This is a genomic window from Pseudomonas sp. BRG-100 (assembly GCF_000737955.1).
Lineage (GTDB): Bacteria > Pseudomonadota > Gammaproteobacteria > Pseudomonadales > Pseudomonadaceae > Aquipseudomonas > Aquipseudomonas synxantha_A.
On the sequence record NZ_JPRX01000001.1, the window covers coordinates 4868669 to 4926031 of the forward strand.

General features: G+C 59.3%; 53 protein-coding genes, 1 tRNA gene and 1 pseudogene (1 of these 55 running past the window's edge). 33 read left to right on the forward strand and 22 right to left on the reverse strand.

The genetic code is table 11. The features are described from left to right. The 3 genes from JH25_RS29120 to JH25_RS05800 all read left to right on the forward strand — a co-directional run. Nucleotides 1-674: ATP-binding cassette domain-containing protein (locus JH25_RS29120; protein WP_236648067.1), on the forward strand; the 674-nt coding region annotated here is incomplete at its 5' end. A gap of 20 nt (nt 675-694) precedes the next feature. Beyond that, the gene (araH, locus tag JH25_RS05805) at nt 695-1660 is read left to right on the forward strand and encodes an L-arabinose ABC transporter permease AraH (RefSeq protein WP_005790489.1); all 966 of its coding nucleotides are present in this window, start codon (nt 695-697) and stop codon (nt 1658-1660) included. Between the two features lie 186 nt (nt 1661-1846). Next, nucleotides 1847-2650: an IclR family transcriptional regulator gene (locus JH25_RS05800; protein WP_032879879.1), complete on the forward strand. Its 804-nt coding sequence runs from the start codon at nt 1847-1849 to the stop codon at nt 2648-2650. On the opposite strand, the gene JH25_RS05795 is transcribed toward JH25_RS05800, so the two are convergent. Continuing rightward, the gene (locus tag JH25_RS05795) at nt 2651-3703 is read right to left on the reverse strand and encodes an NAD(P)-dependent alcohol dehydrogenase (protein ID WP_032879880.1); all 1053 of its coding nucleotides are present in this window, start codon (nt 3701-3703) and stop codon (nt 2651-2653) included. Nucleotides 3704-3886: 183 nt separating this feature from the next. Between JH25_RS05795 and JH25_RS05790 the strand changes: the two genes are divergently transcribed. Together JH25_RS05790 and JH25_RS05785 are read left to right on the forward strand one after the other, a co-directional pair. Continuing rightward, the gene (locus JH25_RS05790) at nt 3887-4780 is read left to right on the forward strand and encodes an AraC family transcriptional regulator (protein ID WP_032879881.1); all 894 of its coding nucleotides are present in this window, start codon (nt 3887-3889) and stop codon (nt 4778-4780) included. 166 nt (nt 4781-4946) lie between these two features. Further along, entirely contained in the window at nt 4947-7334 is a 2388-nt protein-coding gene (locus JH25_RS05785; protein WP_032879882.1) for an OspG family effector kinase, read from the forward strand. Nucleotides 7335-7441: 107 nt separating this feature from the next. Here JH25_RS05785 and JH25_RS05780 read toward each other — a convergent pair whose 3' ends face one another. After that, nucleotides 7442-9106, reverse strand: a complete 1665-nt coding sequence (locus JH25_RS05780; RefSeq protein ID WP_032879883.1) for an electron transfer flavoprotein-ubiquinone oxidoreductase — start codon at nt 9104-9106, stop codon at nt 7442-7444. Between the two features lie 484 nt (nt 9107-9590). Here JH25_RS05780 and JH25_RS05775 point away from each other — a divergent pair, with 484 nt between their 5' ends. From JH25_RS05775 to JH25_RS05710, 14 genes are all read left to right on the forward strand, one after another. Further along, complete coding sequence (locus tag JH25_RS05775; protein ID WP_005790477.1) at nt 9591-10340, forward strand: electron transfer flavoprotein subunit beta/FixA family protein; 750 nt, start codon at nt 9591-9593, stop codon at nt 10338-10340. Nucleotides 10341-10342: 2 nt separating this feature from the next. Next, nucleotides 10343-11272, forward strand: a complete 930-nt coding sequence (locus JH25_RS05770; protein ID WP_032879884.1) for an electron transfer flavoprotein subunit alpha/FixB family protein — start codon at nt 10343-10345, stop codon at nt 11270-11272. A 72-nt stretch (nt 11273-11344) separates the two neighbouring features. After that, nucleotides 11345-12160 (forward strand): substrate-binding periplasmic protein, encoded by an 816-nt coding sequence (locus JH25_RS05765; protein ID WP_032881257.1) that lies wholly within the window; start codon nt 11345-11347, stop codon nt 12158-12160. Nucleotides 12161-12169: 9 nt separating this feature from the next. Then, on the forward strand, nt 12170-12532 hold the full coding sequence (locus JH25_RS05760; protein ID WP_005790472.1) for a DUF4398 domain-containing protein: 363 nt from the start codon (nt 12170-12172) through the stop codon (nt 12530-12532). Continuing rightward, nucleotides 12529-13341: an OmpA family protein gene (locus tag JH25_RS05755; RefSeq protein ID WP_005790469.1), complete on the forward strand. Its 813-nt coding sequence runs from the start codon at nt 12529-12531 to the stop codon at nt 13339-13341. The genes JH25_RS05760 and JH25_RS05755 overlap by 4 nt, the downstream gene beginning before the upstream one ends. 249 nt (nt 13342-13590) lie before the next feature. After that, nucleotides 13591-15030 carry an aminotransferase-like domain-containing protein gene (locus JH25_RS05750; protein ID WP_005790467.1) on the forward strand — a complete coding sequence of 480 codons (1440 nt, stop codon included), beginning with the start codon at nt 13591-13593 and terminating at the stop codon, nt 15028-15030. A 93-nt stretch (nt 15031-15123) separates the two neighbouring features. Beyond that, nucleotides 15124-15615, forward strand: coding sequence for a hypothetical protein (locus JH25_RS05745; RefSeq protein ID WP_032879885.1), 492 nt, complete (start codon nt 15124-15126; stop codon nt 15613-15615). A 161-nt stretch (nt 15616-15776) separates the two neighbouring features. After that, a complete protein-coding gene (locus tag JH25_RS05740; RefSeq protein ID WP_005790462.1) occupies nt 15777-16031 on the forward strand; it encodes a YkgJ family cysteine cluster protein in 255 nt (84 codons plus the stop codon). Nucleotides 16032-16072: 41 nt separating this feature from the next. Continuing rightward, a complete protein-coding gene (locus JH25_RS05735; RefSeq protein WP_032879886.1) occupies nt 16073-16678 on the forward strand; it encodes an START domain-containing protein in 606 nt (201 codons plus the stop codon). Between the two features lie 79 nt (nt 16679-16757). After that, the gene (locus JH25_RS05730) at nt 16758-17018 is read left to right on the forward strand and encodes a hypothetical protein (protein WP_005790458.1); all 261 of its coding nucleotides are present in this window, start codon (nt 16758-16760) and stop codon (nt 17016-17018) included. 213 nt (nt 17019-17231) lie between these two features. Next, on the forward strand, nt 17232-17573 hold the full coding sequence (locus JH25_RS05725; protein ID WP_005790456.1) for a ribonuclease E inhibitor RraB: 342 nt from the start codon (nt 17232-17234) through the stop codon (nt 17571-17573). Between the two features lie 436 nt (nt 17574-18009). Continuing rightward, nucleotides 18010-19419 (forward strand): circularly permuted type 2 ATP-grasp protein, encoded by a 1410-nt coding sequence (locus JH25_RS05720; protein ID WP_005790454.1) that lies wholly within the window; start codon nt 18010-18012, stop codon nt 19417-19419. Between the two features lie 4 nt (nt 19420-19423). Next, complete coding sequence (locus JH25_RS05715; RefSeq protein ID WP_005790452.1) at nt 19424-20371, forward strand: alpha-E domain-containing protein; 948 nt, start codon at nt 19424-19426, stop codon at nt 20369-20371. Then, entirely contained in the window at nt 20368-21168 is an 801-nt protein-coding gene (locus JH25_RS05710; RefSeq protein WP_005790450.1) for a transglutaminase family protein, read from the forward strand. The genes JH25_RS05715 and JH25_RS05710 overlap by 4 nt, the downstream gene beginning before the upstream one ends. Nucleotides 21169-21202: 34 nt before the next feature. Here the strand turns inward: JH25_RS05710 and JH25_RS05705 are convergent, their stop codons facing one another. Beyond that, a complete protein-coding gene (locus tag JH25_RS05705) occupies nt 21203-22009 on the reverse strand; it encodes a c-type cytochrome (protein ID WP_032879887.1) in 807 nt (268 codons plus the stop codon). 651 nt (nt 22010-22660) lie between these two features. On the opposite strand from JH25_RS05705, the gene JH25_RS05700 reads away from it, so the two are divergent. From JH25_RS05700 to JH25_RS05690, 3 genes are all read left to right on the forward strand, one after another. Continuing rightward, complete coding sequence (locus JH25_RS05700) at nt 22661-23866, forward strand: acetyl-CoA C-acetyltransferase (RefSeq protein ID WP_032879889.1); 1206 nt, start codon at nt 22661-22663, stop codon at nt 23864-23866. 16 nt (nt 23867-23882) lie between these two features. After that, the gene (locus JH25_RS05695; protein WP_032879890.1) at nt 23883-26030 is read left to right on the forward strand and encodes a 3-hydroxyacyl-CoA dehydrogenase NAD-binding domain-containing protein; all 2148 of its coding nucleotides are present in this window, start codon (nt 23883-23885) and stop codon (nt 26028-26030) included. A 92-nt stretch (nt 26031-26122) separates the two neighbouring features. Beyond that, nucleotides 26123-26848 carry an amidotransferase gene (locus tag JH25_RS05690; RefSeq protein ID WP_032879891.1) on the forward strand — a complete coding sequence of 242 codons (726 nt, stop codon included), beginning with the start codon at nt 26123-26125 and terminating at the stop codon, nt 26846-26848. On the opposite strand, the gene JH25_RS05685 is transcribed toward JH25_RS05690, so the two are convergent. From JH25_RS05685 to JH25_RS05675, 3 genes are all read right to left on the reverse strand, one after another. Further along, nucleotides 26845-27816, reverse strand: a complete 972-nt coding sequence (locus JH25_RS05685; protein WP_032879893.1) for a magnesium and cobalt transport protein CorA — start codon at nt 27814-27816, stop codon at nt 26845-26847. The two genes, JH25_RS05690 and JH25_RS05685, sit on opposite strands and share 4 nt — an antisense overlap. A gap of 157 nt (nt 27817-27973) precedes the next feature. Beyond that, nucleotides 27974-28717 (reverse strand): 1-acylglycerol-3-phosphate O-acyltransferase, encoded by a 744-nt coding sequence (locus JH25_RS05680; RefSeq protein ID WP_032879895.1) that lies wholly within the window; start codon nt 28715-28717, stop codon nt 27974-27976. A gap of 211 nt (nt 28718-28928) precedes the next feature. Continuing rightward, entirely contained in the window at nt 28929-29621 is a 693-nt protein-coding gene (locus JH25_RS05675) for a crotonase/enoyl-CoA hydratase family protein (RefSeq protein WP_032879897.1), read from the reverse strand. 321 nt (nt 29622-29942) lie between these two features. On the opposite strand from JH25_RS05675, the gene JH25_RS05670 reads away from it, so the two are divergent. Both JH25_RS05670 and JH25_RS28750 read left to right on the forward strand, forming a co-directional pair. Beyond that, a tRNA-Ser gene (locus JH25_RS05670) sits at nt 29943-30032 on the forward strand. A 332-nt stretch (nt 30033-30364) separates the two neighbouring features. Then, a complete protein-coding gene (locus JH25_RS28750; protein ID WP_164699533.1) occupies nt 30365-31837 on the forward strand; it encodes a HEPN domain-containing protein in 1473 nt (490 codons plus the stop codon). Nucleotides 31838-31967: 130 nt separating this feature from the next. Here the strand turns inward: JH25_RS28750 and JH25_RS29125 are convergent. The 5 genes and pseudogenes from JH25_RS29125 to JH25_RS05650 all read right to left on the reverse strand — a co-directional run. After that, nucleotides 31968-32063 (reverse strand): annotated as a pseudogene (locus tag JH25_RS29125) (integrase); the annotation flags it as partial. 119 nt (nt 32064-32182) lie between these two features. Then, on the reverse strand, nt 32183-32452 hold the full coding sequence (locus JH25_RS05665; protein WP_032879898.1) for a hypothetical protein: 270 nt from the start codon (nt 32450-32452) through the stop codon (nt 32183-32185). Between the two features lie 327 nt (nt 32453-32779). After that, on the reverse strand, nt 32780-33820 hold the full coding sequence (locus JH25_RS05660) for a DMT family transporter (protein WP_032879899.1): 1041 nt from the start codon (nt 33818-33820) through the stop codon (nt 32780-32782). 69 nt (nt 33821-33889) lie between these two features. Further along, nucleotides 33890-34225 (reverse strand): hypothetical protein, encoded by a 336-nt coding sequence (locus JH25_RS05655; protein WP_032881258.1) that lies wholly within the window; start codon nt 34223-34225, stop codon nt 33890-33892. 145 nt (nt 34226-34370) lie between these two features. Further along, entirely contained in the window at nt 34371-34745 is a 375-nt protein-coding gene (locus JH25_RS05650) for a DUF2784 domain-containing protein (RefSeq protein ID WP_005790428.1), read from the reverse strand. Between the two features lie 108 nt (nt 34746-34853). Between JH25_RS05650 and JH25_RS05645 the strand changes: the two genes are divergently transcribed. Then, a complete protein-coding gene (locus JH25_RS05645; protein ID WP_032879900.1) occupies nt 34854-35540 on the forward strand; it encodes an HAD-IA family hydrolase in 687 nt (228 codons plus the stop codon). Nucleotides 35541-35667: 127 nt separating this feature from the next. On the opposite strand, the gene JH25_RS05640 is transcribed toward JH25_RS05645, so the two are convergent. Then, a complete protein-coding gene (locus JH25_RS05640) occupies nt 35668-36414 on the reverse strand; it encodes a 3-oxoacyl-ACP reductase family protein (RefSeq protein WP_032879901.1) in 747 nt (248 codons plus the stop codon). A 105-nt stretch (nt 36415-36519) separates the two neighbouring features. Between JH25_RS05640 and JH25_RS05635 the strand changes: the two genes are divergently transcribed. Then, a complete protein-coding gene (locus JH25_RS05635) occupies nt 36520-37443 on the forward strand; it encodes a LysR family transcriptional regulator (RefSeq protein WP_032879902.1) in 924 nt (307 codons plus the stop codon). Between the two features lie 116 nt (nt 37444-37559). Here the strand turns inward: JH25_RS05635 and JH25_RS05630 are convergent, their stop codons facing one another. The 3 genes from JH25_RS05630 to JH25_RS05620 form a co-directional block, all read right to left on the reverse strand. Next, complete coding sequence (locus tag JH25_RS05630; protein ID WP_032879903.1) at nt 37560-38288, reverse strand: aspartate/glutamate racemase family protein; 729 nt, start codon at nt 38286-38288, stop codon at nt 37560-37562. 13 nt (nt 38289-38301) lie between these two features. Beyond that, nucleotides 38302-39831 (reverse strand): NCS1 family nucleobase:cation symporter-1, encoded by a 1530-nt coding sequence (locus tag JH25_RS05625; protein WP_032879904.1) that lies wholly within the window; start codon nt 39829-39831, stop codon nt 38302-38304. A gap of 474 nt (nt 39832-40305) precedes the next feature. Then, nucleotides 40306-41040 carry a phosphoadenylyl-sulfate reductase gene (locus tag JH25_RS05620; RefSeq protein ID WP_032879905.1) on the reverse strand — a complete coding sequence of 245 codons (735 nt, stop codon included), beginning with the start codon at nt 41038-41040 and terminating at the stop codon, nt 40306-40308. A 148-nt stretch (nt 41041-41188) separates the two neighbouring features. Here JH25_RS05620 and thrH point away from each other — a divergent pair, with 148 nt between their 5' ends. Next, nucleotides 41189-41806, forward strand: coding sequence for a bifunctional phosphoserine phosphatase/homoserine phosphotransferase ThrH (thrH, locus tag JH25_RS05615; protein ID WP_005790415.1), 618 nt, complete (start codon nt 41189-41191; stop codon nt 41804-41806). A 110-nt stretch (nt 41807-41916) separates the two neighbouring features. Here the strand turns inward: thrH and pabB are convergent, their stop codons facing one another. The 4 genes from pabB to rloA form a co-directional block, all read right to left on the reverse strand. Continuing rightward, on the reverse strand, nt 41917-43260 hold the full coding sequence (gene pabB, locus JH25_RS05610) for an aminodeoxychorismate synthase component I (protein WP_032879906.1): 1344 nt from the start codon (nt 43258-43260) through the stop codon (nt 41917-41919). 101 nt (nt 43261-43361) lie between these two features. Next, on the reverse strand, nt 43362-44348 hold the full coding sequence (locus JH25_RS05605) for an alpha-L-glutamate ligase-like protein (RefSeq protein WP_005790412.1): 987 nt from the start codon (nt 44346-44348) through the stop codon (nt 43362-43364). Next, complete coding sequence (rloB, locus tag JH25_RS05600) at nt 44348-45880, reverse strand: osmotic stress tolerance membrane protein RloB (RefSeq protein WP_032879907.1); 1533 nt, start codon at nt 45878-45880, stop codon at nt 44348-44350. Before rloB ends, JH25_RS05605 begins: the two co-directional genes overlap by 1 nt. 5 nt (nt 45881-45885) lie before the next feature. Beyond that, a complete protein-coding gene (gene rloA / locus JH25_RS05595; protein WP_032879908.1) occupies nt 45886-46422 on the reverse strand; it encodes a retropepsin-like aspartic peptidase RloA in 537 nt (178 codons plus the stop codon). A gap of 271 nt (nt 46423-46693) precedes the next feature. Between rloA and JH25_RS05590 the strand changes: the two genes are divergently transcribed. The 6 genes from JH25_RS05590 (at nt 46694) to prpD (ending at nt 55110) form a co-directional block, all read left to right on the forward strand. Then, the gene (locus tag JH25_RS05590) at nt 46694-47407 is read left to right on the forward strand and encodes a GntR family transcriptional regulator (RefSeq protein WP_032879909.1); all 714 of its coding nucleotides are present in this window, start codon (nt 46694-46696) and stop codon (nt 47405-47407) included. Next, nucleotides 47404-48297, forward strand: a complete 894-nt coding sequence (gene prpB, locus JH25_RS05585) for a methylisocitrate lyase (RefSeq protein ID WP_032879910.1) — start codon at nt 47404-47406, stop codon at nt 48295-48297. Before JH25_RS05590 ends, prpB begins: the two co-directional genes overlap by 4 nt. A 42-nt stretch (nt 48298-48339) precedes the next feature. After that, complete coding sequence (gene prpC / locus JH25_RS05580) at nt 48340-49467, forward strand: bifunctional 2-methylcitrate synthase/citrate synthase (RefSeq protein WP_005790404.1); 1128 nt, start codon at nt 48340-48342, stop codon at nt 49465-49467. Between the two features lie 183 nt (nt 49468-49650). Then, nucleotides 49651-52245 carry a Fe/S-dependent 2-methylisocitrate dehydratase AcnD gene (gene acnD, locus JH25_RS05575; RefSeq protein WP_032879911.1) on the forward strand — a complete coding sequence of 865 codons (2595 nt, stop codon included), beginning with the start codon at nt 49651-49653 and terminating at the stop codon, nt 52243-52245. Nucleotides 52246-52256: 11 nt separating this feature from the next. After that, the gene (prpF, locus tag JH25_RS05570; RefSeq protein ID WP_032879912.1) at nt 52257-53447 is read left to right on the forward strand and encodes a 2-methylaconitate cis-trans isomerase PrpF; all 1191 of its coding nucleotides are present in this window, start codon (nt 52257-52259) and stop codon (nt 53445-53447) included. 178 nt (nt 53448-53625) lie between these two features. Further along, nucleotides 53626-55110 (forward strand): 2-methylcitrate dehydratase, encoded by a 1485-nt coding sequence (gene prpD, locus JH25_RS05565; RefSeq protein WP_032879913.1) that lies wholly within the window; start codon nt 53626-53628, stop codon nt 55108-55110. 134 nt (nt 55111-55244) lie between these two features. Here the strand turns inward: prpD and JH25_RS05560 are convergent, their stop codons facing one another. The 3 genes in view from JH25_RS05560 to JH25_RS05550 are tightly spaced (at most 37 nt apart) and all read right to left on the reverse strand, a layout consistent with a single transcriptional unit that may run on beyond the window. Next, on the reverse strand, nt 55245-55985 hold the full coding sequence (locus tag JH25_RS05560; protein WP_032879914.1) for an alanyl-tRNA editing protein: 741 nt from the start codon (nt 55983-55985) through the stop codon (nt 55245-55247). Nucleotides 55986-55987: 2 nt separating this feature from the next. Next, nucleotides 55988-56980: a serine O-acetyltransferase gene (locus tag JH25_RS05555; protein ID WP_005790394.1), complete on the reverse strand. Its 993-nt coding sequence runs from the start codon at nt 56978-56980 to the stop codon at nt 55988-55990. A gap of 37 nt (nt 56981-57017) precedes the next feature. Next, nucleotides 57018-57363: the 3' end of a PLP-dependent cysteine synthase family protein gene (locus JH25_RS05550; RefSeq protein ID WP_032879915.1), read on the reverse strand. The gene runs 569 nt beyond the window's last position; only the last 346 of its 915 coding nucleotides appear in the window; the start codon falls outside the window, past its right edge; its stop codon occupies nt 57018-57020.

A 57363-nucleotide genomic window follows, 5' to 3' on the forward strand; every position in this document is an offset into this window, starting at 1 on the left:
CGGTGCGTAAGGGCGAGGTCCTTGGGCTGTTCGGGCTGGTGGGGGCAGGGCGCACCGAGCTGTTTCGCCTGCTCAGTGGCCTGGAACGCGCCAGCGCCGGCAGCCTGCAGCTGTGCGGGCAAACCCTGCAATTGCGCTCACCCCGCGACGCCATCGCCGCCGGTATCTTGCTGTGCCCGGAGGATCGCAAAAAGGAAGGCATCATCCCGCTGGGCAGCGTCGCTGAAAACATCAACATCAGTGCCCGGGATGCGCACTCCACCTTTGGCTGGCTGTTGCGCGACGGCTGGGAGAAAGCTAACGCCGACCGGCAGATCCAGGCGATGCGGGTCAAAACCCCGAACGCGGCGCAGAAGATCCTGTACCTCTCCGGCGGCAACCAGCAGAAAGCCATTCTTGGCCGCTGGCTGTCGATGCCGATGAAGGTCCTGCTGCTGGACGAGCCCACCCGCGGTATCGACATCGGCGCCAAGTCGGAGATTTACCAGATCATCCATAACCTGGCGGCCAGCGGCATTGCGGTGATCGTGGTGTCCAGCGACCTGATGGAGGTGATGGGTATTTCTGACCGCATCCTGGTGATGAGCGAAGGCGCCCTGAGCGGTGAACTGCCCCGCGCCCAAGCGGATGAAGCGCGCCTGTTGCAACTGGCGCTCCCGCGTTCGCGGGCTTGAAGAAATGAGAGGGGTTGGCTATGTCTGAAGTTAAAACTGCAAAGGGTTTCTGGCCGGGGTTCAATCAGCGCAAGTTTCTCGACGACTGGGTGATGCTGCTGGCAGCGTTGAGCATCTTTGTACTCAGCGCGGTATTTATCGACAACTTCCTTTCGCCACTGAACATGCGCGGCCTGGGGCTGGCGATATCCACGGTGGGCATCGCCGCGTGCACCATGCTGTTCTGCCTGGCGTCGGGGCACTTCGACTTGTCAGTGGGGTCGGTGATCGCTTGTGCCGGGGTGGTGGCGGGCATCGTGATCCGTGACACCGACAGCGTAGTACTCGGCGTGTCGGCGGCACTGGCCATGGGGCTGGTGGTGGGGCTGATCAACGGCATCGTGATTGCCAAGCTGCGCATCAATGCGTTGATTGCCACCTTGGCGACCATGCAGATCGTGCGCGGCCTGGCGTACATCTTCTCCAACGGCAAGGCAGTGGGGGTGATGAATGAAGATTTCTTCGTATTCGGCAATGGCCAACTGATGGGCGTACCGGTGCCAATCATCATCACTGTGCTGTGTTTCGTGTTCTTCGGTTGGCTGCTCAATTACACCACCTATGGGCGCAACACCATGGCCATTGGTGGTAACCAGGAAGCCGCGCTGCTGGCCGGGGTGAATGTCGATCGCACCAAGATCATCATCTTTGCCGTGCACGGTTTGATCGGCGCATTGGCCGGGGTGATTCTCGCGTCGCGCATGACCTCGGGCCAGCCGATGATCGGCCAGGGTTTCGAGCTGACAGTGATCTCTGCGTGCGTGCTGGGCGGCGTATCGCTGAGCGGCGGCATCGGCATGATTCGCCATGTGATTGCCGGGGTGCTGATCCTGGCGATCATCGAGAACGCGATGAACCTGAAGAACATCGACACGTTTTACCAGTATGTGATCCGGGGTTCGATCCTGCTGCTGGCGGTGATCATCGACCGCATGAAGCAACGCTAATGTTCGCCCTGTGAAGATTAAACTGTGGGAGCTGGCTTGCCTGCGATAGCGGGCTGTCAGCCAGCCTATCTTTAACTGACCCACCGCCATCGCAGGCAAGCCAGCTCCCACCTTGGATCTCCTGTGTTCAGGAGGGCGGTATTTGCCATAATGCCGCTCGTTTTCGTACTACCACATAGGCCCGATATGCAGGAAAACGCCCACACCCCCGTCAAAGACGCCGCCCCCACCGGTACCCAAACCCTGTTGCGTGGCCTGGGCGTGGTGCACGCGGTGGCGGCTGGTGCGCGGGATCTGAAAGAGATTGCCCGGCGTATCGGCACTACCCGTAGCACTACCCACCGCCTGGCCAGTTGCCTGGTCGAGGAGCGTTACCTGCGCGTGGTGCCGCAGGTTGGTTACCTGCTGGGGCCAAAGTTGATCGAGCTGGGCTTCCAGGCCCGCGAAGAGCTACCGTTGGTAAGCTTGGCGGTACCCTATCTGGACGAGTTGTCGGCGCTCACCGGCGACACCATCCACCTGGCGATCCGCGAATACGACGATGTGCTTTACCTGCACAAGAACCCTGGCCGCAATGGCCCGGAAATGCGCTCGCGGGTCGGCCACCGTATGCCGCTGGCGCGCACCGGTATCGGCAAGGCGTTGTTGCTGGATGATTCGCCGCAGGAGTGGCAGCGCCTGTACCACGCCAGCTTGCCGGCGACGGGCAAAAGCCTGCAATGGCCGCAGCACCCGGAGCAATCCTGGGCGCAGTTCGAACAGCGCATGGGCGAGTATGTAGCGGGCGGGTATGCGTTCGACCTGGAAGACAACGAACCGTCGATCCGCTGTGTGGCCGCACCGGTGCGCGATGCCGGCGGGCGAATTGTCGCCGGCATCAGCATCGCCAGTACCGTGCCCTACATGCCGCTGGAGAAAATGGCCGAGCTGATCCCTGTGATCAAGCAGGTCGCAGCCCGGCTGTCAGCGGAGTTGGGCGCCAAAGCCTGATCAGGCTTTGAGGCTCGCCATGTCGATAACGAAGCGGTACTTCACGTCACCGGCGATCATGCGCGTGTAAGCCTCGTTGATCTGGCGGATGTCGAGCATTTCGATGTCGCAGGTGATGTTGTGCTCGGCGCAGAAATCCAGGACTTCCTGGGTTTCGGCAATGCCGCCGATCAGCGAACCGGCCAGCACTTTACGGCCCAGCACCAGTTTCGCGGCGTTGACGGGCGGGTCTACCGGCTCGATCAGGCCGACCAGGATATGCACGCCGTCAAAGCGCAGTACATCGAGGTAGGGGTTCAGGTCGTGCTGCACCGGGATGGTATCGAGCAGGAAGTCGAAGTGCCCGGCAGCGGCCTTCATCTGCTCGGCATCGGTGGACACGATCACATGGTCGGCGCCCTGACGGCGGCCTTCCTCAGCCTTGCTCGCCGAGCGTGTGAACAGCGTCACCTCGGCGCCCATGGCCTTGGCGAACTTGATGCCCATATGGCCCAGGCCGCCCATGCCGAGAATCCCGACTTTGTCGCCGGCCTTCACGCCGTAGTGCTTGAGCGGCGAGTAGGTGGTGATGCCTGCGCACAGGATCGGCGCAGCGCTGGCCAGGTCGAGCTTGGCTGGGATCTTCACCACGAAGTGTTCGCTGACTACGATGCTGTCGGAGTAGCCGCCCATGGTGTTGCTGCCATCCACGCGGTCCGGGGTGGCGTAGGTCATGGTCGGGCCTTCGAGGCAGTATTGCTCAAGGTCTGACTGGCAGGCTTCGCAGTGGCGGCACGAATCCACCATGCAGCCTACGCCAACCAGATCACCGACTTTATGCGCGGTGACGTTGGCGCCGACGGCGGTGACCTTACCGACAATTTCATGGCCCGGCATCAGCGGGTACACGGCAATGCCCCACTCGTTGCGAGCCTGGTGGATATCGGAGTGGCACACGCCGCAGTAGAGGATCTCGATGGCCACGTCATCGACACGCGGGCTGCGGCGTTCAAACGACATAGGGGCGAGGGGAGTGGTGGCCGACTGGGCGGCATAACCGATGGCGGTGTACATGAAGAAACCTCGCAAAAAAGCAATGACAAGTGAGGCGAGCCATTCTGCGTACCGAGCGCACCGGCGGCCATGGCGATTGCTCCGAGTCTCATGCCTATTCGTCCGACACTGCCTCAAGTTTGGATGTATTGGTCGCCAGACCTGCGATGATGCTCTCATCCCTAATTCGCGAAGTTTTTTGCCATGTTGCTGACCCGCCATCTCGATGCCAATGCCACCCTGGTCGCCTTGATTGAGGGCCTTGCATCCCGCGACGGTTTTTCCCCGACTCACCTGCCCGGTGTAAAGGTATTGCGCGCCAGTTGCGATGTGGCGCGGGGGCCACAGATCTACGAGCCGAGCCTGATGTTCGTGGCCCAAGGCAGCAAAGTCGCGTACTTGGGCCCGCGTACCCTGGAGTATGGCGCCGGGCACTATCTGATCCAGGCGATGCCGGTGCCGTTCGAGTGCGAGACTTTTGCCATGGCGCCCGATGCGCCGCTGTATGGCGTGACGGTGGGCATCGACCGGGTGGTGTTGGGCGAGTTGGTGATTGCGATGGGTATGCAGGCCGGGCCGCCGCCTACGGCGCAGACGTTGGAGTCGATGAGTTCGGTGGTGCTCGATGACGCCATGCGTGGATGCGTCGAACGGCTGTTGCAGTGCCTGCACGATCCGCTGGAAAGCCGGATCATGGGCCCGGCGCGGGTGCGCGAATTGTTGTTCACCGCCTTGCGCGGGCCGCAGGCGGATGTGCTGCGTGCATTGGTGGAACAACAGGGGCAGTTTTCGCGCATCGCCACCTCATTGAATCACCTGCATGCCCATTATGCCGAACCGCTGAATATCGAGACGCTGGCCGGGTATGCGCACATGAGTGCGTCGACCTTTCATGAACATTTCAAGCGTTGCACCTTGTTGTCGCCGGTGCAGTACCTCAAGCGCCTGCGACTATTGAAGGCCCAACAGTTGCTGCTGGTGGAGGGCATGAGCGTGGCGCAGGCGGCGCACAGCGTGGGATACCAGAGTACGTCGCAGTTCAGTCGCGAATATAAGCGTTACTTTTTGCGTAACCCTGGTGAAGAGCGAGCCGCCTGAGTCTGCCGGGTACGCCTGCCAGATAAGCCTTGCTTGCATGAAGATCGAATAGGGGGGCAATACCTGATAACTGTTTAAGCGCGGTGGCAACGGAACTGCTCTGGCTCGTAATGCACTCACGATTGCACCAGGCGAATTAGCGTCTGGGACCAAGGAGGTAGTGCGCGTGAAAGTTCAGCCCCTCACTCATACGATGCTTATCAGCACTCAGCAATCCGTTTCTGCGCTGCCTGCAAACCCTGTAACCGCAGGTGAGGTTAACGGTTCGGCAGGCATGAAAGTGAGTGTTGTCAACAACACGACAGTCGCCCCTGACCCGAGTCACGAACTTGATTTTTCCAAGGGTGTAATTTACGGCTCGCTCGATGTAACACCGCCTACCGCAAGGTATACGTTTGGCGAGCGTGAACGGCGAATCAATGCCTATGCTAGTCGCGTTGTTGCGCAGATACGGACTATGGAAACTGGCGACGAAGGCCAACGCAATATCAGATTCCAGCACCTGCGTCCGTTCTTGGAGCCTGCAGGTTATTTCAGCGGTGGATTGCTGGCGGCGGGGTACGACCCACATCAAAAAATCACGGTGACGTTTCAGTCTTACGTCAAGGAACTCAATGGTGCCTCGCATCTGACTAATCAGGATGAACGCACCTACTTGGCATGGCAAATTGCAGCCGGTGCGTTGAAGCACGATAAAGTGGCGCCGGGGGGCCAGTTGAACGCCCAAGGCATGCATATCAATGCGCAGGCCAAGGAAGTGATCAACGACCTTGAGGCCCTGGGCAGCGTACTTCAACGTCATTGGGGGCAAGAAATAGCCAAGCCGATGCGCGACCCTGAGGGCAAGCTAGCAGAGCGCTCGGGGAAAGCGGACGCCTATGTGCTCAAGGGGACGTTGCAAGGTCTGCATGACGACAAGGCTACGTTCAGTCAGCTTACGCCGGCGGGCCAGAAAGCCATCATTCGTACACTTGAGGACAATGGAAACGTCGTTGTTCCAAATATATACGGTTACTCTCTGGCAGGTTATGCCTTTGTTCCTTATGTCCATTATCACGGTGATTATGACCATCGACCTGATAAAGGCTTAATGGTCGATCTGAGACGCGGCACTGTCAGTGAACTGCACGGGGATGATGACTTTGCCAAATGGGCTGAAAGAAATCGTGCTCATGTGCAGAACAGTTTCAACGCCCGTGACCGGCAAGGCGGCAAAGACGCGCATTGGCCAAGGGCAGACTACGTGCTGGGGGCGCTTATTCACGGTAATAGCGCCACCTTCCCAGGCAGAAAAAATCTGCTTGCGGATAGGGCCGTACCCGTTCGGGAGACATTCAATTACACCCAATCGAGAGACAGCGATTATTACCTGAAGTTTGGCGATCTGAAGAGCGGCATTGCCTCTCACTTTCAGGCTGTTAACGCAAAAGACGCAAGGTGGGCCGACCAGACTGAGGTCTTTGGTGCGTCGCAGCAGAACTGGAAAGCCGCGAAAGAATTTTGGGGCAATACCTTCGGTTACCTGCCCATCATCGGTAACACCGGCAACATTGTCTTCGGGGTTCATGACGCCGTTGATGGCATGACGCAAAATGATCGAGTAGCCGGCGGTGCCGCAGCGGTGATCTCAGGTCTGCAACTGGCCCATGAAATTGCCATGGCGAAGGCAAATGTAGAGTTGGGAGAACCCTCGTTAACCAATAGCACTGCCGCCCAACACTACCGCTGGGAACTTGACTCACAGACAAACGACCTGCAATTGATGAGAGCGCCCAATGCTGGCGCTTCTTTTCCAGGTATGCGGGAAATCGAGTTAGGTGGCAGACCCTATTACGTCGCCAATGCCCCTGATGCCGGGGACGGCACGCATTACATTTTGCGTGTAGTCGATCCACATGACCCCGACCAGTTGGCCAGTAGCGCCATTGTTGCCAAGCCCGATGCTCAGGGTGTTTGGCGTCGAAGAGGAGTCACGGGCGGTGGGCTGGATGAACTTGAGGGACGATTGAAAGACCCCGTCGGGTTTGGCTCCCGTGCGATGGTGTATGCCGACCCGGACGATGCTGACTATGTGATCAAAGTAACGTTCCCTTTACCGGCTGCCAAGCGCATTGCCGATATGAAAAATGAGGTGGCGTTATTTAACCGATATTATGGAGAACAGCGTGCGACGTTCCTTGGCAGCAATGCTGCTGACACCGTTTCCTATATGCGTATGCCCAAAGTGCCGGGAGAATCGCTTGAGCAACTGATGGTCGGGGATAAAGCCTTGCCAGAGGGCTTATCAGCCAGCGTGTTGAATATGCTGGTCGAATTGGAAAACGCCGGCATTGCTCACAATGATTTGGCCGCAAGGAATATTCTTTACGACGCCAATACTCGCAAGTGTTATCCGGTGGATTTTGGTTCGGCGAAGACGGCAGGGGTTAACCTGGCACAGTCCGATGACCGCTACAGTATTTGGGAGCTCAGGGAGCAGATTCAACCGGATAACCAATCTTTTGAAGAAATGGTCGAATTGTTGGAGTCGTTGAAAACCAATGCCGTCAGTTGAGCCGATCAGCGATTTCAACACCGCTGACAGCGCGTCCACCGGCTGAATCGAAGAAGCCATTGATTCAGCCGGTGCAGCCTGATCGTAGAACCACTATTCGAGCGGCCTTACATATTCGGGTAAGTCGGCCCGCCCGCACCTTCCGGCGTTACCCAGGTAATGTTCTGCGAAGGGTCCTTGATGTCACAGGTCTTGCAGTGCACGCAGTTCTGGGCGTTGATCTGGAAGCGCTTCTCGCCGTCCTCCTTGGTCACCACCTCATACACGCCGGCCGGGCAGTAGCGCTGCGCCGGTTCATCGTAGAGCGGCAGGTTGGTGCCGATCGGGATGCTCGGGTCTTTGAGCTTCAGGTGGCACGGCTGTTCTTCTTCATGGTTGGTACCGGAGATGAACACCGAGCTCAGTTTGTCGAAGCTCAGCTTGCCGTCGGGTTTGGGGTAGGCGATCTTCTGGCTGTCTTTGGCCAGCTTCAGGCAGGCGTAGTCCGGCTTGGTGTCGTGCAGGGTGAAAGGAATCTTGCCGCCGAAAATGTTCTGGTCGAGCCAGTTGAAACCGCCGCCGATGATCGCGCCGAACTTGTGCACGGCCGGGCCGAAATTGCGGCTGGCGAACAGTTCTTCGTACAGCCAGCTGGCTTTGAAGCTGTCGACATACGCGGTCAGTTCATCACCCCCTTCGGATTCGGCAAACAGGCGGTCGGCCACGGCGTCGGCGGCGAGCATGCCGGACTTCATGGCGGTGTGGCTGCCCTTGATCTTGGCGAAGTTCAGGGTGCCGAGGTCGCAACCGATCAGTGCGCCGCCCTTGAAGACCATCTTTGGCAACGAGTTCAACCCGCCTTTGCAGATCGCGCGGGCGCCGTAGCTGACCCGCTTGCCGCCTTCCAGGTATTGGGCCAGCACCGGGTGGTGCTTGAGGCGCTGGAATTCATCGAAGGGCGACAGGAAGGTATTGCTGTAGGACAGGTCGACGATCAGACCGACCACGACTTGATTGTTTTCCAGGTGATAGAGGAACGAGCCACCGGTGTTCTCGTTACCCATGATGTCCAGCGGCCAACCGGCGGTGTGCACCACCAGGCCTGGCTGGTGCTTGGCTGGATCGATTTCCCAGATTTCCTTGAGGCCGATGCCGTAGTGCTGGGCGTCGGCGTCGCTGTCCAGGTTGAAGCGCTGGATCAGTTGCTTGCCGATGTGTCCACGGCAACCCTCGGCGAACAGAGTGTATTTGCCACGCAGCTCCATACCTGGGGTGTACAGGCCGTCTTTGGGCTTGCCTTCGCGGTCGACGCCGAGGTCGCCAGTGATGATCCCGCGCACCACGCCGTTTTCATCGAACAGGGCTTCCTGGGCGGCGAAGCCTGGGTAGATTTCCACGCCCAGGTTTTCGGCCTGCTGGGCCAGCCAGCGGCACAGGTTGCCCAGGGAAATGATGTAGTTGCCTTCGTTGTGCATGGTCTTGGGCACAAAGAAGTCGGGAACCTTGGTGGAAGTATCGCCGCTGCGCAGTACATAGATGTCATCGCGCACCACCGGGGTGTTGAGCGGGGCGCCGAGCGCTTTCCAGTCCGGGAACAGTTCGTTCAGGGCGCGGGGTTCAAACACGGCACCGGAGAGGATGTGGGCGCCGACTTCGGAGCCTTTCTCGACCACGCAGACGCTGATTTCCTTACCGGCTTCGGCGGCCTTCTGCTTCAGTCGGCAGGCGGCAGACAGGCCAGCCGGGCCGGCGCCGACGATGACCACGTCGAATTCCATGTATTCGCGTTCCACAGGCTATCTCCTACTCAAGGCTCAACAGGCTTTTTTTTCTAATGGGTGGAGGTTCGGTAGCGTCATGCACAACGGCACGACCCACCTGTCTCTCTAGGTGGCGCATTATATATAGACCACTGGCAGCGTCCAATACAAACGTTTGTTTGAATTGCCCGCAGCCTAGGTAAATCAAAGCAACGGGGCTTATGACTGACCATTTTGCCGTATTGACCAGAATAGGCGTTCCGGTCAAGATACGGTCGGTTTCGCGCTTCCCGTAGGCAGACTGCAGGTTTCAAGAGCACGTCCAAAGGTAAGCTGGTGTGCAGTTTACACGCCGCGATAAAGAATGACCTCTCAGTCACCGCTGACGAACGGTCATCATTTTCCCGTGTGCAAGGCCACTGCCGAGGTCTTTGGAGGTGCCCTTGTGTGCCGATGAGCATCAACCGCCAGGTTCGCCTAGGCGACTTTCTTTTCACCGGAGAGTAACGAGGAATCCATGAAGGTTCTTGTAGCTGTCAAACGCGTTGTCGATTACAACGTGAAAGTTCGCGTCAAGGCGGACAATTCCGGCGTCGACCTTGCTAACGTCAAGATGTCGATGAACCCTTTCTGCGAAATCGCTGTGGAAGAAGCCGTACGCCTGAAAGAGAAAGGCGTTGCGACTGAAATCGTCGTGGTGTCCATCGGTCCGACCACTGCCCAAGAGCAGCTGCGTACCGCTCTGGCCCTGGGCGCCGACCGCGCCATTCTGGTGGAGTCCGCTGAAGAACTGACTTCCCTGGCCGTTGCCAAACTGCTCAAGGCCGTTGTCGACAAGGAACAGCCTCAGTTGGTGATCCTGGGCAAACAAGCCATCGACAGCGACAACAACCAGACTGGCCAGATGCTGGCTGCACTGACCGGTTACGGCCAGGGTACCTTTGCTTCGAAAGTCGAAGTGAGTGGCGACAGTGTTGCGGTCACCCGTGAAATCGACGGCGGCGCCCAGACGGTTTCCCTGAAACTGCCGGCCATCGTCACCACCGACCTGCGTTTGAACGAGCCGCGCTATGCGTCCCTGCCAAACATCATGAAAGCCAAGAAGAAGCCGCTTGAATCGGTGACTCCGGATGCTTTGGGCGTTTCCACCGCCTCCACCAACAAGACCATCAAAGTTGAAGCGCCGGCTGCACGCAGCGCGGGCATCAAGGTCAAGTCGGTGGCTGAACTGGTCGAGAAACTGAAAAACGAAGCGAAGGTGATCTGATCATGGCTATCCTCGTAATCGCTGAACACGACAACAAGGTGCTGGCCCCGGCCACCCTGAACACCGTGGCTGCCGCCGCTAAAATCGGTGGTGACATCCACGTACTGGTTGCAGGCCAAGGCGCTGGCGCCGTGGCTGAAGCGGCTGCAAAAATTGCAGGCGTGAGCAAAGTCCTGAACGCTGACAATGCCGCTTACGCGCATCAGTTGCCGGAAAACGTGGCTCCTCTGGTTGCAGAGCTGGGCAAAAGCTACAGCCACATCCTGGCTGCCGCTACTTCCAACGGCAAAAACATCCTGCCACGCGTTGCCGCGCAGCTGGACGTTGACCAGATCTCCGAGATCATCTCGGTAGAAAGCGCTGACACCTTCAAGCGCCCGATCTACGCCGGTAACGCCATCGCTACCGTGCAGTCCAACGCCTCGGTCAAGGTCATCACCGTACGCGCCACCGGTTTCGACCCGGTTGCCGCCGAAGGTGGTTCGGCCGCCGTTGAAGCCGTCTCCGCTGCCCACGACGCGGGTACTTCCAGCTTTGTTGGCGAAGAGCTGGCCAAGTCGGACCGTCCTGAACTGACCGCCGCCAAGATCGTCGTTTCCGGCGGGCGTGGCATGCAGAATGGTGACAACTTCAAACACCTGTACGCCCTGGCCGACAAGCTGGGCGCTGCGGTCGGCGCTTCCCGCGCAGCCGTGGACGCAGGCTTTGTACCCAACGACATGCAGGTCGGCCAGACCGGCAAGATCGTTGCGCCACAGCTGTACATTGCCGTCGGTATTTCCGGTGCGATCCAGCACTTGGCCGGTATGAAAGACTCCAAGGTGATCGTTGCGATCAACAAGGACGAAGAAGCACCGATCTTCCAGGTGGCCGATTACGGCCTGGTGGCGGACTTGTTCGAAGCCGTACCTGAGCTTTCGAAGCTGGTCTAATCCAGCTGCTTCACTTATAAAGAGCCCGGTCTTATGACCGGGTTTTTTTTTACTTATCAGGAGAACCTTGCCATGGAGTTGCGCCCCTGGACTTTACTGCTGGGCCTCACGCTGCTGCCGAGCCTGTCATTCGCCGCCGGCAAATGCGAACGCCTGGTGATCACCGGCAGCCCGGACGCACCGCCCTTGCTGTGGCGCGACCCCCAGGACCCCACGCACCTGATCGGCGCTACCGCCGACGTGTTGCAACAAGTGGGCAAGGACCTTGGGTTGAAAATCGACCTGCTCTACGGCGGCAAACGCTCCCTGGCCTTGGATGAGGCGCGCAGCGGGCGCATGGATATTCTCGCTGATGCTCCACTGAATCTCGGTGAGCTGGACAACTTCGACTACATCCATCCGGCGTTGATGCAGACCGACTACCTGGTCTGGACGCGCAGGGAGTCGCCGCTGGCCTATACCACGGCGGCTGACCTGCACGGCCACAAGGGCGCGGTATCGGAGCGCGCCCGTTTGAGCACTGAATTCGAAACCTTCGCCGGCCAACAGCTCAGCCTGCAACGCCTGCCGAATCTCACGCCGGCGTTCCAGAAACTGTTACTGGGGGAGGTGGACTACGTGCTGGCGGGACGCTATTCCGGCATGGCCATGGCCCAGACCTTGGGCATGAGTAACGACTTGGTCGCCCATGAGGTGCCTGTCGATCAGCCCGGGTTGTACCTGGCGATTTCCCATAACTCGGCGTGCAATGATCCTTGGCTGCGCGGACAGCTGACCAAAAAGATGACAGAATTGCCCGCGTCCGGTGTCGCGCAAGCCGCGCTGCAGCGCAATCTGGAGCGCTGGAAAGCGCAATTGCAACAACCCGTCGGCACCCCAACAAAGTAGGGATTTACAGTGATTTTTCGACCTCTTTTCGCGGCCCTCGCCGTTGTCGCTCTGGCGGGATGTGCAACCGATCCTGCGCCGAATGAACAAATGCGCCTGACCCAGCAAGCCCTGGAGCAAGCCAACGCGGTCGGGGTCAACGCCGATGAATCGCCCGAACTGAAACTGGCCGAAGAAAAATTCGCCAGGGCCAAGTCCAACATGGCCGACCAATCCTACAAGCGCGCGCGTATGCGGGCCGAGCAGGCCGAGCTGGATGCGCGCCTGGCCGAGGCAAAAGTGCTGACCGCCAAGAGCCAGGAACAATTGAACGTGCTTAATACCCGTATCACTCGCCTGCGCAAGCAACTGCAATTGGGAGACGCGCAATGAGCCCGATGATCCGTGGTTTGAGCTGTGCGTTGCTCTTGGGCAGCGCGGCACTGGGCGGATGCGCCAGCCAGCCCAGCAGCGAGCAGGCATTGCAACAGGCGGGCGATGACTTCCAGAAGGTCAAGGAAGACTCCAATGTGCTGCGCTTTGCGCCCAAGGATGTGATCCGCGCCGGCGAGTCCCTGGCCCGTGCCGATCGCCTGTCCAGCTACTGGGGCAGCGGCTCCGACGTGGTGCATTACGCCTACCTGAGCCAGCGCTACAGTGCCATCGCCCGCGAACACACCGAGCAGGGCCTCAATGCCGAGCGCGGCACCCAGCTCGAGTTGGAGCGTCAGCGCCTGCAACTGGCCCTGCGCGAAAACAAGCTGGCCAGTGTGCAGCAGCAGGGCAAGTGGGTTGAAGCGCAGATCGCCAGCCTCACCACCCAGACCGACCGAGGCCTGGTGATGACCCTGGGGGATGTGTTGTTCGATACCGGCGAAGCCGAACTGCAAAACTCGGCCAGCCGCACCGTGCTCAAGATCGTGCAGTTTCTGCAACTGAACCCCAAGCGTCGGGTGCGTATCGAGGGCTACACCGACAACACCGGGGGCGAGCAGGAGAACCTCAAACTGTCTCGTGACCGCGCCCAATCGGTGGCAGACCTGTTGATGGACCTGGGTGTCGACGACAAGCGTATCGAAGTCCAGGGTTACGGTGATCAATACCCGGTGGAAGCCAATGCCTCCGAGCGTGGCCGCGCGCAGAACCGCCGGGTGGAAATCGTGTTCTCTGACGAGAAGGGCCAACTGGGTGCCGCTCGCTAAAGTCTGACGCAATTGCATGTGGGAGGGGGCTTGCTCCCGATAGCGGTAGTTCAGTTGCAACATCTTCGACTGATACACCGTCATCGGGAGCAAGCCCCCTCCCACATTTTGTCACGCGTACTCCCTCACAGTTTTTGCTGTCACTACGGTTCGCGCTCGATTATTGTGTTAACTGTCCCCGTACACTTCTAAACTGTGCTGGTATGTTTCACACAAAAATAAAATAGCCGTGAAATCGAGTGCTGCGTCATGACCAATCTGTTGCTTTACCAACGTATTGCCCAGCAACTGGCTGAGGATATCCGGCGCGGTGTCTACCAACCGGGAGAGCGCGTGCCCTCTGTGCGCAAGATGAGCTCCCAGCTCAATGTGAGCCATGCCACGGTGTTGCAGGCCTACGCCAACCTGGAAGACCAGGGGTTGATTCGGGCGCGGCCGCAATCGGGTTATTACGTGCACCAGACCCCGGCACTCACGGCGCCGACGCCAGACATCGCCCGGGTCGAGCGCCCGGGGCTGGTCACCCGCAGCAGCATCATCCAGCAGGTGTTGGTCGAGTCACGCCGTGAAGGCGTATTCCCCCTGGGCGCTGCGGTGCCGAGTGTGGACTACCTGCCGGTACGGGCGCTGCACCAGCAGTTGGCCAAGGTCACGCGGTTCCAGAGCCCACGGGCCTTCAGCTACATGTTCAGCCCCGGCTTTGAACCGTTGCGTCGCCAGGTGGCGATCCGAATGCGCGATGCCGGCGTAGTCGTGGATCCGTCCGAAGTGGTGATCACCCACGGCTGCGTCGATGCGTTGCAGATGTCCTTGCGCGTGCTGACCCGGCCCGGCGACTTGATCGCCGCCGAATCACCGACTTACTACGGCTTGCTGCAACTGGCCGATTTGCTCGGCCTCAAAGTCATCGAGATCCCCAGCGACCCCGCCACAGGCATGAGCCTGGAAGCCCTGCAATTGGCGGCCAACCAATGGTCGATCAAAGCGTTGGTGCTGACCACGCGCCTGAGCAACCCCTTGGGCGGCACCATGCCGGAGGAGCGGCAGAAGCAATTGCTGCGCCTGGCGTCGGATTTCGATATCCAGATCGTCGAGGACGATATCTATGGCGAGCTGATGTTCGAACTGGGCCGCACCAAGGCCCTGAAAGCCTATGACCGTCTTGACCGGGTCATCTATTGTTCGAGTTTTTCCAAGACCTTGTCCCCGGGCGTACGCATCGGCTGGATGATCGCCGGCAAGTACCAGCAGGAGATTCAGCGCCTGCAAATGTTCAGCACTCACTCCGCCTGCAGCGTCACGCAGATGGGCGTGGCGGCGTACCTGGAAAACGGCGGCTACGACCGTCACCTGCGTTACATTCGCCAGGAATACCGCAAGAACCTCAGCGCCTTCCAGCTGGCGGTGCAGCAATATTTCCCCGAAGGCACCCAGATGACCCGTCCGACCGGCGGCTTTATCCTGTGGGTCAGTTTGCCGGGGCGGGTCAATACCCAGGAGCTGCACGTGCGTGCCCTGCAACAGGGCATCAGCATTGCACCAGGGCTGATCTTCAGTAATACCGAACAGTTCAACCACTGTATCCGTCTCAATTGTGGCACCCCGTGGAACCGCGAGGCAGAGCGTGCATTGATGACCCTGGGCATGCTTGCCAGCCAGCTGTGCCAGGAAACTGCAGCAGGCTTTTGAGGGGGGCAGAGGGGACAACATTGATCTGCGCCCTTGTCATGCCACGCACAACAAGCGAGCATATGGCCTTCTGCCGTTAATGCTGTTGGCGATATGACGTCTATTTTCCGTGTAACTTTGGTGATTGGCCTGTTAAGCCTGTGCAACGTCTGCACTGTGCTGGCTGCAACGCCGGTGGCTGACGTTAAGCCCGCCGCAAGTGCCGAGCAGAAAACGTCGGCCAAGCAGCCAACGCCCTCAAAAAAAGCCCCAGCCACCGTGAAAAAAGCGGTGAAGACCAAAAAGCGCGCACCTGTGGCGAGCAAGTCCAAGTCGGCCCATGAAGTGGCCCAGACCAAACTGCCACCGGCACAGTTGGACCTGTCCCTGCCTTCGGACATGGTCAGGCACTTGCAGCCGATCGGCACCATGCCCAAACCCAAGAGCGTGCCCTTGCTGCCGCCGATGTTTGGCGAAAAGCCCACCGATAACAGCGCGTTCCAGATCAACGGCCGCTTGCTCAGCAATGAGATGAAGCTGCAACTGCGTAACGATGAGCGTCGCGATGTAGAAGGCGCCGCGCTGGATTTCGAATTCAAGCAATAAACTGTTCAGTCACAGGTGACCCGGGTTGCCGACCATCTGTCGCAGACTAGTCGGTCATCTTTGTTTTGTGCGAAAAACCCCTGTTGGACCATTTTAAAACGGCTGTTTAAGGGCGTACTCTAGCCCGGCCATCCTATTGAGTCGTCGAGGACCTGCTGGTCATGAAATGCCGTGAAGGCTGTGGCGCATGCTGCATCGCCCCCTCCATCAGTTCACCGCTGCCGGGAATGCCCCAGGGCAAACCTGCAGGCGTGCGTTGCCTGCACCTGTCGGTGGAACAACTGTGCCAGCTGTTCGGTCAACCGGAACGTCCGGCGGTGTGCAGTGATTTCAAGGCGGATATCGAGGTCTGCGGTAACGACCAGGCCGATGCGATTCGCTTGATCGGCTGGTGGGAGCAAATGACGGCGGCTTGATGGGCTTTACTATCGGAACTTCAACAACAAGGAATACAACGATGGGTTCGCTGAAACGAATGGCTGTGGTGTGCGGTTTTACGATGATGTTCGCGGCCACTGCCCAGGCTGAGGATTGGCAAGTTGCCAAGGACGAAGACGGCATCAAGATTTCGCTGAGCGAAATGGCCGGCTCCAAGTACAAAGCCTATCGCGGTGTGACGGTAATCAAGGCGCCTGTCGCCAAAATCCAGGCTTTGCAGGAAGACGTCGCGGGGGCCTGCGCGTGGATCCATGAATGCAAATCCCAGAAACTCGTCGATAAGAAAGGCGACGAGGCATGGACCTACACCCAGTTCAAGGCGCCGTTCCCTGTGACGGATCGTGATTCGTATATCCACGTCACCACCACCAAAGCCGCTGACGGTAGCGTTACGCGCAAGCTGGTAGGCGTGCCGACTTACAAGCCTGAAGAAAAAGGCTACGTGCGAGTGGCCCAGGTTGATGGCTTCTGGAAACTGGTGCCCAAAGGTGCCAATGAAACTGAAGTGACCTACCAGGTACACACCGAGCCAGGCGGCAGCGTACCGTCGTGGTTGGCCAACAAGTTCGTGGTGGACGCGCCGTTCAACACCTTGAAAGCCCTGAAGGAACACGCTGAAAAATAAGCGCTGTTGATCAGGTGCCTCCGGGCTTGAGTGGAACGTTTGGCGAGCCCTCAAGGTCCAGATAAATGTAAGCCCACCAATGGGTTTTATCGAGGAGGCACCGATGCCGAAGTGGAATGTTTCTTTCATCAATGACCGCGGCGAGCCGGTAGTCGAGCAATTCGAGTGCGAGCATGAGCCGACGCTGGAAGAAGCCGCACAGATGGTGCGCGTGCGTGTGTCGCCGGTGTTGGAAAAGCTGGACCTTAACGATCTTGCCGATCGTGTTCCCGATCCCACGGTCAAGAGCCTGCATGATCAAAACGGTATCAAAAACCTCAAGGTCGAACCCGCGGCCTGAATATTTCCGTTAGACCCATCCAAGCACCTCTGGTGGAGGTGATAGCTTCGCGCTACTCTGCAATCGAGATCAGCGAATGAATCGCTAAGGTCTGGTCTTGTCAGCTACATGCTTGTTTTCCAGCGGTGTTGTTCCTGCCGTAGTACTCGCGCCAGCAGGGCGCGAGCTTCGGGAAGCACGGAAAGTCTATCCATCATTTGAGGAGCACTTTTCATGAGCACAGCCTATCAAGAAGACATCAGCACCAACGTTCTGCGCCGCATGAAAGAAGGCGGTTTTGATTTTTCGCGTTTTCACCCCATCGAGTTCTACGCCATTTTCCCGGATGAGGAACGGGCGCGCAGGGCTGCGGGTCGATTTCGTGGAGAGTCCCTGAATGCCCAGGTCAGTGCGCGCGATGACGGCGCCTGGTACCTGGAGCTGAGCAAGGTCATGTTCGCCACCTACGACGGTATAGGAGACTTTGAGCAAGACTTTGAAGCGGTGGTCGAACCGCTCGGCGGCATCATCGAAGGATGGGGCGTCAAGCAGGAGGTGCGTGGGTTACCCATGTAGCAAGTGTTATGAGCAGCGCAGCGTATCGGCTGACCTTTGGGTCGGCCGTTTTTGTTTGCAGGGCTGCACATCGCAGTCTTGCGCGCAAAAAAAACCACCCGGATAGGGTGGCGGAAAGGGAACCTTGAGGAGTAAATCAGTACAACAGGTAACACATTACCGATTGCGCAAAAGCGTTGGCTGTAGGACATCTCCTGATCAGCTGATGGAAGCGATTATGTGCGGTGTCCGCCGAGCCGTGAAATCAACTCTGACTATGCTGTTGATAGTCAAAGCGCGCGTTGCAATGAAGCACCCCACATCACAGCGGGCGTTCTGCGCACCAGGACGGTGCGGCGAAGCCGCTTGGTTTATTCAACTCATTGATAACCAAGTGTTTATGTCGATGGCACGGGCCTTGCGAAGGTTCTTGCGTCCCAGTGACAAGGAGTACGGCATGATCCGCACTTATTACGATGAAATGTACGATGGGGCAGGGCAGGTGCGCGCCCATTACCGCGAGTTCGCCCGATGGCTCGCCGATACCCCTGCCGAACTGCTGGCCCAGCGTCGGCGCGAAGCCGATTTGCTGTTCCACCGCGCCGGCATCACCTTCACCCTCTACGGAGACGAGCAGGGCACCGAACGCCTGATCCCCTTCGACACCATCCCGCGCAGTATTCCCGCCAGTGAATGGCGGATCGTCGAACGTGGATGTATCCAGCGGGTCAAGGCGTTGAACATGTTCCTCGCCGACCTGTATCACGAACAGCGCATCATCAAGGCCGGTATCGTGCCCGCCGAACAGGTGCTGGCCAACGAGCAATACCAGTTGGCAATGCAGGGGCTGGATCTGCACCGCGATCTGTATTCCCACATCTCTGGGGTAGACCTCGTACGTGATGGCGATGGCACCTACTACGTGCTGGAAGACAACCTGCGCACGCCCAGCGGTGTCAGCTACATGCTCGAAGACCGCAAGATGATGATGCGTCTGTTCCCCGAGTTGTTCGCCGCCCAGCGCATCGCGCCCATCGACCATTACCCCAACCTGCTGCTCGATACCCTCAAAAGCGCCAGTCCTCTGGATAACCCCAGCGTGGTGGTGCTGACCCCGGGGCGCTTCAACAGTGCGTTCTTTGAGCATGCCTTCCTGGCCCGGGAAATGGGTGTGGAACTGGTGGAGGGCGCGGATTTGTTTGTGCGTGATGATCGCGTGTTCATGCGCACCACCGACGGCCCCAAGGCTGTCGATGTGATCTACCGCCGCCTCGATGATGCTTTCCTCGACCCCTTGGCATTCAACCCCGACTCGATGCTCGGTGTCCCTGGCCTGCTTGCGGCCTATCGCTGTGGCAATGTGGTGCTGGCCAATGCCATCGGCACCGGGGTCGCGGACGATAAATCGGTGTATCCGTTCGTGACAGAAATGATCCGTTTCTATCTGGATGAAGAACCGATCCTGCAGAACGTTCCGACTTTTCAATGCCGCAAGCCTGACGAACTGTCCCACGTACTGGCTAATCTGCCCGACCTGGTGGTCAAGGAAACCCAGGGCTCCGGTGGCTACGGCATGTTGGTTGGCCCGGCGTCCACGACGGCCGAAATCGAAGCGTTTCGTGCGCGTATCAAGGCCAAGCCCCACGCCTATATCGCACAGCCGACCCTGTGCTTATCCACCTGCCCGACCTTCGTCGAAAACGGTATCGCGCCCCGGCATATCGACCTGCGCCCGTTCGTGTTGTCCGGCAAGGAAACCCGGGTGGTGCCTGGCGGCCTGACCCGCGTGGCGCTGCGCGAAGGTTCGCTGGTGGTCAACTCGTCCCAGGGCGGCGGCACCAAAGATACCTGGGTGGTCGAGGACTGATGCCATGCTGAGTAGAACTGCCTCGGATTTGTACTGGATGTCTCGCTATCTGGAACGCGCAGAAAACCTCGCGCGTATGCTGGATGTCAGCTATTCGTTGTCGCTGATGCCACAGGATGGGCGCGGCGATGGCCTGCACGAACTGGCCATGCCGTTGTTGATCACCGGCACGCTGGAGGATTATCACGAGCGTCATGGCGAACTTCATGCCGAACGCCTGCTGCATTTTTTCGCGCTGGATGCGGCCAACCCGGCCAGCATCTACAGCTGCCTTGGCGCCGCGCGGGCCAGCGCCCATGCGGTGCGTGGGCGTATTACCGCCGACATGTGGGAAAACATCAACGCCACCTGGCTGGACATTCGTGACATCGCCCAGCAAGGGCTGAGCCACTACGGTATGAGCCGGTTTTGTGAGTGGGTCAAGGAGCGTTCCCACCTGTTCCGCGGCGCCACCTACGGCACCATCATGCGTAACGATGCCTTCCGCTTTATCCGCCTGGGGACCTTTATCGAGCGCGCCGATAACACCCTGCGCCTGCTGGATGCCCGCTATGAAATGGCCGGCGACCAGGCGGCGGTCAGCGATGGCACCGCTCACGCGTATTACCAGTGGAGCGCATTGCTGCGTGCGCTGTCGTCATTCGAGGCGTACACCGAAATTTATCGTGATGCCCCAGGTGCCCGGCAGGTTGCCGAGCTGCTGCTGTTACGTGCTGATGTCCCGCGTTCACTGCGGGCGTGCAGTGAAGAGATCGACCAGATCCTCGCCAGCCTGCCCGGTCTCAACGGCCGCCCGGCCCAGCGCCTGGCCGCCGAGATGGATGCGCGCCTGCGCTTCACCGCCATCGACGAAATCCTTGAGGAAGGCCTGCACGCCTGGCTGACCGACTTTATCCCCTTGGTCCGCCAGTTGGGCGACGCCATCTACAGTTCCTACCTGGAGGCGGCATGAGACTCTCCATCAGCCACGAAACCACCTACCACTACGAAGACCAGGTACGTGCCAGCATTCAATACCTGCGCCTTACACCCCACGACAGTGAGCGCCAGCACGTGCTCAGCTGGCAACTCGACCTGCCGCGCCCGGTGCGCGCCCAAGTAGACCCCTTCGGCAACATCCTGCATGTGCTGACCCTGGATGAACCCCACGACGCCATCATCATCGGAGCCCGCGGCCAGGTAGAAATTGATGAGTTGCGCGAGGCCGAGCACGAAAGCCAGTCGCCCTTTCCGTTCCTGCGCAGCACGCGCCTCACCGAGCCCGACGAAGCCTTGCGCCGGTTTGCCGAACAACACTGCCATCAGCGTCGCGACCGCACCGCGTTGATCGACCTGATGCAGGCCCTCAACCAAGCGATGATCTACACGCCAGGTGCGACTGCCGTCGATACCTGCGCCGCCCAAGCCTTCGCGGGCGCGGCGGGCGTGTGCCAGGACCACACCCATGCGTTCCTGGCCTGCGCGCGCAGCCTGGGGATTGCTGCGCGGTATGTGTCGGGGTATTTGTACACCGAAGACAGCGCGCACCTGGCCAGCCATGCCTGGGCCGAAGCCTGGCTGGATGGCGCCTGGTACAGCTTTGACGTGACCAACCAACTGGCCCGTCCGGAGCGGCATTTGAAGCTCGCCGTGGGCCTGGACTACCTCGACGCCTGCCCGGTACGCGGTATGCGCCGTGGCGGCGGGCATGAGCAGATGCATGCCAAGGTATTTGTAGCCCCGACCTTGGTTTCCGTGCAGCAGCAATAAACTTCCTGAGCACAGCGGGCCAGATGTGGGAGGCTTAAGGTTGCTGTTTACGCCCCGCCATATGCTGCAAATACCCCACCAGCAAATCCAGTTCGTGGTCTGGCAACACGCTGGCGGCAAACGCCGGCATCTTGGCCTGTGGCCAGTGCCTCAGGCTTTGTGGGTCGCGGATGTAGCGCTTGAGGAAATCGCCACCGAAATACTCGGTCGGGTTATAGGGAATATTCAGGTCCGGCCCCATTTGCGCATCGCCGGCACCATTGAGGCGATGGCAAGCCAGGCAGTTCTTCTGGAATAACGCAAAGCCTTGGTTCACCGGGTCATCCGCCGCCAGCTTCGGGTCGGGCAGCAACGCTGGAAAGCGCTCGGCGACCGTCTGCAATTGCTTGATCGTGGAAATCTGGAAGGGCCATTGTTCCGGGCTGATATGCCCGGCTTGGGGGTTGGTCCACACCAGGTAGAACGGCCCGGCGCTGGGTTTTCCTTGCGCCAGCGCCGGCCACGGATGGGCCGGGTCTTCCACGGCCAGCCAGGCGCGTGCACCGGTTTTTTCCAACAAGGGCGCGGCGGTGAGTTCGGCGGCAAAGCCATCAAGGGCAACGGCTTGCAGGTGGTTCGCAGGCTTCAGGCCCGGCAGGAGTACCACCAGGGGCACCGCGCGATAGGTCATGTCGCGCTTGTAAGACACGTCGTCGACGATTTGTACGTCCTGCGCCTCGGGGTGCTTGAGCAACTGCGCGGTCTGCCAGGTCTTGCTGGCGTGGTCCAGCTCAATGGTCAATTGCGCAGCCGCAGCGGGTAGGCTCAGCAAAGCAGTAAAAAAAGCGAGGATCAGTTTCAAGGCACAGGCCCGACGATAAATGGCGATAGCGCACAAGATACCCGAAACGCACAGGTAAAAAGACAGCGCCCGCAACGGTAGCGCTAAGCGCAGTATCCCGGCAGGTGCTGCCAAACGCTGCTGGTCCGGTGCTGTGTGAGCACGAAGACCGGGTGCTGGGTCGTCACCCGATAACCTTGGTTAAATTGGGCAAGATCAGAATCAGTGTGGTGGCGAACAGAATAAGTCCCGCCTGACGTACTTTCGAATGTTTGAACATGGCTGACTGCCTATTTGTTGTTATTCCTGAGCGTCAAATGCGTGCCGGTTTATTTCAGTATCGCGAGATGACATTGCACTTTTCTTACAACTGCTCCAGCAAAACCCGGCAGCAGTGTCCTACAGGTTCAACCTTAGAGCGCCCGATCTTCTTCGCTTAGATCCATTTCATATCAGCTAATCAGCATTTGCGCTAAAAACGGCATGAGGCTTATTGCCATCTTGGCGCGAGCCCTAGGGCTAGACAGCTAAAACGATTAATCAGGTAATTCCCGTAGCTACCTACCGTTCGTCCGAGCGAGGGGGTCAAAAGCAATGAGCGCATCCGTCATTGAAACCGTGTCAATCGGGCCTAAGGTAGGGGGCATACACCCACAGCGGTTCGAGGATGTCATGACCCAAGCTTTGATCTTTGATGCGATACGCACGCCCCGGGGCAAAGGCAAGGCCGATGGTGCCTTGCACAGCGTCAAACCGGTAAACCTGGTGGCCGGCTTGCTCACGGCGCTGGCACAACGCAGCGACCTCGACACCCGCCAAGTGGATGACATCGTCCTGGGCTGCGTCACGCCGGTGGGCGACCAGGGCGCCGATATCGCCAAGACCGCCGCCCTGGTGGCGGACTGGGACATCAGCGTCGCCGGCGTCCAGGTCAATCGCTTCTGCGCCTCGGGGCTGGAAGCAGTCAACCTGGGGGCAATGAAAGTGCGTTCCGGCTTCGAAGATCTGGTCGTGGTGGGTGGCGTCGAATCCATGTCCCGCGTGCCCATGGGCAGCGATGGCGGCGCCTGGGTGCTCGACCCGCAAACCAATATGCACAGCCACTTCACCCCTCAAGGTATTGGCGCTGACCTGATTGCCACGCTGGAAGGGTTCACTCGCCAGGATGTGGACAGCTTTGCCCTGCAGTCACAACAGAAGGCCGCCAGGGCGCGGGCGGACGGTTCCTTCAACAAGTCGTTGATCGCGGTGCAGGATCAGAACGGCATCGTGCTGCTGGATCATGACGAATTTATCCGCGGCGACTCGACCCTCGAAGGCTTGGGCAAGCTCAAGCCCAGCTTCGAAATGATGGGACAGATGGGCTTTGATGCTACCGCGCTGCGGGTCTACAGCCATGTGGAACGCATTGACCATGTGCACACACCGGGCAACAGCTCCGGCATCGTTGATGGCGCGGCATTGATGTTGATCGGCTCCGAGGCCAAGGGGCGCGAGTTGGGCCTGCAACCGCGGGCGCGCATTGTCGCCACGGCAGTCACCAGCACCGACCCGACCATCATGCTCACCGGCCCCGCACCCGCCACCCGCAAGGCGCTGGCCAAGGCCGGCCTGCGGGTAGAAGACATCGACCTGTTCGAAGTCAACGAAGCGTTTGCCTCGGTGGTGCTCAAGTTCATCAAAGACATGGGCATCGACGCCGCACGGGTCAACGTCAACGGCGGCTCTATAGCCATGGGCCACCCGTTGGGCGCCACCGGTTGCGCAATCCTCGGCACCTTGCTCGACGAGCTGGAGGTGCGCCAGCAACGCTACGGCCTGGCCACCCTGTGTGTCGGCGGTGGCATGGGAATCGCCACCATCATCGAACGCCTCTGAGCCCAAGGAATTTGTCATGACCGATGCCATTCGTTACGAAAAAGGCCAGGACCAGATCGTGGTACTGACCCTGGACATGCCCGGCCAGAGCGCCAACACCATGAACGCCGTCTACCGCGAAGCGATGGCGGCCACCGTCACGCGCCTGGAAGCAGAAAAGGACCAGATTGCCGGGGTGGTGATCACCTCGGCCAAGAAGACCTTTTTTGCCGGTGGCGACCTCAATGAACTGATCAAGGTCGACAAGGCCCAAGCCAAGGATTTCCATGACAGCGTACGGGTGCTGAAAGCGCAGTTACGCCGCCTGGAAACCCTCGGCAAGCCGGTGGTGGCCGCGATCAATGGCGCGGCCTTGGGCGGTGGCTGGGAAATTTGCCTGGCCTGCCATCATCGGGTCGCGCTGGACGACAAGTCCGTGCAGTTGGGCCTGCCCGAAGTCACCCTTGGCCTGTTGCCGGGCGGCGGCGGGGTGGTGCGCATGGTGCGGATGCTGGGTCTGGAAAAAGCCCTGCCGTATTTGCTCGAAGGCAAAAAAGTCCGGCCCGCCCAGGCACTGCAAGCAGGCTTGATTGATCAATTGGCGGCTGATCGCGATGAGCTGCTGGCCAAGTCCCGCGCCTGGATTCTCGCCAATCCCGAGGCCAGGCAACCCTGGGACAACAAGGGGTATCAGATCCCTGGCGGCACGCCGTCCAACCCCAAAGTCGCGCAGATGCTCGCCATTGCCCCGTCGATGTTGCGCAGCAAAACCAATGGCTGTTTCCCGGCACCGGAGAAAATCCTCTGCGCCGCCGTTGAAGGTGCCCAAGTGGATTTCGACACCGCACACCTGATCGAAACCCGCTACTTCACCGAACTGGTGACCGGGCAGGTGGCGAAAAACATGATCGGCACCTTCTGGTTTCAGCTTAATGAAATCAATGCCGGCAGCTCACGCCCACAGGGTTTTGCCCCTCACGTCACCCGTAAGGTCGGTGTGCTCGGCGCCGGGATGATGGGTGCGGGCATCGCCTATGTCAGTGCCTGTGCGGGGGTCGAGGTGGTGCTCAAAGACATCAATCTCGCCGCCGCCGAAAAGGGCAAAGCCCATAGCGCTGCCTTGCTGGACAAGAAAGTCAGCCGTGGGCAATTGACCGCCGAACAGCGCGAAGCCACCCTGGCGCGCATTCACCCTACGCAGGATGACGCTGACCTGGCCGGTTGCGACCTGATCATCGAGGCCGTGTTCGAAGACCGCGAACTCAAGGCCAGGGTCTCGGCCGCCGCACAAAGCGTGGTCGGTGCCGATGCGGTGATCGCCTCCAACACTTCCACCTTGCCCATCAGCGGCCTGGCCACGGCGGTGCCGGACCAAACCAGGTTTATCGGTCTGCACTTCTTCAGCCCCGTGGACAAGATGCCCCTGGTGGAAATCATCAAAGGCACCCACACCAGCGATGAGACCCTGGCCCGCGGTTTCGATTTCGTCCTGCAAATCAAGAAAACCCCGATTGTGGTCAACGACAGCCGTGGCTTCTTCACCTCGCGGGTCTTCGGCACCTTCACCAACGAAGGCATTGCCATGCTCGGCGAAGGCGTGGCCGCGCCGATGATCGAGACCGAAGCGCGCAAGGCCGGGATGCCGGTGGGGCCGCTGGCGGTGTCCGATGAAGTGTCCCTCAGCCTGATGAGCCATATCCGACAGCAAACCGCCAAGGATCTGCAGGCCGAAGGCAAGGCACTGCCGAATCATCCGGCGACAGCGGTGATTGATTTGCTGGTGAATGAATACAAGCGCACCGGCAAGGCGGCGGGCGGCGGTTTTTACGATTACCCCGCCGGTGGTCAGAAGCACCTGTGGCCAGAGTTGAAAGCCCGGTTCGAACGGCCCGGCAATCGAATTTCACCCCAGGACGTGCGCGACCGCTTGCTGTTTATCCAGGCCATCGAAACCGTGCGCTGCGTGGAGGAGGGCGTGTTGATGTCCACGGCTGACGCCAACGTCGGTTCGATCTTCGGCATCGGCTTCGCCGCGTGGAGTGGCGGCGCGCTGCAGTTTATCAACCAATACGGGCTGAACGATTTTGTCGCCCGCGCTCGTTATTTGGCCGAAGAGTATGGGGAGCGCTTCTCACCACCGACGTTGTTGCTGGAGAAAGCGGCACAGGGCGAAGTGTTCGGCTGAGCAAAATGTGGGAGGGGAGCTTGCCTTGAGGGTGTATTTCAAGGCAGGCTCTGGGGTGTGCAATATTCCCATCGCCGTGTCAGGTATTTTTTATGTCGCTACGCGTCTGCATCCTGGAAACCGATATCCTGCGTCCAGGCTTGATCGATCAGTACCAAGGTTACGGGCAGATGTTCAAGCGCCTGTTCGCCAAGCAACCGATTGCCGCCGAATTTGTCGTCTACAACGTGGTGCAGGGCGAATACCCGCCTGATGACGAAGTGTTTGACGCGTACCTGATCACCGGCAGCAAGGCCGACTCGTTCGGCACCGACCCCTGGATCCAGACCCTCAAGGCTTATTTGCTCACACGGTACGAGCGTGGCGACAAGTTGCTGGGTGTGTGCTTTGGCCATCAGTTGCTCGCCCTGCTACTGGGCGGCAAGGCCGAACGTGCCAGCCAGGGTTGGGGCATGGGCACCCACGCCTACAAGCTGGATGCCAAGACGCCATGGATGAGCCCCGAGGTGCCGGAGCTGACGCTATTGATCAGCCACCAGGATCAAGTCACCACGTTGCCGGACAATGCCACGGTCATCGCTTCCAGCGAGTTCTGCCCGTTCGCCGCTTACCACATCGGCGATCAGGTGCTGTGCTTCCAGGGCCATCCGGAATTTATCCATGATTATTCCCGCGAGTTGCTGGAGATTCTTCAGACAACCCTGGGTGAGAAGGTCTACACCAACGGCGTGGCCAGCCTGGATCGCGACCACCACGGCGTAACCGTGGCGGAGTGGATGATGCGCTTTGTCGCACACAAGCCGGATACCGCGGCCTAAAGCCAGCCTGAACGCTTGAAGCTGGCCCACAAACCGCCACAGCCCACAGCAATAAACCCGAGCACCGCAAAATAGCCGTAATGCCATTGCAGCTCGGGCATGTTCTGAAAGTTCATCCCGTAGATCCCCGCCACCGCCGTGGGGAACGCCAGGATCGCCGCCCACGCGGCGAACTTGCGCTGCACCACGCTCTGGCGCGACGCCTCCAGCAACACACCGATCTCGATGGTCTGGCTGGCAATGTCGCGCAAGGTGGTGAGGTCTTCCATCTGCCGGGTGACGTGGATCTGCACGTCGCGGAAATACGGGCGCATGTTTTTGTCGATAAACGGAAAGCTCAGCTTCTGCAACTCTTGGCTGATTTCCACCATCGGCGCCACATGACGCTTGAGCCGCAGCACATCGCGACGCAGGCCGTGGAGGTGCTGGATATCTCGCTCATTGAGTGAACTGCACAGCACATTGCGCTCCAGCTCATCGATTTCGGCGTGAATCGCCTCGCTGACCGGCTGGTAGTTCTCGGTGACGAAATCCAGCAGCGCATAGAGTACGAAGTCTTCCCCATGCTCCAGCAACAGCGGCCGCGCCTCACAGCGTTGGCGCACAAAACCGTAGGACGCCGAGTGACCGTTGCGTGCAGTGATGATGTAGCCGTTGCCGGCAAAGATATGGGTTTCGATAAACTCCAGCTTGCCGTTCTCGCGCACCGGTGAGTAGGTGACGATAAACAGCGCGTCACCGAAGGTTTCCAGCTTCGGGCGGCTGTGCTTTTCCATGGCGTCTTCGATGGCCAGTTCATGCAGGTTGAACTGGCGTTGCAGGTTGTTCAACTCCTGGGCGCTGGGCTCTTCCAGGCCGATCCACACAAAGTGTCCGGGTTTGGCGGCCCAGGCCGCGCCTTCATCGAGGGTGATATCCGAGACTTTCTTTCCGGCGCTGTAGACGGCGGCCGCAACAACTCTACCCATGGTGCTGATCACTTCTTATTAAGAGGACAGATATTGGGCAGCTTAGCCTGAATGGCGTTCCGTTGTTGCTGACTGATATTGCCCATTCCCTTGTGGAGCGAGCTTGCTCGCGAAGATCATCAACGATGACGCAGCGCTATCAGATGACCCGCGTCGCTTACACGGTTTTCGCGAGCAAGCTCGCTCCTGCAAGTTCACGGTCCATTGTTTCAATGCATGCGGTCATTTGCGCATGACAGTCCAGCATCAATTGAGGGATGTCATCCACCGTCATGCCAGTGGTAGGAATCGGCGGCAACGACCGGATCAGCACTTCCCCGCTGTTCCAGCGGTTGAGCTGCATTTGCGTTACATAATTGCTGACACACACCTGCACGATAGGCACGCCGGCCGCAATCGCCATATGAAACGCACCTTTCTTGAACGGCAACAGCCCTTTACCCAGGTTGCGCGTACCTTCCGGGAACACCCAGATCGACGTGTCCTTGTGTTGCAAGGTCTGGGTGGTGGTGAGCATGGCGCGTCGGGCCTTGTGCGCATTACCGCGGTCGATCAGCACATTGCCCGCCAGCCAGAACAACTGGCCGAACAGCGGCACCCATTTCAGGCTTTTCTTGGCGATGCATACGGTGCGGTGCGGCACTACATTGCCCAGTACAAACAGGTCGTAGTTGGACTGGTGGTTGGCGATTACCACACAGGTGCCGGGTTTGTTGCGCAGCGAGTCGACATCCGTCCTCACCTTCAGGCGCAAGATCCACATGGCTGGCAATGCGTAAAGGCGGGCGCAGAGGCGGCTGTTGTCCGGATTGAATGGCCGGCATACGCCTAAAAGTACGCCCAATACCCCGGCGATCATAAAGTGCAGGCCCATCAACAACATACGTAACAGAAAAAGCATCGAAGCGGCCCATCGGGACAAAAGGTGGCGCAGTGTACGGATGTGCACTGTATTCGGCAATTGTCCCTACAGAGGTGGGAGATAGGCGATGTTTAAGCGCATGTTTCCACATATGCCCACACAGGCCGGCTAGAGCGGCTACGGATATGTCGGATTCATTTGTAAGAAAAAGCCCGACACTAGGTCGGGCTCGGGTAAGAGGGTGTAGGTGTTAACTCAGGTTGTGGCCCTGATCCTGGATGATCGCATCATCCAGGGCTTCGAGCAGTGCGCGGCGCACTTTCAACTTGGTGTGCTTGTGGGCATTCATATTGATCTTCTTCAACTGACGTGCCGCTTCCAGTGCGGCTGCGTGCAATTCCTCCGGTGCTACCACCTTATCGAGGAAGCCCGCTTGCAAGGCGCCTTGCGGGTCAAACATCTCGGCATTGATCACCGACCGATGGAACGCCGACTTGCGCAGACGATCCCGCGCCAACTCGATACCGGCATGGTGCATGGTCATGCCGATCGCCACCTCATTCAAACCAATGCTGAACGGGCCTTCGACGCCGATACGGTAATCGGCCGACAACAACAGGAACGCGCCCTTGGCCACTGCATGACCCGGGCAAGCCACAATCACCGGGAACGGGTGCGCCAACAAGCGCCGTGCCAGGGTCGAGCCCGACGTCACCAGGCTGATTGCCTCTTTGGGGCCGGCGGTCATTACCTTCAAATCATAACCACCCGACAAAATCCCCGGCGTGCCCGTGATGATCACCACCGCCCGATCTTTCTCGGCCTGATCCAGCGCAGCATTGAATTCACTGACCACCGCCGGAGAAATGGCATTCACCTTGCCGTTGCTCAGGGTCAGGGTCGCGATACCGTCTTCGAAGTGGTAGGCAATCAACTCACTCATGACGCGGTTCCTTGTAGGGTTTGTTATAGAGGTAGATGCGCAGACGTTACTCACCACGCCCGCGCTGGTAAAGCGCCGTGACTGACTACCCAGTCAGGCTTTTCCCGCCTCCCCAAGGGTAGACGGCCCGCAGCAGGGCGCAGCAACCGTCCCAGACGCCTGCCGCCGGTGCCCGAGAATGGCACAATCATCACCCCTTGCCGGGCGGGGAATGGCATAACCGTCTAACCGCATGAAAATTCTGAAAAAAACCTTTGCCATCAGAAACGCTTTCGACTACATTAGCGCGCCTCGACAGACTGAACTGGTTTGCCGAGATACGGTGAAGTGTCCGAGTGGCTTAAGGAGCACGCCTGGAAAGTGTGTATACAAGAAATTGTATCGAGAGTTCGAATCTCTCCTTCACCGCCACATTAAGTAAACACAAACCCCTGGTTTTCCTAGAGAAAGTCGGGGGTTTGTGCTTTTTGGTGTCTAAAAAAGGGCCATATGGGACAGATCTGGGACTGGAGGGTGTTTTTCGGCTGAACCTGCGTGCCCAAGATAAAGGGCCAATCTGTGGCCACGCCCGTGCAATCACCAACCAGGTGCTCAGATGGGATGGTTAGCGCCTTAGGGGCCTAGAAAGACATCGCGTATAGAAGAAGCGAATTGGTGAGGGTAAAGTAAGCTTGGCTTCTACCAGGTACGAAAGGGGAGCGTTATAGATGCAGTATTGGTGCTGTTTCTCAGGGAGTTAACTTGTGTCGCAATCTGAAAAGACGCTTTGTTGTTTTACTCTAGAGGGAGCCCAATTTTTGGGTGAGCTTCTTTTAGATGGTGAACGCTCGAATATAATGTTAACCAGTCGACATGAAATTCCTTTTGACTCTGAACCACATTCTCTTTACGGCGAGTCTCTCGATCATAAAAAAATCAGTTTGCATGAGTGTGTCGGAGAACCCTCCTACCCAGAGGGGCTCTACCCGAAGTTTGTTTTCAAGAGGCGTTCCTTCCCGCATTACGCATTAATTGGAAGTCGTCACGTGGCTGAAGATGAAAGAATATTCAGTTCGGTTTCCTTTCAGACAGATGACATTGGGCTGCTATTTTCCTTTCGCGACACATTTGGGTCAGCATCTCCAGACCCGTTAGAGCTTCAAAATATTTTGGAGAGTAGCTTTCCGTCTAGAAAGATTGCTATAGGTAAGAGTCCAGCGCTTTTTTTCTTTTCTGGTGTGCCTGAGAGTGTCCCTGTGGATATAGGGATTGGAAATTTCACTGCCGATTTTGATTTCAGATCTAATGTCAGCGGTCATGCGGGAATACAATGCCCGAGTATCGTTAATGCCGTTCTAAAGTTTGATACGCTCAAAAGCCTTGACGAGATTCTTGATGATGTTGTTGCATTGTCTTTGTTTTTCACTGTAGTGGCAGGACGTTATCAAGGCGTCAAGAGTATAGAGGCTGAAATTGGAGGCGCTGATTCTGCTGCAGTGCAGGACCAAAAAATCTCAGTGCATTGGAGCTACGCTCCTGTCTCAAGCGATCTAGAAGCGAGCAACTTGAGAGATATTCCCATTACGCCAGAGGAGAGTGGAGCAGAGTTTTATACTGTGTTTCAACGCTGGATGAGTCGCCACAATGATTGGTTACCTGCTAGGTTGAGAATCATTAACTGGCAAAAAAATGGAAGAACATATGATGAAAATAGATTGGTCGCGGCTGCAAACGCTTTCGATATTTTGCCCGACTCGACTTATCCTGATATAGGAGATCTATCTGAAACTGCGCGAGATGCGAGAGCACGGTGTAAGAAGATAATCAGGGAGTTACCTGATGGTCCTGAAAGAACTCAAATCTCAAACACACTTGCGTTTTGGGGGGGTAAGAGCTTAAGGCTTAAAGTTCTAAGCAGGTCAAACATTATACGTGAGGCCTTTGGCGATGACTTTGTAGATATTGATGTGGTTCTCGCTACGGCAATTTTAGCTAGAAATTATTTTGTTCACGGAACGAATAGCTTTGGTTATGAAAACTACCAGAATTTGCTTTCTTTTTTTACGGATACTTTAGAGTTTGTCTTCGTCGCTTCCGATCTTGTCGAGTGCGGCTGGGATGCAAGGCGCTGGGCAGCTCGTCGGCCAGGGTTCTCACATCCATTAGCTGCGTTTTATCGGACGTATAAAATTCACATGCCTGAATTTTATTTGGCTAAGAGCAATGCAGAGGCGTGAGTGCGGTGCATGGGACATGCCGGGAATATTTGAATTGGTAGCCTATGACATCGAGGCGGCGTATTAGTGGTGCTGCGCATATCAGTATTGCGCGAGCACGCTTAGCTTAGATAATTTCTTAGTGGGTAAACTATAATTTCAATGCCAATTGCAGCATCCCTACGACATCCGGACCGTCCTCATTGATCCACGTCCCATAGTGTTGACGAATCATATTCCCATTGGTAAGAAAAGGGGACGGATTTATTTGATTTTCGCTTCACCACCAATTTGAAGCAAACAACCCCTCTGGTTTTAGAACCGGAGGGGTGTAGTTTTTGAGTCTCAAAATGTAGGTTTCTTAGATCATGCGCAAGGCACGTCCATCCGTCGTCCAATGACATCGAGCAAATCACACCCGTCCCGCAGAGGAATCGAGCAGAGCAGTGCAAAATCACTGAGCACCACCGCATCACTACTGATTTCACTACGTAGAGCAAGGTTCTCAAGGACTTGTGTAACGGCACGAAGTCGATAGGTCGCGGCGTCGAGTAGTATTTCCAATGGCAAGGTGGTATCGACAAAAAGGGCAGGGGTGGCGCTGTCGTTGCTGGTAAGGGCGATGTATTGGTTCATATGCGGAACTCCGGTTGTCAAAGGAGAGCAACCACACATTTGTCGCCAAACAAAAGGGTGGCAGCTGTACGCAGGTTGGCGAACCGGGACAATCGGAAAAACCGGCAGACCCGAAGGTCTCCCGCGCACAGCTACCGTCGAGCAGCTTATTGCGCGCAGAAGCATCCCGCAAATACATGGGGGAGTTTCTATCGATTTATCGTCGAGTCGCCAAACCCGGTCGCTATGTGAGCGACCGAAAGACTATAGGTGTGGCGATTTTAAAAAGGCAGCCTGTCGCTTCTGAATGGAGCGTAGGACGTTGCCCAAAGCCACCAGCATCCGCGCTCAATGCCTATGCCGATGATGCACATCCGGAAAATGCGCATGGCTGTGCTTCATCACCGCATGCACATGCACATGGCTATGAGGCTGCGCCGGATCCCACTCAAACCCATGCTCGTGTTGGTGATGCTCATCATGCACATGCCAATGCCCATGTTCCGTTGCCTCATGCACATGCTCATGGGCATGCCGCTCCGTCAGGTGCAGCCACACGCCTACGGCCATCAGCGCCGAGGCAATCCAGAACGCTACGGTCACCGACTCGCCAAATACCAGCAACGCCACTGCGGCACCGAGGAAGGGTGCCGTGGAGAAATAAGCCCCGGTGCGCGCACTGCCCAGCCCGCGTAGCGCCAGCACGAACATCACCAGGCTGATGCCATAGCCGAGGAACCCCACCACCAGGATCGGCGCCAATTGCGCCTCCCCCGGAATCTGCGCCCCGAGGTAAAGCGCCAAACCGCAATTCACCAGCCCCGCAATCAAGCCTTTGGCACCGGCGATAAAGAGCGCGTCAGACGCCGACACCTTGCGCGTCAGGTTGTTATCTATCCCCCAGCACAAACACGCCAGCGCAATGGCGAGCGGCCCGGTCCAGTCCTGGCTGCCGCCGCCGGCGCCCGTCCATGACAACACCACGCCGCCCAGCACAATGGCGACCATGCCGAGCACGATGCGCCGATCTGCGTTTTCTCTGAATACGACCCAGGCGATCACGGCGGTGAGCACTGATTCGAGGTTGAGCATCAAGGAGGCGGTGGCGCCGGCGGTGCGAATCAGGCCGAACATGAGGGCGACGGGGCCGAGGATGCCGCCGAAGGCGATGGCGCCGAGCAGCCAGGGCCATTGCGATGGGGTCAACCCGGTGGGTTTCCAGCCGCGATCACGGATCAGACGTACGCCGGCAAGGCCAATGCCGCTGCCCAGGTAAAGCAGGCCGGCCAGCAATATAGGCGAGAGGCCCAGGCCGAGGCTTTTGGCGAGCGGAGTGCTGGCGCCGAACAGGGCGGCGGCCACGAGGGCGTAAATGATGCTGATGTTCATGGGCCATCCTCGAAGGTCAGGCCCATGATACGTCGCTTGCCGGGGTCAGCGCCCTGGCAGTTTCATACTTTATTGCGCGGTTTTCAGCTTGATCACATCACCGGAAATCTTGGTGGTGTAGCCGTTCAATACCCAGGCCCAGAACCACTTTTCTTGCACTTGGGTGTTGATCAGCGCGTCGCCGCCTTTGGCTTTGATGGCTGCATCCTGAGCGCGTACGAAGCGGTTGTTCTGGCCGATTGGGATGACGCCCAACAGCATGATGCCGGTGGCGCTGGCTTCGCTGTGGCCGAGGACGGTGTATTGGCTGGCGTCGTATTGCTGGGTTTTCATGGCGGTGCCGGTGCAACCTGCCAGGGTGAAACCAAGAACCGCTGCTGCAACTGCTTTACTGACGTATTTCACTTGAAACTCCATGGACTCAACCTCGAGATTCAATTCCCGAGGGGGCGACACTTTAAGCGCTCGGTTGGCAGATTGAAAACAATCTGCCCAGGTTTCATTTTCAGGCTTGTGCGTGCGCCCAGGCGATCAAGCTCGGGTCTGAAGGTCATGCGCTTCTGCGTGCCAGCAAACTCCGGATCAACCGCCCATACACCACGGCGTTGATCAATATCACCACCGCCCCCAGCAGCAGTTGAATATTCGCCGTCAGCCCGGCGGGGTAGATCAGCGTCAGGATGTAGTGCTCGATAAACCCACCGCCATAACCGTCTTGCCCGGCCAGGTGACGAAACAGGTTTTCCCAGCGGGTGAGGGGGCAGGGCAGGTGCAGCACCTCTACCGCGATCCCCCAGGCCACGGCGGGCAAGTGCAGCCACATTACCCTGGGCCATTTCAGGGCGAGCAGGCCACCGAACAGCACGAACAGGATAAAGGTCAGGTGAAACAGCACGAGGCCGTCGGCGACGAGTCGGTAGAGCATTGTGGGCACTTCGAAAGGAGGGGCAAACAGTCTAAAGGGTTGCTCGCCGGCAAGGGTGGCCGTTATTGTGCTGAATCCATTTAGTCCTTGCCCCAAGGTTGTATCGTGATGAATGCACCGCGTACCGCTGTCCCGATCAAAGCCGTGATTTTCGATATGGACGGGTTGTTGCTGGATACCGAAGGCATCTACACCGAAGTCACGCAGATCATCGCCGAGCGCTATGGCCGTACCTATGACTGGGGTATCAAGCAGCACATCATCGGGCGAGGCGCTCAGGATCTGGCCGATTACGTGGTCAAGGCGCTGGATTTGCCGATCACGCCCGCGCAGTTTCTGGAAATTCGCGAGCCGTTGATGAGCGAGCGCTTTCCCAAGGCCCTGGGTATGCCGGGCGCTGAAGCGTTGGTGCGGCATCTGAAGGCGCACAATATCCCGATTGCGGTGGGCACCAGTTCATCGCGTAACTCGTTTGGCCACAAGACCACCTTGCACCGCGAATGGTTTGGCCTGTTCGACACCATCGTCACTGCCGACGACCCGGAAGTCGGTGCGGCCAAGCCGGCGCCGGATATCTTCCTCACGGCTGCGCGCCGTCTGGGTGTGGAGCCTGAGGATTGCCTGGTGTTCGAAGATTCGCCGTTCGGCGTGACTGCGGCGAAGGCTGCCAACATGACCGCCATCGCCGTGCCCGATGAGGCCATGGCGGACAGCAAGTACCAACATGCTGACCAGATTATCCGCAAGCTCGCCGACTTTGATTTGGCCGCCTACGGCTTGCCCCCCATGGCCTGACCCCGCGCGGTCAAAAATGTGGGAGCTGGCTTGCCTGCGAAAGCGGTAGTGCAGTGACAGATGTGGCACTGACACACCGCCTTCGCGGGCAAGCCCGCTCCCACATTTGGTTTGCGGTTTTGCAAAATCAGGCGCTGAAACCACCATCGATGGTCAGGCTGGCGCCCGTGATATATCCGGCTTCCGGCCCGGCCAGATACGCCACAAAGCTGGCAATCTCCTCCACGTGCCCATACCTGCCCACCGCCATCAACCCGATCAAGCTTTCGGCAAACTCACTGTTCGCCGGGTTCATATCGGTATCCACCGGCCCGGGCTGCACGTTGTTGATGGTGATACCCCGTGGCCCCAGATCCCGCGCCAAACCCTTGGTCAACCCCACCAGCGCCGCCTTGCTCATGGCATAAGGCCCGCCACCACCGAAGGGCATACGCTCGGCGTTGGTGCTGCCGATATTGATTACGCGGCCACCTTCGCCCATGTGCCTGGCGGCTTCCTGGGTGGCGATAAATACGCTGCGCACGTTGATTGCCAGGGTCTGGTCGAAGTCCTCCAGCTTGAAGTCTTCCAGCGGCGCGATGGCCAGCACGCCTGCGTTGTTCACCAGGATATCCAGGCGCCCAAACGCATCGACCGTGGCGTTGACGGCATTGCGAATTGCCGTGGCATCGGCGCTGTCGGCTTGAATCGCCAGGGCTTTGCCGCCTTCGCTGATCACGTCGTGCTGCAACGCTTGGGCCTTGGCGGCCGAACTGACGTAGGTAAAGGCGACTGCAGCACCCTGCGCGGCGAGGCGCTTGACGATGGCGGCGCCGATGCCGCGGGAACCGCCTTGAATCAGGGCGACTTTGCCGGTGAGGTTTTGTGTGGTCATGTCGATCTCCAAGTAGTTGATGGGCTGAGTATCGACCTGCCTCCGGTACGCCGGTAGACCGTGATTGCTATAGTCTGTGTAAACCAAAAGTTTAGAGTGGCCGATATGGAGAGCTTTGGCAGTATCGAATGCTTTGTGCGCAGCGCCGAGGGTGGCAGCTTTGCCGAGGCGGCCCGGCACCTGAGCCTGACGCCCGCAGCCGTGGGCAAAAGTGTCGCCAAACTGGAAGCGCGCCTGGGTGTGCGGCTGTTTCAGCGCAGCACTCGGCGGCTTACGTTGACTGAAGCCGGCAAGTTATTCCTGGAAGAGGTCAGCGCCAGCCTCACCACTATCCAGAATGCTGTGGCCAACCTGGCCAGCGCCGAAGGGCGACCGGTGGGCACGCTCAAGGTCAGCATGGGCACGGTGGTCGGCTGTTTGTATATCGTGCCGCTGCTGGGGGAGTTTCTGAAACGCTACCCCGATATCAGCCCGGATTGGCATTTCGACAATCGCCAGGTCGATCTGATTGGCCAGGGCTTTGACGCGGCCCTTGGCGGCGGCTTTGAGTTGCCCCAAGGCGTGGTGGCACGCAAGCTGACGCCGGCTCACCGCGTGCTGGTGGCATCGCCTGACTATTTGGCGGCACGCCCAGCGGTGTTGCAGCCAGAAGACCTGGAGCACTGCGACGGCATCCTGATTCGCTCACCGCAAACCGGGCGAGTGCGCTCCTGGCAACTGACTCATCGCAATGGCGAGCACGGCCCGCTGAGTCTCAAACCGCGCATGACCATGAGCGACTCGCAGGCCGCCTGCATCTGCGCCGAACAGGGCTTGGGCGTTGCGCTGGTGAGCATGCCGTTTGCCGTACCCTGGCTGGCGAGCGGCAAGTTGCTGCGGGTATTGCCGGACTGGTATGTGAACGACGGCAATATTTGCATCTACTACGCCGAACATAAACTGCTGCCAGGCAAGACTCGGGCGTTTGTGGATTTCATCATCGAGCAGTTTGCCGAGCAGCAGTTAGGCCAAAGATTCAGTGCCATCTAACACCTTGTAGTGATCAAAATGTGGGAGGGGGCTTGCTCCCGATTGCGGTGGGCCAGCTATAGATAAGCTGGCTGATACACCGCTATCGGGAGCAAGCCCCCTCCCACATTTGATCTTCAGTGGCCGAACTTACCGGGCCAACCTATGACTTTCTTAGGCCTGGGTGCCGCATACGTCCTGACTTTGGACGTCGACAACCCCAACCTCACCAACGACTCGGCAACCATCACCGCCGCCGTCACCCCGTCCACCACCGGCACTCCGGTGCGTTTGCGAATCTGCTCATCCAGCCCGGCCATGCCGCCGCAGCCCAGGCAGATCACCTCGGCCTTGTCGTCGCGAATGGCCAGTTCCGCCTGGTGCACGATGGCTTCCATGGCGCCCAGCGGGTCTTCTTCCAGCTCCAGCACTGCCATGCCGCTGGCGCGCACCGAAGCGCAACGCTGGTAGAGGCCGGCGAGTTTCAGCCGGTCTTCAATCAGCGGCACAGTGCGGTCCAGGGTCGTCACCACCGAGTAGGCGTGCCCCAGGAACATCGCGGTGCTGGCCGCCGCCTCGGTGATATCCACCACCGGCACATTGAGCAGCTCCTGCAGGCCTTCACGGCCATGTTCGCCATAGCCGGCCTGGATCACCGCATCAAAGGGCTGGTCGTAGGCCATTACCCGATCCATCACGGCGATGGCTGCCAGATAGCTTTCAAAATTGCCTTCCACCGATTCTGCGCCGAAGTACGGGGTGAGCCCGACAATCTCGGTGCCCGGTGAAGCCACGGCCCGTGCTTGCTGGGCAATGGTGTCGGTGATGGATTCGGTGGTGTTGACGTTGACCACGAGGATACGCATGGAGAGTCCTTGTTTAATGACTGACGTTATCGACGGCAATGCTTTCGCCGCTGACATCGGCGTAGTGCGGCTGACGCTTGGCGATCAGCAGGTACAGCAACCCTGCGATGCCGGCGCCGAACAGCCAGGAAAACGGTGAAACGCTGGCAAACCCCGGCAACAGCGCCAGCAGGATGGCGATCACCGCCGCAGGAATAAACGCCGCCACGGCGCGCATATTCACCCCCCGGCTGTAGTAATAAACGCCATTGGGGTCTTCGCTATACAGCTGCGGCACGTCCACCTGGCTTTTACGGATCAGCCAGTAATCGACCATGATCACCCCGTACAACGGCCCCAGCAGCGCGCCCAGGCCAGAAAGGAAGTACACAATCACCAGCGGGCTGTTGTAGAGATTCCACGGCAGTATCAGCACCGCCACGAAGGCGCTGATCAACCCGGCGCGGCGAAAGTTCAGGTACTTGGGCGCCAGGTTGCTCAGCACAAAGGCCGGGGCGACGAAGTTGGCCATGATGTTCACCGCCACGGTAACGATCAGGAAGGCCAGGCAACCGAGCACCAGGAAGAAGGTATTGGGGATTGCCGCGATGATTTCGGTCGGGCTCTCGATCACTCGGCCATTGAGCTGGAACTGGCCGCCGCACAGCAGCACGGTAATGGCGGCGAACACCAGGATATTCACCGGCAGGCCCCAGAAATTGCCGACCTGGATGGTCTTGCGGCAGGGCGAAGAGCGGGCGAAGTCGCAAAAGTTGAGGATCAAGGTGCCGTAGATCGCCAGCCACAGCGCGCCACCGGCAAAGATATTGCGCCACATCTCGCCGCCGCTCAGCGGTTCACGGATCGACCAGGCGATATGCCCGCCCGCCTGGAAGTACATCCAGCCGGCCAACGCAGCCACCGTAAGCAAAATCACCGGCCCGGCGAAGCCTTCATAGCGGCGTACCATTTCCATGCCATAGGCGAGGATCACCAACTGCACCAGCCAGATCGCGACAAAACACGCCCAGCCCAGGCTCGACAGGCCCAGGATCGAGTTGTGGTCATAGTCGGCAAAGCCCGGATGAATCGCCGTCAGCAATACACGGAAAACCACCGACGCCAGGTACGTCTGGATACCAAACCAGGCAATCGCAATCACCGCCCGGATCAATGCTGGAATCTGCGCCCCGTGGATACCGAAACTGATGCGGCTGATCACGGGAAACGGCACACCGGTCTTCTGTCCCATGTACCCCGACAAGTTCATGAAGAAGTACACCAGCGCCGCGCCGATCCCCAGGGACAGCAATATTTGCCAGCCGCCCAAGCCCAATGCATATAAGCCGATGGCAAACGAATAGTTGGCGATGTTGTGCACGTCATTGGTCCACAGCGCAAAGATGCTATAGCGCCCCCAGCGTCGGCCCTCGACTTTGGTGGGGGCCAGGTCCTTGTTGTGCAGGCGCGGGCTGAGGACCAGGGGGCCGGGGCTTGCAGCCTCGGGGTGGAGGGTGGAAGAGGGCAGATCCAGCGCGATATTGCTCGAAAGACTTGTACGCATTCCGGCAGGCTCCAGCGCATCGGCAGCAAAGCGGCGGATGGCAAAGTGTATGTAGGTTTTGTATTAATTGTATACAAAGCGTACTTTTCACTAAGCCACATGCGTGCCAGTTTTCGTTATATGAAAAACGGGGATAATTTCTTTTTTATAGTATTTTTAAATAAACTACTGAATTGAAAGCAATATAAATTGACCGTTTGAACAGGTATTTATTTTTGATTGGGAGTAGCGTGATTCGGGGGTGTGGGGACTAGCAGAGATGAATGTTACGTTTTGGTGCGCTCGAATATGAGTTGCACACAAAAATGGCACCTATGGTTACAAGGTTGTGTACATTTTATGCTGCGCACAAAACAAAATGTGGGAGGGGGCTTGCTCCCGATAGCGGTATATCAGTCAGAAAATCTGCAACTGACCCACCGCTATCGGGAGCAAGCCCCCTCCCACATTTTTACCTCACCAGTTTGCCAGGCCTCAGGCCTTGCTGATGATATTCCCCGCATGCAGCCCGCATTCCTTCTGCGTGGCTTCTTCCCACCACCAGCGACCTTCGCGCTCATGCTGGTTCGGCAATACCGGGCGGGTGCAGGGCTCGCAGCCGATGCTGATAAAGCCGCGCTCATGCAGGCTGTTGTAAGGCAACTCCAACATGCGGATGTAACCCCACACCTCTTCGCTGGTCATCTGCGCCAGCGGGTTGAACTTGTACAGGGTACGTTCGGGGGTGGAGAAAGCCGTGTCGATTTCCAGCGCAGCCACCTGGCTGCGGGTGCCGGGGCTCTGGTCGCGGCGCTGGCCGGTGGCCCAGGCACTTACACTTGCGAGCTTGCGGCGCAGCGGTTCGATCTTGCGGATGCCGCAGCATTCGCCATGGCCGTCCTTATAGAAGCTGAACAGGCCCTTTTCCTTGACGAAGGGTTCCAGCTTGCTCTGGTCCGGCGAGATCAGTTCGATGTCGATCTTGTAGAACTCGCGCACCTGCTCGATAAACCGGTAGGTTTCCGGGTGCAGACGGCCAGTGTCGAGGCTGAATACCTTGACGTTCTTGTTCAGCTTCCAGGCCATGTCCACCAGCACCACATCCTCGGCACCGCTGAAGGAAATCCACAGGTCATCGCCGAACTGGCTGAACGCCAGCTTGAGAATATCCTGTGCAGACTTGTTGGCATAAGTCGCGGCGAGTTCAGCGACGTCGAAGGCTTGGTTCATCAGGACGGTTCCTACAGGTCAGTGGCGCTGAGCGCTCTATAGGCGGCGATGGTATCAAAATCTGCCGTGCGTTGCGGCGGCGTGCTTGAGTCGCTAGAGTTCGGCAGTCCTTTTGCCCGCTCAACTAATAAATCCAATGGAGTGTCTTGTGGAAATTGCCTGTCTTGACCTGGAAGGGGTGCTGGTTCCGGAAATCTGGATCGCCTTCGCCGAAAAAACCGGTATTGAATCCCTGCGCGCCACCACACGCGACATTCCCGACTATGACGTGCTGATGCAGCAGCGCCTGCGCATCCTCGACGAGCACGGGCTCAAACTGGCCGATATCCAGGCGGTGATTGCTACGCTCAAACCGTTGGACGGGGCCGTCGAGTTCGTCAACTGGCTGCGCGAACGCTTCCAGGTGGTGATCCTGTCCGACACCTTCTACGAATTCTCCCAACCGCTGATGCGCCAGCTGGGTTTCCCGACCTTGCTGTGCCACCGCTTGATCACTGATGAAAATGATCGGGTGGTAAGCTACCAGTTGCGCCAGAAAGACCCCAAGCGCCAGTCGGTATTGGCGTTCAAAAGCCTCTACTACCGCGTGATCGCTGCCGGTGATTCGTACAACGACACCACCATGCTGGGGGAAGCGGACCGTGGGATTCTGTTCCATGCGCCGGAGAATGTGATTCGCGAATTCCCGCAGTTCCCGGCGGTGCATACGTTTGAAGACTTGAAGAAAGAGTTTATCAAGGCGTCGAATCGGCAGTTGAGCCTGTAAGTTATGCGACGCGACTGATTGCCCCATCGCAGGCAAGCCAGCTCCCACCTTTGATCGCGGCGCGGTCGAAGGTGGGAGGGGGCTTGCCCCCGATAGGGCCGGTACAGGCCCTACAAACTTTCCAAAGTCTGTAACAACACCCGCACCTTCGTCAGCGACTCCTGATACTCAGCCTGCCACTGCGAATCCGCCACAATCCCACCGCCACCCCAGCAACACACCTGCCCGTCCTTGACCAGCAAACTGCGGATGGCAATGGAGCTGTCCATCTCGCCGCGCACGTCCAGGTAGACCAGCGAGCCGCAGTAAAGCCCGCGGCGGGTTGGCTCAAGTTCGTCGATGATCTGCATCGCACGGATCTTCGGCGCGCCGGTGATGGAGCCGCCGGGGAAGCTGCCGGCGATCAGGTCGAGGGCGTCTTTGTCGTCGGCCAGTACACCGGTGACACTGCTCACCAGGTGGTGCACGTTGGGGTAGCTTTCCAGGCTGAACAGCTCTGGCACTTTCACTGAGCCGATGCGGCAATTGCGACCGAGATCGTTGCGCAGCAGGTCGACGATCATCAGGTTTTCTGCGCGGTCCTTGGGGCTGGCGAGCAACTCGGCGGCGTTGGCGGCATCTTCTGCAGGTGTTACGCCGCGAGGGCGGGTGCCCTTGATCGGGCGGGTCTCGACCTGGCGTTCGCTGATGCGCACAAAGCGTTCCGGTGACAGGCTCAGTACCGCACCGTCATCGGGCAAGCTCTGGAACCCGGAAAACGGCGTGGGGCAGGCTTCGCGCAGGGCGCAATAGGCTGCCCAGGGATCCCCCATGCAGGGTGCGCGAAAGCGCTGGGCAAAGTTGACCTGATAGCAGTCGCCGGCCTGGATGTAATCCTGGATACGCGCGATGGCTTGGCGGTAGGCCTCTGCGGTGAGGTCTGGTGCCATCGGGCCCTGGAGTTTGAACGTCGCAGAGGTGTCGACAGTCCCGTGGCTGAACAGCGCGATCAACCGTTGTCGTTCGCTATCGGCCAGCGTGGGATGAAACACCAGTTGGCTGCTCCGGGCCTGGTGGTCGCTGATCAGCGCCCAGGCGTACAGCCCGAAGCGCGCGTCCGGCAGGTGCAGGTCATCCACCGCCAGGTGCGGCATGGCCTCAAGGTGCCGGCCGAAGTCGTAGCTCAGGTAGCCGATCAAGCCTCCGGCGAACGGCAACTGTAAATCCGCGGGGATTGCGGCTTCACCCAATCGCGTGAGGTTTTCCCGTAAGCGTTGCAGGAAATCACTGCCGCTTTCGTCCGGCCCTACCGTCAATGTCGCTTCCGGCCAGGCACTGAGCAGGTCATACCGGCCGCGCTCAGCCGTCGGCCGGCCGCTGTCGAGCAGTACCGCGCCTGGAGCATGGCGAATCGCCGCAAAATACTCGGCGGGGTTGGCCCGGTAGGGCAATGGGTGTACGGAGCAGGTCAACATGCGGGGTTGGATCAGCCAATGGCGCGGGGGAGGGGGATTGTAGTCCCCTGTAGGATTTGCTCCTAGAGGGGATGTCGGGGATAGACAGTTTGAAGACCGGATCAGCCTTCCACGGGCGGTATATGCCCAAACATCTCCTGCACGAACTTCACCCGCTCTTGCGGGGTTTCCGTCACGCCGGCAGCTTTGAGTTCCTCCAGTCGCGCCTCCACCGCATGGGTTCGCAAGGTCAGCCCGCAGTCATTGGCGATCTGGATATTCAGCCCCGGCCGTGCATTCAATTCAAGGATCAGCGGGCCTTTTTCCTGGTCCAGTACCATGTCCACGCCGATATAGCCCAGTCCGCACAGCTCGTAGCAGCCAGCCGCAAGCTGCATGAAACCGTCCCAGTTGGGCAGTTGCACACCATCGACCGCATTGGTGGTGTCAGGGTGCTTGGTGATGATGTTGTTCAGCCAGGTACCGCGTAGGGTCAGGCCGGTGGCAAGGTCGACGCCTACGCCGATCGCGCCCTGGTGCAGGTTGGCCTTGCCGCCGGATTGGCGGGTCGGCAGGCGCAGCATGGCCATCACCGGGTAGCCCATCAGCACGATGATGCGAATATCCGGCACGCCCTCGTAGCTGATGCTTTTGAAGATCTGGTCGGGCACCACACGGTACTCGATCAGTGCGCGGTCGCGGTGGCCGCCCAGGGAATACAGGCCGGTGAGGATGCTGGAAATCTGGTGTTCGATTTCTTCGTGGCTGATGATCTTGCCGGACACCGTGCGATAGCGCCCTTCAAAACGGTCTGCCACCACCAGGATGCCGTCGCCGCCGGCACCCTGGGCGGGCTTGATCACGAAATCGCTGCGCCCACCGATGATCTCGTCGAGCTTGTCGATTTCCTTCTCGGTGGAGATCACCCCGTACATTTCCGGCACATGGATACCGGCGGCCAGCGCCCGTTCCTTGGTGATGATCTTGTCATCCACAATCGGGTACAGGCTGCGTTTGTTGTACTTGAGCACGTAGTCGGCGTTACGCCGATTGATGCCCATGATCCCGCGCGCTTCCAGGGCCTTCCAGGTTTTCCAGAAGCCAAACATCAGGAGTCAGCCTTCAGGAATGCCTTGAAACGCACCAGCTCGGTGAGGCGATAGCCGCGATAACGACCCATGGCCAGCATGAAGCCCACCAGAATCAGCAGGATCGCCGGGAAGGTAAACACGAAGTAAACCAGCTCCGGAACGCTCATGATGAGGTGGGCCAACGAGGCGGCGAACAGGGTACCAATCGCCACTTTCAGTGCATGGTTGGCGCCGCGTTCTTCCCAGGTAATCGACAGTCGCTCGATGGTCATCGTCAGGATCACCATCGGGAACAGCGCCACCGACAAGCCACGCTCCAGCCCCAGCTTATGGCTGAACAGGCTGATGGCGGCGATCAGCACCACCACGAAGGTCAGCACCACCGACAGCCTCGGCAGCATCTGCAGTTTCAAGTGTTCCAGATACGACCTGAGCGACAGCCCCAGTGCCGTGATAATCGTGAATAGCACAATGCCGAAGCCCAGTTGCGTCTCGCGGAACGCCAGGGCGATCAGCACCGGCGTGAAGGTGCCCAGGGTCTGCAGGCCGATCAGGTTGCGCAGGATCAGAATCACCAGCACGCCAATCGGGATCATCACCATGATCATGAAGGTCTGCTGGGTTTGCAGCGGCAGGCCGTACAGCGAGTATTCGAGGAAGTTGGCGTCGGTGTTTTCGTCGGTCAGCTTGGCCAGGCGAATCGCGTTCATTTCGCTGTTGTTGAGGCTGAAGGTCACCATGGCCTTCTTGCCGCCATCGACCGTGATCAGGTTTTCATCGCCGGTCCACCACAGCAGGCGGTCGGCGGGCAGGCCCTGTTCACCGGTCTCCGGGTTGAAGTACAGCCAGTCGTTGCCGTTGAAGCTGCGCAGCCACAGTTCCGGGGTTTGCGGCTGGTCGGCCACCAGGCGGATGGTGTGGACTTTCTCCACCGGCACATGGGCGATGGACAGCAGCAGCTCGACGATCCTGGCCTTGTGCGGCGTCGACGGGTCGCCGGCCAGCAGCAGCTTCACGTTGTCGTCGTTGAGGTTGTTGGTGCGCTTGATGGCTTCGCTGATGAAAGTCTCGACGTCGGCCGAGTGCTGGCGGATCGGCGCCAGCAAGGCTTCGGCGGCGATTTTTTCCGGGCCTTCCACGGCGATGCTGTCGCGGAAGGTCGGGCCCTTGATCTTGACCTTTTCGCCGCTGTAACGCTTGGTCAGCACCAGGCGGTAATACAGGGTCTGGTTGCCTTTGGCCCGGCGTGCCGACCAGGTGACCTTGCGGTTGCCGTCGATGCGGTTGACGCTGACTCCGTAGTTGTTGGAGATAAAGCTTTCATTAAGGCTGACGAAGTCGCGGCTCAGTGGCGGCACGAACATCTGGATCTTGACCGGGTCCTTGGGGTTGGCGACGAACTCGACCTTGGCGTCGATGTTCCACAAGTCGTCGGTGGCATCCTCGGTCACGGGGATCCCCAGCACGAAAATCTGATAGGCGGTGACCGAAATGCCGAGCACCACCAGGAAGGTGATCAGGATTTTCAGGTGCAGGGTCAGAGAGCGCATTCGGTTTACTCGGCGGTATGAGCGTCGGCGACGCAGGCGGGTTTGCCTGCTGCATATTTAAGACTGGGGTCGACCAGCGCATCAAAGCGTTTCAGCGCTTCGGAGCCGATCAGCAGCGGGTATTGGAAGCTGCTGCGGTCAGTCAAGTTCACTTCGATGCTGCGTAAAGCAGTGCCCATGCAGATATCCAGGGCAACCACCGGACGGGCGGTGTAGTTCTTGTCCTCATCGGGGTCGTAGTCGCCGGCGCGGCGCTTGATCTTGCTGACGCGGGCCAGGGGCAGTTCGATGGGGTGGGAGTGGGCGGTGTCGATGGCCAGGTAGAAGCGTACCCAGGTTTCGCCGTTGCGCTTGAAGCGCTTGATATCGCGGGCGCTCAACGAGGCGGTCTTGGCGCCGGTGTCGAGCTTGGCCGCGACTTCCAGGTCGATACCGTCCAGCTTGGCGTATTCATTGAGGCCATACACCGTTTTCTCGGCGGTGAAGCCAAGGCTGGGCAGCAACAGTAGGCAAACAAACAGGGGGAAGGGCTTGAGTCTCATAAATCCTGAGGCGGTGCCGTGCGATGTTCAATTCAAGGCGACTGGCATTGCTGCGCAAACTCCCTCGTGCGCCGTTTCATCCAGAGATGTCAGGCAAATACGCCGGGCATTCTAACATGATGCTTTTTTGGCGCCAGCGCTGGCAGGCGGCCATGCCTTGGATGGGTTATTCAGGCGTATTAGACGATTGTCGACAATGTGTATTTATTCTTTGACTGTTAAGGGGTAATTAGCTAGTTTTTGCGGCATTGCTTTTAAAGGTGTCGACAATATGCTGGGTCAGGCGGAAATTCCGATAGCGGCGTCAGACGATTCCCAAACCATGTCCGAGAACGTTTTTCGGCGTATCCAGGCCGCCATCGTCAAAGGTGAAATCGCCCCCGGCAGCAAGATTTCCGAGCCGGAACTGGCGCGTACCTACGGCATCAGCCGCGGCCCGCTGCGCGAGGCGATCCACCGCCTGGAAGGCCAGCGCCTGCTGGTGCGCGTGCCCCACGTCGGCGCACGGGTTGTGTCGTTGAGTCATGCCGAGCTGATCGAACTCTATGAGATCCGCGAGTCCCTGGAAGGCATGGCCTGCCGCCTCGCTGCCGAGCGCATGACCGACGCAGAAATCGAAGAGCTGCGCCAGGTATTGCACACCCATGAGCGCGATGCCGCGTTCCAGGCCGGTGTTGGCTACTACCAGCAGGAAGGCGACTTCGACTTTCATTACCGGATCATCCAGGGCGCCGGTAACCGCACCCTGACCCAAATGCTCTGCGGCGAGCTGTACCAACTGGTGCGCATGTACCGCATCCAGTTTTCCGCCACCCCCAATCGTCCACGCCAGGCCTTTGCCGAACACCACCGCATTCTCGACGCGATTGCCGATCGCGATGGTGAATTGGCCGAACTGTTGATGCGCCGGCATATCGGCGCCTCCAAACGCAACATCGCCCGTCACTTCCCGGACGGTGCTCCTTCATCACGAGGTGAGTCATGAGTTCCCATAACAACAGCACTCCCGGCCAGCGTTTCCGTGACGCAGTCGCCAGCGAACAGCCTTTGCAAGTTGTTGGTGCAATCAATGCCAACCACGCGTTGCTGGCCAAGCGCGCCGGCTTCAAGGCTATTTACCTGTCGGGTGGCGGTGTCGCCGCCGGCTCGCTCGGCGTGCCGGACCTGGGTATTACCGGGTTGGATGACGTACTCACCGACGTGCGCCGCATTACCGACGTCTGCGACCTGCCGCTGCTGGTGGACGTGGACACCGGTTTCGGCTCCTCGGCGTTCAATGTGGCGCGCACCGTCAAGTCGATGATCAAGTTCGGCGCCGCCGCCATCCATATCGAAGACCAGGTCGGCGCCAAGCGCTGCGGGCATCGCCCCAATAAAGAGATCGTGTCGCAGCAGGAAATGGTCGACCGCATCAAGGCTGCCGTGGATGCGCGTACCGATGACAGCTTCGTGATCATGGCGCGCACCGACGCCCTGGCGGTCGAGGGCCTGGAGTCTGCCCTTGAACGTGCCGCCGCGTGTATCGAAGCCGGTGCCGATATGGTCTTCCCGGAAGCCATCACCGAGCTCGAGATGTACAAGCTGTTCGCTTCCCGCGTAAAGGCGCCGATCCTGGCTAACATTACCGAGTTCGGCGCGACGCCGCTGTACACCACCGAACAGTTGAAATCTGCGGATGTTTCCATTGTGCTGTACCCGCTCTCGGCCTTCCGTGCCATGAACAAGGCCGCCGAGAACGTCTACACCGCAATCCGTCGCGACGGCACCCAACAGAACGTGATCGACACCATGCAAACGCGCATGGAGCTCTACGATCGCATCGACTACCACACCTTCGAGCAGAAGCTCGACGCGCTGTTTGCCGCGAAAAAATAATGCGGTGCGCCTCCCTAATAAATTCAAGATTGGAGAACGAACATGGCTGAAGCAAAAGTATTGAGTGGCGCCGGCCTGCGTGGCCAGGTTGCCGGGCAGACCGCACTGTCGACCGTGGGCCAGGCTGGTGCAGGCTTGACCTATCGTGGCTACGATGTGCGTGAACTGGCCGCCGATGCGCAGTTTGAAGAAGTCGCCTACCTGTTGCTGTACGGCGAGTTGCCGACCAAGACCGAACTGGCCGCCTACAGCGCCAAGCTGAGCAAGCTGCGTGACTTGCCCCAGGCATTGAAAGAAGTGCTCGAACGCATCCCCGCCGACGCCCACCCGATGGACGTGATGCGCACCGGTTGCTCGTTTTTGGGCAATATCGAGCCGGAAAAAGATTTCAGCGTACAGCGCGATGTCACCGACCGCCTGCTTGCCGCATTCCCGGCGATCATGTGCTACTGGTACCGCTTCAGCCACGACGGCAAGCGCATTGACTGCGTGACCGACGAGCCGAGTATCGGCGGCCACTTCCTGCACCTGCTGCACGGCAAGAAACCCAGCGAGCTGCACGTCAAAGTCATGAATGTGTCGCTGATTCTCTACGCCGAGCACGAATTCAACGCCTCGACCTTCACTGCCCGGGTGTGCGCCTCGACCCTGTCCGACCTGTATTCCTGCGTCACCGCCGCTATCGGTTCCCTGCGCGGCCCGCTGCACGGCGGTGCCAACGAAGCGGCGATGGAAATGATCGAGCGCTTTTCCTCGGCCGAAGAAGCGGTCGAAGGCACGCTTGGCATGTTGGCGCGCAAGGACAAGATCATGGGCTTCGGCCACGCGATCTATAAAGACAGCGACCCGCGTAATGAAGTGATCAAGGGCTGGTCGAAAAAACTCGCTGATGAAGTGGGCGACACGGTGTTGTTCCCGGTGTCTGAAGCCATCGACAAGACCATGTGGGAACAGAAGAAGTTGTTCCCCAACGCCGACTTCTACCATGCCTCGGCTTACCACTTCATGGGCATCCCGACCAAGCTGTTCACACCGATCTTCGTGTGCTCGCGCCTGACTGGCTGGGCCGCGCACGTGTTCGAACAGCGCGCCAACAACCGCATCATCCGTCCAAGCGCCGAGTACATCGGCGTTGAGCAGCGCAAGTTCGTGCCAATCGAACGTCGCTGAATGGGATGGGCTGTGTTCGCTGGCTAATGTGCTTTTTTGTGGGAGCTGGCTTGCCTGCGATGGCATCACCTTGGTGTACCTGTCACACCGCAGTGATGCAATCGCAGGCAAGCCAGCTCACACAGGAAACAAAGCCAGTGTCGACAGTTCACCTTTCGAACTTACCGTGACCGAGTCCTGACGATGAACACTGAATTTCGCAAACCGCTCCCCGGCAGCCGCCTGGATTTCTTCGACGCCCGTGCGGCTGTCGAAGCAATCACCCCCGGCGCCTACGCCACCTTGCCTTACACCTCGCGCGTGCTTGCCGAAAACCTGGTGCGCCGTTGCGACCCGGCCACCCTCAACGCATCCCTGAGCCAACTGATCGAGCGCAAACGTGATCTCGATTTCCCCTGGTTCCCGGCGCGCGTGGTGTGCCATGACATCCTCGGCCAGACCGCCCTGGTGGACCTTGCCGGTCTGCGGGATGCCATCGCCCTGCAAGGCGGCGACCCGGCGCAGGTCAACCCGGTGGTGCCGACCCAACTGATCGTCGACCACTCCCTGGCTGTCGAGGCTGGCGGCTTTGACCCACAGGCGTTCGAGAAAAACCGCGCCATTGAAGACCGTCGCAATGAAGACCGCTTCCACTTTATCGAGTGGACCAAAAAAGCCTTCAAGAACGTCGATGTCATCCCGCCGGGCAACGGCATCATGCACCAGATCAACCTGGAGAAAATGTCGCCGGTGATTCAGGTCCGTGACGGCGTAGCCTTCCCGGATACCTGCGTCGGTACTGACAGTCACACTCCCCACGTCGATGCCCTGGGCGTGATCGCCATTGGCGTCGGCGGCCTGGAGGCCGAGAGCGTGATGCTCGGCCGTGCGTCGTGGATGCGCCTGCCGGAAAGCGTCGGCGTGGAACTGACCGGCAAGCTGCAACCGGGCATCACCGCCACCGATATGGTGCTGGCACTCACCGAGTTCCTGCGCCAGCAGAAAGTGGTCGGCGCCTGGCTGGAGTTCTTCGGCGAAGGGGCTAGTGCACTGACCCTGGGCGACCGTGCGACCATCTCCAACATGGCCCCTGAATACGGCGCCACCGCAGCGATGTTCTATATCGATCAGCAGACCATCGCCTACCTCAAACTCACTGGCCGAGAAGACGAACAAGTCGCCCTGGTCGAACAGTACGCACGCCACACCGGCCTGTGGGCCGATGACCTCAAGGGGGCTCAGTACGAGCGTGGCCTGACCTTCGACCTGTCCAGCGTCGTGCGCAACATGGCCGGGCCCAGCAACCCACACGCCCGTGTTGCCACCCGCGACCTGGCGTCCAAAGGCATCAGCGGCCAGTGGGATGAAGTGCCAGGGCAAATGCCCGACGGCGCAGTGATCATTGCGGCCATCACCAGTTGCACCAACACCAGTAACCCGCGCAATGTCATCGCCGCGGGGCTTCTGGCACGTAACGCCAACAAGCTCGGCTTGGCCCGCAAGCCTTGGGTCAAGTCGTCGCTGGCGCCGGGCTCGAAAACCGTGGCCATGTACCTGGAAGAGGCCGGTCTGGGCCATGAGCTGGAAAAACTCGGTTTCGGCGTGGTGGCCTTTGCCTGCACCACCTGCAACGGCATGTCCGGCGCGCTCGACCCGGTGATCCAGCAGGAAATCATCGACCGCGACCTGTACGCCACCGCCGTGTTGTCGGGCAACCGCAACTTCGACGGGCGCATTCACCCTTACGCCAAGCAAGCCTTCCTGGCTTCGCCGCCGCTGGTGGTGGCCTATGCGATTGCCGGCACCATCCGTTTCGATATCGAGAAGGACGTGCTCGGCCTGGATGCCGACGGCAAGGAAATTCGCCTGCAGGATATCTGGCCGAGCGACGAAGAGATCGACGCGGTGGTCAAGGCATCGGTCAAGCCCGAGCAGTTCCGTGCGGTGTACATCCCCATGTTCGCGATTCACGAAGACACCGGCCCCAAAGTCACCCCGCTGTATGACTGGCGCCCGCAGAGCACCTACATCCGTCGCCCGCCGTACTGGGAAGGCGCGCTGGCCGGCGCGCGGCCGCTCAAGGGTATGCGCCCGCTGGCGGTGCTGCCGGACAACATCACCACCGACCACCTGTCGCCGTCCAACGCGATCATGCCGGGCAGTGCCGCCGGGGAATACCTGGCGAAGATGGGCTTGCCGGAAGTCGACTTCAACTCCTACGCGACCCATCGCGGTGACCATCTGACGGCGCAGCGCGCCACCTTCGCCAACCCGAAACTGTTCAACGAAATGGTGCAGGAAAACGGCAAGGTCAAGCAGGGCTCGCTGGCGCGAATCGAGCCGGAAGGCAAGGTCACGCGGATGTGGGAAGCGATTGAAACCTACATGGAGCGCAAGCAACCGCTGATCATCATCGCCGGTGCCGACTACGGCCAGGGCTCGTCCCGCGACTGGGCCGCCAAGGGCGTGCGCCTGGCCGGTGTGGAAGCGATTGCCGCCGAAGGCTTCGAGCGCATTCACCGCACCAACCTGGTGGGCATGGGCGTGTTGCCGCTGGAATTCCTGCCGGGCACCGACCGCCACACCCTCAAGATCGACGGCAGTGAAACCTATGACGTGATCGGCGAGCGCACCCCGCGCGCGCAACTGACCCTGGTGATCAACCGCAGGAATGGTGAACGTGTCGAGGTGCCGGTGACGTGCCGCCTGGATACTGCCGAAGAAGTGTCGATCTACGAGGCGGGCGGCGTGTTGCAACGTTTTGCCCAGGATTTCCTGGAATCGGCGGCCACCGCCTGAAGAGGACTACCATGGCACACGTAGCGCAAATCAAGATCCCCGCCACCTACATGCGTGGCGGCACCAGCAAGGGCGTGTTCTTCAGCCTCAAGGACCTGCCCGAAGTCGCGCAGGTGCCGGGGGCGGCCCGCGATGCCCTGTTGCTGCGGGTCATCGGCAGCCCCGACCCTTACGACAAGCAGATCGACGGCATGGGCGGTGCCACTTCAAGTACCAGCAAAACCGTGATCCTGGCCAAAAGCAGCCGCGCCGATCACGACGTGGACTATCTGTTCGGCCAGGTCTCCATCGACAAGCCGTTTGTCGATTGGAGTGGCAACTGCGGCAACCTGTCGGCCGCAGTGGGCTCGTTCGCCATCAGCGCGGGCCTGGTTGACCCGGCCCGCGTGCCCGAGAACGGGGTGGCGGTGGTGCGGATATGGCAGGCCAATATTGGCAAGAGCATCATCGCCCATGTGCCGATCACCAACGGCGCGGTGCAGGAAACCGGCGACTTCGAACTGGACGGTGTGACCTTCCCGGCCGCCGAAGTCCAGCTGGAATTCATCGACCCGGCGGCGGAAGAAGAGGGCGGTGGTGGTTCGATGTTCCCCACCGGCAACCTCATCGACGACCTGGAAGTACCGGGCGTCGGCACCTTCAAGGCCACGTTGATCAACGCCGGTATTCCGACCATTTTCATCAACGCCCAGGACCTCGGCTACACCGGCACCGAACTGCAGGGCGCGATCAACAGCGACCCCAAGGCCCTGGCCATGTTCGAGACGGTACGGGCCTATGGCGCGTTGCGCATGGGCCTGATCAAGCACCTGGACGAGGCCGCCCAGCGCCAGCACACACCCAAGGTCGCCTTCGTGGCCAAGCCTGCGGATTACGTGGCCTCCAGCGGCAAGGCAATCAAGGCCGGCGATGTGGATCTGCTGGTGCGTGCCCTGTCCATGGGCAAACTGCACCACGCCATGATGGGCACGGCGGCGGTAGCGATCGGCACGGCGGCGGCGATCTCCGGCACCCTGGTCAACCTGGCGGCGGGCGGCGTGGAGCGCAATGCCGTGCGCTTCGGGCATCCGTCCGGCACCTTGCGCGTCGGTGCCGAAGCCAGCCAAGTGAACGGTGAATGGGTGGTGAAGAAAGCCATCATGAGCCGCAGTGCGCGGGTGTTAATGGAAGGTTTCGTGCGCGTCCCCGGTGACGCTTTTTAGCTTTATGTGGGAGGGGGCTTGCTCCCGATAGCAGGGTGTCAGTCGCCCCATTCATTAACTGACCCACCGTCATCGGGAGCAAGCCCCCTCCCACAGGGATACAAGCAGGCAATCAGACCTGCGCAACGATTAACCCTGACCCTGAGGATGGAACAACCCAACTTTTAGGAGAACTGCCATGAGCGCCAACGTCGACCAGAACAACCGCCCCGACTACGACCAGGTTTTGCAGGACATCGCCGACTATGTCCTCAACTACCGCATCGAATCCCGGGATGCACTGGACACCGCCCGCAATTGCCTGATGGACACCCTTGGCTGTGGCCTGCTGGCCCTGCGGTTCCCCGAGTGCACCAAGCACCTGGGGCCGATAGTGGAGGGCACCGTGGTGCCGTTCGGCGCGCGCGTGCCGGGCACTTCGTTTCGCCTCGACCCGGTCAAGGCCGCCTGGGACATTGGCTGCATCGTGCGCTGGCTCGACTACAACGACACCTGGCTCGCTGCTGAATGGGGCCACCCTTCGGACAACCTCGGGGGCATTCTCGCCGTGGCCGATCACCTTTCGCAAAAACGCGTGGCCAATGGCGAGGCGCCGCTCACCGTACGTGCGGTGCTGGAAGCGATGATCATGGCCCACGAAATCCAGGGGGTGATCGCCCTGGAAAACTCTTTCAACCGCGTCGGCCTTGACCACGTGCTGCTGGTCAAAGTCGCCTCCACCGCTGTCACCGCCAAGCTGATGGGCGCCAATCGTGAACAACTGCTGGCGGCCTTGTCTCAGGCTTTCGTTGATGGGCAGGCGTTGCGCACCTATCGTCATGCACCGAATGCCGGCTCGCGCAAATCCTGGGCCGCAGGCGATGCATCGAGCCGTGGTGTGCGCCTGGCGGATATCGCCCTGCGTGGCGAAATGGGCATCCCCGGTGTGTTGAGTGCGCCGCAGTGGGGGTTCTACGACGTGTCGTTCAGCCACACCAACAAGGACCTGGCGCTCAAGCCCACAGACAAGCGCGCCTTCAGCCTGCCTCAGGCCTACGGCACCTACGTGATGGAAAACGTGCTGTTCAAGATCAGTTTCCCGGCGGAGTTCCACGCGCAAACCGCCTGCGAGGCGGCGGTGACCTTGCACCCGCAGGTCAAGCATCGTCTGCATGAAATCGAACGTATCGTGATCACCACCCATGAGTCGGCGATTCGGATTATTTCCAAGGTTGGCCAATTGGCCAACGCTGCCGATCGCGACCACTGCCTGCAATACATGACCGCCGTGCCCTTGGTGTTCGGCAATCTGGTGGCCGAGCACTACGAAGATGATTTCCACGCGGCCCACCCGATCATCGACGAGCTGCGCGACAAGATGGTCATCGTTGAAGACCCACGCTATAGCCGCGAATACCTGGAGGCGGACAAGCGTTCCATTGCCAATGCGGTGCAGGTGTTCTTTATGGATGGCACCTGCACTGAGCAGGTAGCGGTGGAATACCCGATTGGCCATCGCCGCCGTCGGGTGGACGGTATCCCATTGCTGGAAGACAAGTTCAAAGCCAACCTGGCGACGCGGTTCACTGCGCAGCGCAGCGCCGAGATTGTTGCGTTGTGCAAGGATCAGGCACGGCTTGAGGCGACGGCTGTGAACCGTTTCATGGATCTGTTGGTGATCTAAAAAACAACGCGGCCAATGTGGGAGGGGGTTTGCTCCTGATAGCTGGGTGTCAGTCAACAGATTCATTGACTGGTCCACCCCTATCGGGAGCAAGCCCCCTCCCACATTTGTCCTCCATTGGGGCAACTATCGGGTCAGGCGCAAGCTTGTTCAAACCGCAGAATCACCCTGCGGTTGTGCTTGCTCTTCTTTTCGATTTTCTCGCAGAACACCCGGCCGATTTCTTCGGTGTTGAGCACATGGGTGCCGCCGCATGGCTGGATATCGATGCCGGGGATTTCAATCACCCGTACCGAGCCCGACACCACCGGTGGCGCAACCGCCTGGGTGCGGGTGATCTGTAGCAAGGTCGCGTATTCGGTGGCGGGCATCGACAGGGTCTTCACCGCGTGGGCCTGCTCGATCAGGGCGTTGAGGTCACGGGTTAGACCGTCTTTGTCCAGGGTCATTTCCGGTAGGTCGAAATCCAGTCGGCCTTTATCCGCACTGATGCTGCAACCGGTCACGGGCGCGTCAATGAGCGAGCACAACAAATGCAGGCAGGTGTGCATTTTCATGTGCTGGTAGCGCCGCTCCCAATCCAGGCCGGCGTCTACCTGGATGCCCGCCGTCAACTGCTCGGGGCAATGGTCAACCTGATGCCAGATGATCGAGCGCAACACCGGATCGCGCACGGTACCTGTCACCTCGACCCGCGTGCCATCGGGCAGGGTGAAATGGCCGGTATCGCCCGGTTGCCCGCCGCCGGTGGGGTAGAACAGTGTGTGCTCCAGGGCGATGCCGTGTTCACTGACCGCAATAACCCGGGCGCTGAACGCGTTCTGATAGGGCGCGCTGTCGAACAGCGCCAGGGTTTCCATGGTATGCACGGACATGTTCAACCTCCAACGATCAGTGGGCTGGCTTGCAAGAGATGGCGCACCATCGCGCTCAAGCCAGGGGGAGAGAGCAGGGTGATTTCAAATTCCGGCCCGCAGACTTTCAGGTTCAGCGGCAAACGCGGCAGTTGTTCGCCGGTATCGACACGGTGCAGACGAAATTGCAGGTGGTGGCGCTCTTTCACCGTGGGTTCGAGCATTAACCCTTGCAGCGGATGAAAGTCGGCATCCAGCACCGTGACCTTATGGCCGGCACTCACCTCACCGACGACGTGCAAGCGCTCATCCAGGGCAAAGGCGCCTAGGTAATTGCTGCGGTCCGATTCGTCGTTTTTTTGCAACTGGATCTGGTTGACTACCTTGACCTTGGTGCCTGCCGGTACGTCCTGGGTGATCACGCAGGAGGGGCTGATAAAAACGTTGTCGCCGATCGACACGTAGCCCAGCACCCGGGCACCGGCGCCCACCTCGACGTTGTTGCCCAGGCGCGGGTGGCGTTTGCCGTCCGGATTGTTGGCGATGCCGCGGGCTCCCAGGGTCACGCCGCACAGGATGTAGCAGTCGTTGCCGATCACGCAGGTTTCGCCGATGACGGTGCCATAGCCATGGTCCAGTACAAAGCGCCGGCCGATACGCGCCGCCGGATGAATCTCGGCACCGGAGAGAATCTTGCCCTGGTTGCTGAGCTTGAGTGCCATGCGCGAAAACATCCCATGGCCCGGGTCGGGGAAATTCCACACCTGGTGCGCAAGACGATAGAACAGCACTGCCTTGAACGAGGCATAGGATTCCAGGATCAACTCACCGCGCCCACGCGATGCCGGATCTCGATAGGCGTAGGCGATCAGGTCCTCGGCCACTGCTTGGGCGGCGTTCTGGATCAGTGGCGCCAGGTGTGGTTCCAACTGCTTCATCTGCCCGGGCGTCAGGGTCGTGATGAGATGGGTAAGCAACTCATCGTGCAGCAGTTGCATGTCGATAAAGCCCCCCATGGAGGCACCCCCGCATTCTGGATGATTGAAAAACCCGTTACTCGAAACTGGGCAGGTAGCTGTCGGCATTGTCGTAGACCATGGTCAGCACCACCGTTTCAGGCGGCAGTTCGGGGGCGAGTTGGGCGATGGCAACCATGTTGGCGGCGGAGGACAGCCCCAGGCTGATGGCGTCGGTGCGCATGATGCGTTTGATCATGTCCAGGCACGCCGAGTGCGACACCTTGAGCATGCCGTCGATCACGTCCAGGTTGAGGATGCTCGGGATCAGGCCAATCGACAGGCCCTGGATTGCGTGCGCAGCGTGCTGGTCTTTGAGCAGGTCGCATTCCTGCGGCTCCACGCCCATCACGCGGATCGCTGGCCAGGCGGCCTTGAGGGTT

Coding starts and splice junctions, on each gene's coding strand:
- araH (WP_005790489.1), top strand. CDS start 695: ATGTCTGAAGTTAAAACTGCAAAGGGTTTCTGGCCGGGGTTCAATCAG.
- JH25_RS05800 (WP_032879879.1), top strand. CDS start 1,847: ATGCAGGAAAACGCCCACACCCCCGTCAAAGACGCCGCCCCCACCGGT.
- JH25_RS05795 (WP_032879880.1), bottom strand. CDS start 3,703: ATGTACACCGCCATCGGTTATGCCGCCCAGTCGGCCACCACTCCCCTC.
- JH25_RS05790 (WP_032879881.1), top strand. CDS start 3,887: ATGTTGCTGACCCGCCATCTCGATGCCAATGCCACCCTGGTCGCCTTG.
- JH25_RS05775 (WP_005790477.1), top strand. CDS start 9,591: ATGAAGGTTCTTGTAGCTGTCAAACGCGTTGTCGATTACAACGTGAAA.
- JH25_RS05770 (WP_032879884.1), top strand. CDS start 10,343: ATGGCTATCCTCGTAATCGCTGAACACGACAACAAGGTGCTGGCCCCG.
- JH25_RS05765 (WP_032881257.1), top strand. CDS start 11,345: ATGGAGTTGCGCCCCTGGACTTTACTGCTGGGCCTCACGCTGCTGCCG.
- JH25_RS05755 (WP_005790469.1), top strand. CDS start 12,529: ATGAGCCCGATGATCCGTGGTTTGAGCTGTGCGTTGCTCTTGGGCAGC.
- JH25_RS05750 (WP_005790467.1), top strand. CDS start 13,591: ATGACCAATCTGTTGCTTTACCAACGTATTGCCCAGCAACTGGCTGAG.
- JH25_RS05745 (WP_032879885.1), top strand. CDS start 15,124: ATGACGTCTATTTTCCGTGTAACTTTGGTGATTGGCCTGTTAAGCCTG.
- JH25_RS05740 (WP_005790462.1), top strand. CDS start 15,777: ATGAAATGCCGTGAAGGCTGTGGCGCATGCTGCATCGCCCCCTCCATC.
- JH25_RS05735 (WP_032879886.1), top strand. CDS start 16,073: ATGGGTTCGCTGAAACGAATGGCTGTGGTGTGCGGTTTTACGATGATG.
- JH25_RS05730 (WP_005790458.1), top strand. CDS start 16,758: ATGGGTTTTATCGAGGAGGCACCGATGCCGAAGTGGAATGTTTCTTTC.
- JH25_RS05725 (WP_005790456.1), top strand. CDS start 17,232: ATGAGCACAGCCTATCAAGAAGACATCAGCACCAACGTTCTGCGCCGC.
- JH25_RS05720 (WP_005790454.1), top strand. CDS start 18,010: ATGATCCGCACTTATTACGATGAAATGTACGATGGGGCAGGGCAGGTG.
- JH25_RS05715 (WP_005790452.1), top strand. CDS start 19,424: ATGCTGAGTAGAACTGCCTCGGATTTGTACTGGATGTCTCGCTATCTG.
- JH25_RS05710 (WP_005790450.1), top strand. CDS start 20,368: ATGAGACTCTCCATCAGCCACGAAACCACCTACCACTACGAAGACCAG.
- JH25_RS05700 (WP_032879889.1), top strand. CDS start 22,661: ATGACCCAAGCTTTGATCTTTGATGCGATACGCACGCCCCGGGGCAAA.
- JH25_RS05695 (WP_032879890.1), top strand. CDS start 23,883: ATGACCGATGCCATTCGTTACGAAAAAGGCCAGGACCAGATCGTGGTA.
- JH25_RS05690 (WP_032879891.1), top strand. CDS start 26,123: ATGTCGCTACGCGTCTGCATCCTGGAAACCGATATCCTGCGTCCAGGC.
- JH25_RS05685 (WP_032879893.1), bottom strand. CDS start 27,816: ATGGGTAGAGTTGTTGCGGCCGCCGTCTACAGCGCCGGAAAGAAAGTC.
- JH25_RS05680 (WP_032879895.1), bottom strand. CDS start 28,717: ATGCTTTTTCTGTTACGTATGTTGTTGATGGGCCTGCACTTTATGATC.
- JH25_RS05675 (WP_032879897.1), bottom strand. CDS start 29,621: ATGAGTGAGTTGATTGCCTACCACTTCGAAGACGGTATCGCGACCCTG.
- JH25_RS05665 (WP_032879898.1), bottom strand. CDS start 32,452: ATGAACCAATACATCGCCCTTACCAGCAACGACAGCGCCACCCCTGCC.
- JH25_RS05660 (WP_032879899.1), bottom strand. CDS start 33,820: ATGAACATCAGCATCATTTACGCCCTCGTGGCCGCCGCCCTGTTCGGC.
- JH25_RS05650 (WP_005790428.1), bottom strand. CDS start 34,745: ATGCTCTACCGACTCGTCGCCGACGGCCTCGTGCTGTTTCACCTGACC.
- JH25_RS05645 (WP_032879900.1), top strand. CDS start 34,854: ATGAATGCACCGCGTACCGCTGTCCCGATCAAAGCCGTGATTTTCGAT.
- JH25_RS05640 (WP_032879901.1), bottom strand. CDS start 36,414: ATGACCACACAAAACCTCACCGGCAAAGTCGCCCTGATTCAAGGCGGT.
- JH25_RS05635 (WP_032879902.1), top strand. CDS start 36,520: ATGGAGAGCTTTGGCAGTATCGAATGCTTTGTGCGCAGCGCCGAGGGT.
- JH25_RS05630 (WP_032879903.1), bottom strand. CDS start 38,288: ATGCGTATCCTCGTGGTCAACGTCAACACCACCGAATCCATCACCGAC.
- JH25_RS05625 (WP_032879904.1), bottom strand. CDS start 39,831: ATGCGTACAAGTCTTTCGAGCAATATCGCGCTGGATCTGCCCTCTTCC.
- JH25_RS05620 (WP_032879905.1), bottom strand. CDS start 41,040: ATGAACCAAGCCTTCGACGTCGCTGAACTCGCCGCGACTTATGCCAAC.
- pabB (WP_032879906.1), bottom strand. CDS start 43,260: ATGTTGACCTGCTCCGTACACCCATTGCCCTACCGGGCCAACCCCGCC.
- JH25_RS05605 (WP_005790412.1), bottom strand. CDS start 44,348: ATGTTTGGCTTCTGGAAAACCTGGAAGGCCCTGGAAGCGCGCGGGATC.
- rloB (WP_032879907.1), bottom strand. CDS start 45,880: ATGCGCTCTCTGACCCTGCACCTGAAAATCCTGATCACCTTCCTGGTG.
- rloA (WP_032879908.1), bottom strand. CDS start 46,422: ATGAGACTCAAGCCCTTCCCCCTGTTTGTTTGCCTACTGTTGCTGCCC.
- JH25_RS05590 (WP_032879909.1), top strand. CDS start 46,694: ATGCTGGGTCAGGCGGAAATTCCGATAGCGGCGTCAGACGATTCCCAA.
- prpB (WP_032879910.1), top strand. CDS start 47,404: ATGAGTTCCCATAACAACAGCACTCCCGGCCAGCGTTTCCGTGACGCA.
- prpC (WP_005790404.1), top strand. CDS start 48,340: ATGGCTGAAGCAAAAGTATTGAGTGGCGCCGGCCTGCGTGGCCAGGTT.
- acnD (WP_032879911.1), top strand. CDS start 49,651: ATGAACACTGAATTTCGCAAACCGCTCCCCGGCAGCCGCCTGGATTTC.
- prpF (WP_032879912.1), top strand. CDS start 52,257: ATGGCACACGTAGCGCAAATCAAGATCCCCGCCACCTACATGCGTGGC.
- prpD (WP_032879913.1), top strand. CDS start 53,626: ATGAGCGCCAACGTCGACCAGAACAACCGCCCCGACTACGACCAGGTT.
- JH25_RS05560 (WP_032879914.1), bottom strand. CDS start 55,985: ATGTCCGTGCATACCATGGAAACCCTGGCGCTGTTCGACAGCGCGCCC.
- JH25_RS05555 (WP_005790394.1), bottom strand. CDS start 56,980: ATGGGGGGCTTTATCGACATGCAACTGCTGCACGATGAGTTGCTTACC.